The organism is Halonatronomonas betaini (assembly GCF_015666175.1).
Lineage (GTDB): Bacteria > Bacillota > Halanaerobiia > Halanaerobiales > Halarsenatibacteraceae > Halonatronomonas > Halonatronomonas betaini.
Map to the genome: position 1 here is coordinate 1 of NZ_JADPIE010000008.1, position 57,671 is coordinate 57,671.

Annotated in this window: 50 protein-coding genes, 3 tRNA genes, 1 rRNA gene and 2 riboswitches (1 of these 56 running past the window's edge); of the genes, 43 read left to right on the forward strand and 11 right to left on the reverse strand. The window is 38.0% G+C overall.

Going from position 1 to position 57,671, the window contains the following annotated elements; translation table 11 throughout:
• Window positions 1-257 precede the first annotated feature (257 nt).
• The 16 genes from I0Q91_RS12425 (at window position 258) to I0Q91_RS12500 (ending at window position 17,467) form a co-directional block, all read left to right on the forward strand.
• Window positions 258-1,820: a glutathione ABC transporter substrate-binding protein gene (locus I0Q91_RS12425; RefSeq protein WP_270454922.1), complete on the forward strand. Its 1,563-nt coding sequence runs from the start codon at window positions 258-260 to the stop codon at window positions 1,818-1,820.
• A 132-nt stretch (window positions 1,821-1,952) separates the two neighbouring features.
• Window positions 1,953-2,873: an ABC transporter permease gene (locus I0Q91_RS12430; protein WP_270454924.1), complete on the forward strand. Its 921-nt coding sequence runs from the start codon at window positions 1,953-1,955 to the stop codon at window positions 2,871-2,873.
• A 14-nt stretch (window positions 2,874-2,887) separates the two neighbouring features.
• Window positions 2,888-3,733, forward strand: a complete 846-nt coding sequence (locus I0Q91_RS12435) for an ABC transporter permease (RefSeq protein ID WP_270454928.1) — start codon at window positions 2,888-2,890, stop codon at window positions 3,731-3,733.
• A 199-nt stretch (window positions 3,734-3,932) separates the two neighbouring features.
• Window positions 3,933-4,049: ribosomal RNA gene (gene rrf, locus I0Q91_RS12440) — 5S ribosomal RNA — on the forward strand.
• 16 nt (window positions 4,050-4,065) lie between these two features.
• Window positions 4,066-4,141 (forward strand) — tRNA-Asn (locus I0Q91_RS12445).
• A gap of 72 nt (window positions 4,142-4,213) precedes the next feature.
• Window positions 4,214-5,230: a peptidyl-prolyl cis-trans isomerase gene (locus I0Q91_RS12450; RefSeq protein ID WP_270454930.1), complete on the forward strand. Its 1,017-nt coding sequence runs from the start codon at window positions 4,214-4,216 to the stop codon at window positions 5,228-5,230.
• A 179-nt stretch (window positions 5,231-5,409) separates the two neighbouring features.
• Window positions 5,410-6,531, forward strand: a complete 1,122-nt coding sequence (ald, locus tag I0Q91_RS12455; RefSeq protein WP_270454932.1) for an alanine dehydrogenase — start codon at window positions 5,410-5,412, stop codon at window positions 6,529-6,531.
• A gap of 671 nt (window positions 6,532-7,202) precedes the next feature.
• Complete coding sequence (locus tag I0Q91_RS12460; protein ID WP_270454934.1) at window positions 7,203-8,384, forward strand: M20 metallopeptidase family protein; 1,182 nt, start codon at window positions 7,203-7,205, stop codon at window positions 8,382-8,384.
• Window positions 8,385-8,466: 82 nt separating this feature from the next.
• Complete coding sequence (gene ord / locus I0Q91_RS12465) at window positions 8,467-9,498, forward strand: 2,4-diaminopentanoate dehydrogenase (RefSeq protein ID WP_270454936.1); 1,032 nt, start codon at window positions 8,467-8,469, stop codon at window positions 9,496-9,498.
• A 23-nt stretch (window positions 9,499-9,521) separates the two neighbouring features.
• Window positions 9,522-9,833 carry a 2-amino-4-oxopentanoate thiolase subunit OrtA gene (gene ortA, locus I0Q91_RS12470; RefSeq protein WP_270454938.1) on the forward strand — a complete coding sequence of 104 codons (312 nt, stop codon included), beginning with the start codon at window positions 9,522-9,524 and terminating at the stop codon, window positions 9,831-9,833.
• Window positions 9,833-11,260 carry a 2-amino-4-oxopentanoate thiolase subunit OrtB gene (gene ortB, locus I0Q91_RS12475; RefSeq protein ID WP_270454940.1) on the forward strand — a complete coding sequence of 476 codons (1,428 nt, stop codon included), beginning with the start codon at window positions 9,833-9,835 and terminating at the stop codon, window positions 11,258-11,260. The genes ortA and ortB overlap by 1 nt, the downstream gene beginning before the upstream one ends.
• A 67-nt stretch (window positions 11,261-11,327) precedes the next feature.
• Complete coding sequence (locus I0Q91_RS12480; RefSeq protein ID WP_270454942.1) at window positions 11,328-12,704, forward strand: GlmL-related ornithine degradation protein; 1,377 nt, start codon at window positions 11,328-11,330, stop codon at window positions 12,702-12,704.
• A 37-nt stretch (window positions 12,705-12,741) separates the two neighbouring features.
• Window positions 12,742-13,116, forward strand: a complete 375-nt coding sequence (locus tag I0Q91_RS12485) for an ornithine aminomutase subunit alpha (RefSeq protein WP_270454944.1) — start codon at window positions 12,742-12,744, stop codon at window positions 13,114-13,116.
• Window positions 13,116-15,338, forward strand: a complete 2,223-nt coding sequence (oraE, locus tag I0Q91_RS12490; RefSeq protein ID WP_270454946.1) for a D-ornithine 4,5-aminomutase subunit OraE — start codon at window positions 13,116-13,118, stop codon at window positions 15,336-15,338. Before I0Q91_RS12485 ends, oraE begins: the two co-directional genes overlap by 1 nt.
• A gap of 28 nt (window positions 15,339-15,366) precedes the next feature.
• Window positions 15,367-16,503, forward strand: coding sequence for an alanine racemase (alr, locus tag I0Q91_RS12495; RefSeq protein ID WP_270454948.1), 1,137 nt, complete (start codon window positions 15,367-15,369; stop codon window positions 16,501-16,503).
• A gap of 22 nt (window positions 16,504-16,525) precedes the next feature.
• Window positions 16,526-17,467: an NAD(P)H-dependent flavin oxidoreductase gene (locus I0Q91_RS12500; RefSeq protein WP_345790993.1), complete on the forward strand. Its 942-nt coding sequence runs from the start codon at window positions 16,526-16,528 to the stop codon at window positions 17,465-17,467.
• Window position 17,468: 1 nt separating this feature from the next.
• Here the strand turns inward: I0Q91_RS12500 and I0Q91_RS12505 are convergent, their stop codons facing one another.
• Together I0Q91_RS12505 and I0Q91_RS12510 are read right to left on the reverse strand one after the other, a co-directional pair.
• Window positions 17,469-18,041, reverse strand: a complete 573-nt coding sequence (locus I0Q91_RS12505; protein ID WP_270454951.1) for a GNAT family N-acetyltransferase — start codon at window positions 18,039-18,041, stop codon at window positions 17,469-17,471.
• Window positions 18,042-18,061: 20 nt separating this feature from the next.
• Window positions 18,062-19,801, reverse strand: coding sequence for a DUF4910 domain-containing protein (locus I0Q91_RS12510; protein ID WP_270454952.1), 1,740 nt, complete (start codon window positions 19,799-19,801; stop codon window positions 18,062-18,064).
• A 76-nt stretch (window positions 19,802-19,877) separates the two neighbouring features.
• Here I0Q91_RS12510 and I0Q91_RS12515 point away from each other — a divergent pair.
• Window positions 19,878-19,964 (forward strand) — tRNA-Ser (locus I0Q91_RS12515).
• A gap of 360 nt (window positions 19,965-20,324) precedes the next feature.
• Window positions 20,325-21,917, forward strand: a complete 1,593-nt coding sequence (locus I0Q91_RS12520; protein WP_270454954.1) for a methyl-accepting chemotaxis protein — start codon at window positions 20,325-20,327, stop codon at window positions 21,915-21,917.
• Between the two features lie 248 nt (window positions 21,918-22,165).
• On the opposite strand, the gene I0Q91_RS12525 is transcribed toward I0Q91_RS12520, so the two are convergent.
• Both I0Q91_RS12525 and I0Q91_RS12530 read right to left on the reverse strand, forming a co-directional pair.
• Window positions 22,166-23,746 carry a DEAD/DEAH box helicase gene (locus I0Q91_RS12525; protein ID WP_270454956.1) on the reverse strand — a complete coding sequence of 527 codons (1,581 nt, stop codon included), beginning with the start codon at window positions 23,744-23,746 and terminating at the stop codon, window positions 22,166-22,168.
• A gap of 112 nt (window positions 23,747-23,858) precedes the next feature.
• A complete protein-coding gene (locus I0Q91_RS12530) occupies window positions 23,859-24,062 on the reverse strand; it encodes a cold-shock protein (protein WP_270454957.1) in 204 nt (67 codons plus the stop codon).
• A gap of 297 nt (window positions 24,063-24,359) precedes the next feature.
• Here I0Q91_RS12530 and I0Q91_RS12535 point away from each other — a divergent pair, with 297 nt between their 5' ends.
• From I0Q91_RS12535 to I0Q91_RS12545, 3 genes are all read left to right on the forward strand, one after another.
• On the forward strand, window positions 24,360-24,560 hold the full coding sequence (locus I0Q91_RS12535) for a hypothetical protein (RefSeq protein ID WP_270454959.1): 201 nt from the start codon (window positions 24,360-24,362) through the stop codon (window positions 24,558-24,560).
• A gap of 58 nt (window positions 24,561-24,618) precedes the next feature.
• The gene (locus I0Q91_RS12540; RefSeq protein ID WP_270454960.1) at window positions 24,619-25,047 is read left to right on the forward strand and encodes an OmpH family outer membrane protein; all 429 of its coding nucleotides are present in this window, start codon (window positions 24,619-24,621) and stop codon (window positions 25,045-25,047) included.
• Between the two features lie 242 nt (window positions 25,048-25,289).
• Entirely contained in the window at window positions 25,290-25,490 is a 201-nt protein-coding gene (locus I0Q91_RS12545; protein WP_270454962.1) for a hypothetical protein, read from the forward strand.
• 79 nt (window positions 25,491-25,569) lie between these two features.
• On the opposite strand, the gene serS is transcribed toward I0Q91_RS12545, so the two are convergent.
• Window positions 25,570-26,850 (reverse strand): serine--tRNA ligase, encoded by a 1,281-nt coding sequence (serS, locus tag I0Q91_RS12550; protein WP_270454963.1) that lies wholly within the window; start codon window positions 26,848-26,850, stop codon window positions 25,570-25,572.
• Between the two features lie 193 nt (window positions 26,851-27,043).
• Between serS and I0Q91_RS12555 the strand changes: the two genes are divergently transcribed.
• Window positions 27,044-28,150: a GNAT family N-acetyltransferase gene (locus I0Q91_RS12555; RefSeq protein WP_270454964.1), complete on the forward strand. Its 1,107-nt coding sequence runs from the start codon at window positions 27,044-27,046 to the stop codon at window positions 28,148-28,150.
• Between the two features lie 60 nt (window positions 28,151-28,210).
• Here the strand turns inward: I0Q91_RS12555 and I0Q91_RS12560 are convergent, their stop codons facing one another.
• Window positions 28,211-28,369 carry a hypothetical protein gene (locus I0Q91_RS12560; protein WP_270454965.1) on the reverse strand — a complete coding sequence of 53 codons (159 nt, stop codon included), beginning with the start codon at window positions 28,367-28,369 and terminating at the stop codon, window positions 28,211-28,213.
• Between the two features lie 124 nt (window positions 28,370-28,493).
• Window positions 28,494-29,231: a SagB/ThcOx family dehydrogenase gene (locus I0Q91_RS12565; protein ID WP_270454966.1), complete on the reverse strand. Its 738-nt coding sequence runs from the start codon at window positions 29,229-29,231 to the stop codon at window positions 28,494-28,496.
• Window positions 29,232-29,406: 175 nt separating this feature from the next.
• Between I0Q91_RS12565 and phoU the strand changes: the two genes are divergently transcribed.
• From phoU to I0Q91_RS12585, 4 genes are all read left to right on the forward strand, one after another.
• Complete coding sequence (gene phoU / locus I0Q91_RS12570; protein WP_270454967.1) at window positions 29,407-30,060, forward strand: phosphate signaling complex protein PhoU; 654 nt, start codon at window positions 29,407-29,409, stop codon at window positions 30,058-30,060.
• A gap of 75 nt (window positions 30,061-30,135) precedes the next feature.
• Window positions 30,136-31,527 carry a dihydropyrimidinase gene (gene hydA, locus I0Q91_RS12575; protein ID WP_270454968.1) on the forward strand — a complete coding sequence of 464 codons (1,392 nt, stop codon included), beginning with the start codon at window positions 30,136-30,138 and terminating at the stop codon, window positions 31,525-31,527.
• A gap of 17 nt (window positions 31,528-31,544) precedes the next feature.
• Window positions 31,545-32,087, forward strand: a complete 543-nt coding sequence (locus tag I0Q91_RS12580; RefSeq protein ID WP_270454969.1) for a hypothetical protein — start codon at window positions 31,545-31,547, stop codon at window positions 32,085-32,087.
• On the forward strand, window positions 32,084-32,365 hold the full coding sequence (locus tag I0Q91_RS12585) for a DUF503 domain-containing protein (protein WP_270454970.1): 282 nt from the start codon (window positions 32,084-32,086) through the stop codon (window positions 32,363-32,365). Before I0Q91_RS12580 ends, I0Q91_RS12585 begins: the two co-directional genes overlap by 4 nt.
• 4 nt (window positions 32,366-32,369) lie before the next feature.
• On the opposite strand, the gene I0Q91_RS12590 is transcribed toward I0Q91_RS12585, so the two are convergent.
• Window positions 32,370-33,026, reverse strand: a complete 657-nt coding sequence (locus I0Q91_RS12590) for a redox-sensing transcriptional repressor Rex (RefSeq protein WP_270454971.1) — start codon at window positions 33,024-33,026, stop codon at window positions 32,370-32,372.
• Between the two features lie 170 nt (window positions 33,027-33,196).
• On the opposite strand from I0Q91_RS12590, the gene I0Q91_RS12595 reads away from it, so the two are divergent.
• The 13 genes from I0Q91_RS12595 to I0Q91_RS12655 all read left to right on the forward strand — a co-directional run bounded on the left by I0Q91_RS12595 (window position 33,197) and on the right by I0Q91_RS12655 (window position 48,401).
• Entirely contained in the window at window positions 33,197-35,611 is a 2,415-nt protein-coding gene (locus tag I0Q91_RS12595) for a Lon protease family protein (protein ID WP_270454972.1), read from the forward strand.
• A 179-nt stretch (window positions 35,612-35,790) separates the two neighbouring features.
• On the forward strand, window positions 35,791-36,222 hold the full coding sequence (locus I0Q91_RS12600) for an Hsp20/alpha crystallin family protein (protein ID WP_270454973.1): 432 nt from the start codon (window positions 35,791-35,793) through the stop codon (window positions 36,220-36,222).
• A 190-nt stretch (window positions 36,223-36,412) separates the two neighbouring features.
• A riboswitch (glycine riboswitch) is annotated at window positions 36,413-36,516 on the forward strand.
• Between the two features lie 3 nt (window positions 36,517-36,519).
• Window positions 36,520-36,595, forward strand: a riboswitch (glycine riboswitch).
• Window positions 36,596-36,678: 83 nt separating this feature from the next.
• A complete protein-coding gene (locus I0Q91_RS12605; RefSeq protein ID WP_270454974.1) occupies window positions 36,679-37,068 on the forward strand; it encodes a GrdX family protein in 390 nt (129 codons plus the stop codon).
• Window position 37,069: 1 nt separating this feature from the next.
• Window positions 37,070-38,284: a thioredoxin-disulfide reductase gene (trxB, locus tag I0Q91_RS12610; protein ID WP_270454975.1), complete on the forward strand. Its 1,215-nt coding sequence runs from the start codon at window positions 37,070-37,072 to the stop codon at window positions 38,282-38,284.
• A gap of 28 nt (window positions 38,285-38,312) precedes the next feature.
• Window positions 38,313-38,633: a thioredoxin TrxA gene (trxA, locus tag I0Q91_RS12615; RefSeq protein WP_270454976.1), complete on the forward strand. Its 321-nt coding sequence runs from the start codon at window positions 38,313-38,315 to the stop codon at window positions 38,631-38,633.
• A gap of 28 nt (window positions 38,634-38,661) precedes the next feature.
• A complete protein-coding gene (locus I0Q91_RS12620) occupies window positions 38,662-39,945 on the forward strand; it encodes a glycine/sarcosine/betaine reductase component B subunit (protein ID WP_270454977.1) in 1,284 nt (427 codons plus the stop codon).
• A gap of 34 nt (window positions 39,946-39,979) precedes the next feature.
• Window positions 39,980-40,447: a glycine/sarcosine/betaine reductase complex selenoprotein A gene (gene grdA, locus I0Q91_RS12625; RefSeq protein ID WP_270454978.1), complete on the forward strand. Its 468-nt coding sequence runs from the start codon at window positions 39,980-39,982 to the stop codon at window positions 40,445-40,447.
• Window positions 40,448-40,480: 33 nt separating this feature from the next.
• Window positions 40,481-41,797: a glycine reductase complex selenoprotein B gene (grdB, locus tag I0Q91_RS12630; RefSeq protein WP_270454979.1), complete on the forward strand. Its 1,317-nt coding sequence runs from the start codon at window positions 40,481-40,483 to the stop codon at window positions 41,795-41,797.
• A 114-nt stretch (window positions 41,798-41,911) separates the two neighbouring features.
• Entirely contained in the window at window positions 41,912-43,456 is a 1,545-nt protein-coding gene (gene grdC, locus I0Q91_RS12635) for a glycine/sarcosine/betaine reductase complex component C subunit beta (RefSeq protein WP_270454980.1), read from the forward strand.
• A gap of 14 nt (window positions 43,457-43,470) precedes the next feature.
• Window positions 43,471-44,619 (forward strand): glycine/sarcosine/betaine reductase complex component C subunit alpha, encoded by a 1,149-nt coding sequence (gene grdD / locus I0Q91_RS12640; protein WP_270454981.1) that lies wholly within the window; start codon window positions 43,471-43,473, stop codon window positions 44,617-44,619.
• Between the two features lie 276 nt (window positions 44,620-44,895).
• Window positions 44,896-46,323 (forward strand): L-seryl-tRNA(Sec) selenium transferase, encoded by a 1,428-nt coding sequence (selA, locus tag I0Q91_RS12645; RefSeq protein WP_270454982.1) that lies wholly within the window; start codon window positions 44,896-44,898, stop codon window positions 46,321-46,323.
• Window position 46,324: 1 nt separating this feature from the next.
• Complete coding sequence (selB, locus tag I0Q91_RS12650; RefSeq protein WP_270454983.1) at window positions 46,325-48,238, forward strand: selenocysteine-specific translation elongation factor; 1,914 nt, start codon at window positions 46,325-46,327, stop codon at window positions 48,236-48,238.
• A 64-nt stretch (window positions 48,239-48,302) separates the two neighbouring features.
• Window positions 48,303-48,401, forward strand: a tRNA-Sec gene (locus I0Q91_RS12655).
• Between the two features lie 90 nt (window positions 48,402-48,491).
• Here the strand turns inward: I0Q91_RS12655 and htpX are convergent.
• The gene (gene htpX, locus I0Q91_RS12660) at window positions 48,492-49,334 is read right to left on the reverse strand and encodes a zinc metalloprotease HtpX (RefSeq protein WP_270454984.1); all 843 of its coding nucleotides are present in this window, start codon (window positions 49,332-49,334) and stop codon (window positions 48,492-48,494) included.
• Between the two features lie 143 nt (window positions 49,335-49,477).
• Between htpX and I0Q91_RS12665 the strand changes: the two genes are divergently transcribed.
• Genes I0Q91_RS12665 through I0Q91_RS12675 form a run of 3 tightly spaced genes read left to right on the forward strand, consistent with a single transcriptional unit; the run spans window position 49,478 to window position 52,941 of the window.
• On the forward strand, window positions 49,478-50,416 hold the full coding sequence (locus I0Q91_RS12665) for an AAA family ATPase (protein ID WP_270454985.1): 939 nt from the start codon (window positions 49,478-49,480) through the stop codon (window positions 50,414-50,416).
• 1 nt (window position 50,417) lies between these two features.
• Window positions 50,418-51,635, forward strand: a complete 1,218-nt coding sequence (locus I0Q91_RS14465; protein ID WP_270454986.1) for a DUF58 domain-containing protein — start codon at window positions 50,418-50,420, stop codon at window positions 51,633-51,635.
• Entirely contained in the window at window positions 51,604-52,941 is a 1,338-nt protein-coding gene (locus tag I0Q91_RS12675) for a hypothetical protein (protein ID WP_270454987.1), read from the forward strand. The genes I0Q91_RS14465 and I0Q91_RS12675 overlap by 32 nt, the downstream gene beginning before the upstream one ends.
• Before the next feature lie 128 nt (window positions 52,942-53,069).
• Here I0Q91_RS12675 and I0Q91_RS12680 read toward each other — a convergent pair whose 3' ends face one another.
• The gene (locus I0Q91_RS12680) at window positions 53,070-55,172 is read right to left on the reverse strand and encodes an ABC transporter ATP-binding protein (protein WP_270454988.1); all 2,103 of its coding nucleotides are present in this window, start codon (window positions 55,170-55,172) and stop codon (window positions 53,070-53,072) included.
• Between the two features lie 12 nt (window positions 55,173-55,184).
• Window positions 55,185-56,933, reverse strand: coding sequence for an ABC transporter ATP-binding protein (locus I0Q91_RS12685; protein WP_270454989.1), 1,749 nt, complete (start codon window positions 56,931-56,933; stop codon window positions 55,185-55,187).
• Between the two features lie 300 nt (window positions 56,934-57,233).
• On the opposite strand from I0Q91_RS12685, the gene zupT reads away from it, so the two are divergent.
• A protein-coding gene (zupT, locus tag I0Q91_RS12690; RefSeq protein ID WP_270454990.1) for a zinc transporter ZupT crosses the window boundary here: on the forward strand, window positions 57,234-57,671 show its 5' portion. The gene runs 402 nt beyond the window's last position; only the first 438 of its 840 coding nucleotides appear in the window; its start codon is at window positions 57,234-57,236; the stop codon falls past the right edge of the window.

Genomic DNA, 57,671 nt, shown 5'->3' on the forward strand with positions numbered 1-57,671 from the left:
TAGCAATAGATTCAGCTGACCGGTACTAATAGATCGAGGTCTTCTCATCCTTCCCCATGCATCTTTGAAGGTGTGACCTATATTCCTATATCTTTTATTATCTCTGCATCCTGCAGAGATTTTTTGTTTTTAGGGGTATTTTAGTAAATTATTTTAATAACATGACAAAAAAAGAAGGAATTTATGAGTTTAGGTTTAATATTATATATAACACTTTAAATTAGTAAAAGCATAGAGGAGAAAGGAGATTATTACTAATGAAGAAGAAAATTTTAGGTTTTGTTGTGTTGGTTATGGCTTTTTCTTTATTATTTTCTAACAGTCTTGGTGTTATGGCTCAGGAACCACAGGAGGGTGGAGATTTAAGAATAGCTATTGGAGCCGATCCAGAATCGCTGGATCCATTATATGCTCAATCATCACCGGCTGCTATGGTTATGGTTCATATGATGGAAACTCTTTTTGAAATGACACCAGATGGGGATATTGTTCCACTCCTGGCTGAAGATTATGATGTTTCTGATGATGGTTTGGTTTATGATCTTTATTTGAGAGAAGGTGTGGAATTTCATGATGGGGAACCATTTAATGCTGAAGCAGTTAAATTTAATTTAGAGAGGCTTTTAGATCAGGGAGCTGTATATTCATTCTTAATTGATGCTATTACGGAAATAGAAGTTATAGATGAGTATACAATTAGAATTGCTACTGATGAGCCATTTGCTCCAATTCTTGCCCATCTTTCACATGACTTTATTTCAATGATTAGTCCTGCAGCAATTGATGCAGATGATCCTTCCCAGGATGCTGGCGAGAATATAGTAGGTACGGGTCCATTTAAAATGGATGGCTGGAATCGTGGAGAAGCTGTCTTAATGACAAGAAATGACGACTACTGGGGAGATAATGCCTATGTAGATACGTTTAGTGTTTTAATTGTTCCAGAAGAATCTACAAGGGTAGTTATGCTAGAGACTGGAGAGGCTCACGCTATTATGAATGTTCCGGCAAGAGATGTTTCTAGATTAGAAGAAAATCCTGATTTAACTGTAGAAAATGTTCCAAGTTTGAGAACATTATATGTTGGTTTAAATAATCATCGGGAGCCTTTTGATGATGTTAGAGTTAGAAAGGCTATGAATTATGCTGTTGATAGTGAAGCAATAGTTGAGCATATTATTGATGGTGCAGGTCGTCCATCAGATGCCCCTATTTCTCCTGATATATTTGGTTATTCAGGCCAGGAAATTTATCAGCATAACCCAGATAGAGCCCGTGAATTACTGGCTGAAGCCGGTTATGAAGATGGTTTAGAAGTTGAGTTTTACTATCCAGTTGGACGTTATCCAATGGATCAGACTATTTCCCAGGCAATACAGAGTCAGTTAGCTGATGTTGGAATAGATGCTAATATGACAACAATGGAATGGGCGACATATTTAGAAGTTGTTGGTGGTAATGAGCCTGAAGATGTTGAACATGATATGTATTTCCTTGGTTGGGGTACAGTGACTGGTGATGCTGATTATGGACTATACGCTCTATTCCATTCAGATGAGTGGGCTCCATATGGAAACAACTGGCATTTTGGAGATCATGAAGGTGTAGATGAATTATTGCATGAGGCCAGAATTACTCCTGACCCTGATATTAGACAGGATTTATATGCTGAAGCTATTGAATTAATCTGGGATGATGCACCATGGATCTTCTTACACAGTATTTCTCAGTTAAATGGTGTAAGAAATGAAGTTGCTGGATTAATTCACCATCCAAGAGAGCATATTGAAGCTAAAAGAGCTTACTTTATTAATGACTAAGATAATTGCAGGATAAATTAAATATTTATGCTAATAGATATAAAAATAAATTTAAAGATAATAATCAAGCCCTGCTTTTAAATCAGGCAGGGCTTGATATATATTGAAATTAGTTTTTCAGGAGGGATTGCTGTGTCGTCATATATTTTAAGAAGGATGGTATTATTAGTACCTGTTTTAATTGGAGTAGCTATAATTGTCTTTGGTATGGTCAGGTTGTTGCCTGGTGATCCTGCAGTGGCAATGGCAGGTGTTCATGCAACGCCAGAATATATTGCTCAGGTTAGAGCTAATTTAGGCCTGGATGAGCCCATACATGTTCAATTTGGAGTGTTTATACGTAGGTTGATACGAGGTGATTTAGGGATATCGACAAGAACCAATCGGCCGGCAGTAGTTGAGATATGGCCTAGATTTTTAAATACGCTTTCTTTAACTTTTATTTCCTTAATTATTGCTAGTTTTTTTGGAATACTGGTGGGGGTGATTTCGGCTACCCGGCCCTATTCTTTACTTGATAATGTAACGATGGTTTTCTCTCTGTTTGGGGTGGCAGCTCCTGTTTTCTGGCTAGGTTTAATTTTAATGTTGATATTTTCAGTAAGGCTTGGCTGGCTGCCTTCATCTGGTATGGGTACACCACAGCATTTTGTGTTGCCTGCAGTTACCCTGGCAGCTCATTCTACAGCTTTAATAGCTAGAATGACTAGATCTAGTATGTTAGAGGTTTTAAATATGGATTATATAGTTACTGCCAGGTCAAAGGGCTTAATGGAGAGAGTTGTAGTTGTCAAGCATGCTTTAAGGAATGCTTTAATTCCAATAGTTACGATATTGGGACTCCGTTTTGGTATGTTGCTTGGAGGAGCAGTTTTAACTGAAACAGTATTCTCCTGGCCTGGAGTAGGTAGGTTGATGGTTGATTCGATTTTAGCCCGAGATTATCCAGTTGTACAGGGATCAGTCTTATTGCTTGCATTATTATTTGTTTTAATAAATTTATTTGTTGACATATTATATGCGTTTCTGGATCCACAGATCCAGTATGGATAAGGAGGGGATAATTAATGCATTTTTTTAGAAGTAAAGCATTTAGACAGTTGAAAAAGAATAGACTGGCTATAGCAGGAATAATTTTTATACTTGCTTTATTTGTTATAGCTGCTTTAGCCCCATATATAGCCCCTTATAATCCATATCAGACTGATTTCTTTAGAACTTTAGAGGGTCCTTCCCGTCAACATCTTTTAGGTACAGATGATTTAGGCCGGGATGTTTTAAGCAGGATTATTCATGGAGCCAGGATTTCAATTACCATTGGTTTTATTTCTGTTGCTATTGGTCTGGCTGTAGGTGTTCCAATTGGAGCTATCTCAGGTTATTATGGTGGCAAAATAGATATTCTTGTTCAGCGGTTGGTTGATATTATGATGGCCTTTCCAGGTATGTTACTGGCTATTATAATTGTTTCTGTGATGGGAGTTGGTCTGGTAAATGCTATGATTGCAGTTGGAATAGTATCTATTCCAACTTATATCAGACTTGTTAGAGGCTCTGTCTTATCGATTAAAAATAACGAATTTGTTGAGGCAGCCAAAGCTTTAGGTGTTAGAGAAAGTAAAATTATTTTTAAACATGTATTGCCCCATTGTCTGGCACCAATAATTGTTCAGTCTTCACTGCAGGTCGGTGCAGCTATTTTATGGGCTGCCGGGCTTGGATTCTTAGGATTAGGTGCCCAGGCTCCGATTCCAGAATGGGGAGCGATGTTAAGTCAGGGCAGAGGCTATATCAGGACAGCTCATCATGTAACGACTTATCCTGGACTGGCTATAATGTTAACTGTTTTAGGGTTTAATTTATTTGGCGATGGTTTGCGGGATGCTCTTGATCCAAAAATGAGTAGAGATTAGAAAAGAGTGGAGAATTAGAAAAGAGTAAAGATAGGAATTAATTTGAAGATCAGAGCTGATAGACTGCAGATAATGTTGGAGTAGAAAATAAATTAGAGCAAATAACAAAAAAATGAAATAATCCCTTGACAGATAACGATTTATCATGTATTATAGTATTTGTGATTGAGAAATACTGTTTAAATAATTGAATAAAATTTTCGGTGACAATAGCGGAGGGGAAACACCTGTTCCCATTTCGAACACAGAAGTAAAGTCCTCCAGCGCCTATGGTACTGCAAGGGTGACCTTGTGGGAGAGTAGGTCGTCGCCGATTTTTATATTTACTATGCTCCCCGATAGCTCAGCTGGCAGAGCGAGTGGCTGTTAACCACTTTGTCGCAGGTTCGAGTCCTGCTCGGGGAGCCATTTTTATTTTATGAAGGATTTTATATTTTAATCTAGAAGTAATATAGGGAGAGTATAAAAAAATATGAGGAGATGATTGTTATTTTATTTAAGAAATTTTCAGTGATTGTTTTAATCGGATTTTTAGCAGTTACTCTGCTAACAGGTTCAGTTGTTTCTGCTCAGGAAATGGCTGAAGATGAGCTGGCGGCTATTGTTAATGGTGAAGAGATATCTATTTTAGAGATAGATGAGTTTATAGGAACCGAGCAGGTTGTTATGCAGATATTCCAGACCAATCAGGAATTTGGTCAGCTGCTTTTACAGACTGAAGCAGGTCATGATTTGATGAATGAATATCGGAAGATGAAGTTTGATGAATTTTTAACTTATTATCTATTAAATAGAGAAGTTGAAGAGAAAGGTCTGGAAATGACCGATGATGATAAGGATGAATTTTTTGATGATCATTTAGAGCTGGTTATGGCCCAGAATAATATGAATGAACAGGAATTATTACAGGTGTTGCAGCAGCAGGGAATTCAGTCTCTAGACGAATATAAAGAGATGTTTTTAGAGATGAATGAACAGGATATGTTGATCTTTACGCTGCAGGAGGAAACTGTTGGAACTATTGAAATAACAGAGGAAGAGATGCAGGAGTATTATGATAATAATCAGAGTCAATTTGAAGTTGAAGCTGGTTCACAGGTAAGACATATTTTACTTGATACTGAAGAAGAGGCTGGAGAGGTTTTAGAGAGATTAAATGCTGGAGAGGATTTTGCTGAGCTGGCTAGAGAAGTTTCAACCTGTCCATCTGCTGATCAGGGTGGAGAATTAGGAGTAGTTAATGAGGGTACTCAGTTTGATCAGACCTTTAAAGATGCAGCTCTAAGTCTTGATACTGGAGAGGTTTCAGAGATTGTGGCTACTGATTTTGGTTATCATATAATTAAAGTTGATGATATAGTTGAGGCCGGGCTTAGAGATTTCTCTGAAGTCAGAGATGAAATTGAGGCAATTTTGCTTGATAGAGAGAGGCAGGTTGTCTGGCAGGAGTATGTTGAAGAATTAATGGAAAATGCTGAGGTTGAAAATAAGCTTTAAATAATAATTAATATGCCCGTTAATTCGGGCATTTTTTTCTTGAAATTTTGTGAATTATAGTATAATATATTAATTGTGAAATTATTTAGCAGGAGATTTAGAATAGATAAAGAATATGTATTATTGAGCAATGGTTTTAAGGTTCAAATATATATAATTATTATTAAGGGGGAAAAATTATGATTATAGGTGTACCCAAGGAAATTAAGGACAATGAGAACAGGATTGCGATAACTCCAGCTGGAGTTAAGGCTTTTAAGGAAGATGGCCATGAAGTTTTAGTTCAGACTAATGGTGGTGTTGGTAGCGGTATTGATGATAATCAGTATATGGCAGCCGGTGCTGAAATGGTAGATACTCCTGCTGAGATTTTTGAGCGGGCTGATATGGTTATGAAAGTAAAAGAGCCTTTAGAAGAAGAATATAAATATTTTAAAGAAGATTTAATCCTCTTTACTTATCTCCATCTGGCAGCTGAGGAAGAGCTAACCCATGAGCTAATGAAAAAGAATGTTGTCTCTATTGCCTATGAAACTGTTGAAGATAAAGCTGGAAGTCTTCCGCTCTTAACTCCAATGAGTGAGGTTGCCGGCCGAATTTCAACTCAGGCAGGTGCCCGTTTCCTTGAAAAACCTCAGGGAGGCCAGGGTGTTCTCTTAGGTGGTATCCCAGGTGTTACCCCTGCTAAAGTTGTTGTTATCGGTGGCGGTATCGTTGGTTTAAATGCTACTAAGATGGCTGTCGGTCTCGGCGCAGATGTTACTATTTTAGAAAAGAGTCCAGCCCAGATGCGTTATATTGATGATATCTATCAGGGCAGGGTTAAGACTTTAATGTCCAATGAATATAATATCAGGGAAGAGGTCTTAAAAGCTGATTTAGTTATCGGTGCTGTTTTAATTCCTGGTGCTAAAGCTCCTCATCTTGTAACTGAAGATATGATAAAAGAGATGAAAGATGGTGCTGTTATTGCTGATGTTGCAATTGACCAGGGTGGATGTATTGAGACATCCCATGCAACAACTCATAGCGACCCAGTATTTGAGAAGCATGGCGTTGTTCATTACTGTGTTGCCAATATGCCTGGTGCTGTTGCTAGAACTTCTACTTTCGGTTTAACCAATGTAACTCTGCCTTATGCCAGAAGGATTGCCAATAAAGGTTACAAAGAGGCATTTAAAGAAGATAGAGGCTTTGCTTTAGGTCTTAATGTTTATGAAGGCGAAGTCACTTATAAGGCTGTTGCTGATGCCTTTGATCTTGATTATACACCGATTGATGATGTGCTTGCTAGCTTTTAATTAAGCAGATTATTATTGACTTTTAGAGGGGATTAATTTCCCCTCTTTTTTATATTTTTTAGTTATTTGCACTACCCTGCTATATATAAATTATTCTTATTGTGATATACTAAGATAAGTTTATAATGGACTGATTAAATTTAGGTTATTTTTAAATTATAGAAGATAGGATAGATAGAGTATGAATATTATAGATTTATTGGAGCAGTCCCAGAGGAATCCCGGAGAAGTCCCGCAGCATTCCCGGAGCACTGCCGGAGCAAATCTGGAGGAATCCTGGAGCAGGACTGGTGTATTTATGGTTATGAATGATGGTTTTAGTTTACTTATATTGATTTGGCATGCTTTTAGTCTTATTATTAAAGTAAGTTGCTACCGTAGTTATACCGAATTTATACCGTAACTAAACCGAATCTATAGCGAGACATTACCGAAGCAAGACCGAAGAATGAGCGTATTTATCCTGGATTTGATTTAATTTAAAACTCTATAATATAATAGTTATTGACTATCTCGACTGGTTATCTGCCGGTGGGGATTTTTTATTTTGCAAACTGGTATCTTGATGCAGGATTTGTTTAGGTGTATACTTAGAATGGAGAATTAAGATAAGATTAAAAATATTTAAGATAATTAAGCTATTTTAAGATAGTTATGAGGAGATGATAACTTTGAAAGAACGGATAAGTCAGATAGCTGATAGGATTGAGGATGATCTGATAAACTGGCGGCGGGAGATTCATATGAACCCTGAGCTAGGTTTTGAGGAGAAGGAGACTGCTGAGTTAATTAGTAAGGTTTTGACTGATTTAGGGATAACCCATCAGACCGGTATTGCCGGGACCGGGGTTGTTGGTCTGATCGGTGAATCTGGACCGGTGATTGGAATTCGGGCTGATATGGATGCCCTGCCGATTCAGGAGACCGGGGATAAGGAATATATCTCAAAGAATGCTGGCAAGATGCATGCCTGCGGCCATGATGGCCATGTGGCAACTCTGCTGGGAGTGGCTAAGGCTGCAGTTGAATTAGGTGATGAGCTGGAGGGCAGGATTAAGCTGATCTTCCAGCCAGCTGAGGAGGGTCCAGGAGGGGCCAAACCGATGATTGAGGCTGGGGTCTTAACTGAGCCTGAGGTCGATTATATGCTGGCCTTACATCTATGGAATGACAATGAGGTTGGTTATGTTGGAACCAGGAACGGTGAGTTTTTTGCCTCATCTGATGAATTTGATCTCGATATTCTGACTGAAAGTTCTCATGGTGCCAGTCCCCATGAAGGCAATGATGCGATAGTTGTTGCCAGTGAGATGGTCCAGGCCTTACAGTCTGTTGTCAGCAGGAATGTTGATCCCACTGATTCGGCTGTGATTACTATCGGTAAGATAGAGGGTGGCTACAGGAGGAATGTGATTGCTGATAGGGTCAGGCTTGAGGCGACGATCCGGGCTCTAAATTCTGAAGTCAGGGGGCTTTTAGAAAAGCGGATTAAGGAGATTATTGATGGGACTGCCAGGACCTATGGTGCTGATTATGACCTGGAATACAGGGAATTATATCCGCCATTAATTAATGATGAAGATGTTGTTGCAAAGGTTAAGGAATCTGCTGAGGAGATGCTTGGAGTTGATAAATTTGTTGAGATAGATAGGCCGACTTTAGGTGCTGAAGATTTTTCTTATTTCCTTGAGAAAAAGCCTGGGGCGATGTTTTTAGTTGGAGGCCAAAATTATGATAAAGGAATAGATGCTCCCCATCATCATCCTGATTATGACTTTGATGAGGCGGCTTTAAAGATTGGCTTAAAAGTTATGTTAAATACAGCTGTAAAATTAATTGCAAAATTAAATTGATAGACGGTTGCAAAAATTTAAAATAAGGCTTATAATATTAGTGACTACCTAAGTAGTTAGTAATAAAAAGGAGTGATAATAAATGGAAAATATTAAAGTTGGTTTATGGGGTTTAGGTTCTATGGGAGGCGGCATGGGCCGTATTCTTGCTAAAAAAGATGGAGTTGAGCTGGCTGCTGGAATTGATCTTGATCCCAATAAGATTGGGAAAGATCTTGGCGATGTTTTAGGTATTGAGAAATTAGGCGTTAAGGTTAGTGATGATGCTGAGGATATTCTTGATGATTCACTGGATTTAGTTATTTTAGCTACCAGTTCATTCTTAAAGGATGTTGCTCCTCAGATAAAGCTGCTTTTAAATAAAGGTATTAATGTTATTTCAATTGCTGAAGAGATGGCCTTTCCTGAGGCCCAGGATCCTGATTTAGCCGATGAGTTAGATGAGCTTGCCAGGGAAAATGGTGTTTCTCTTTTAGGTACTGGAATTAACCCAGGTTTTGTGCTTGATCTGATGATTATTGCTCTTTCCGGTGTCTGTTCTGAAGTTGAAAGGATTGAGGCTTCAAGGATTAATGATCTTTCACCCTTTGGTCCGACTGTTATGAAGACCCAGGGTGTTGGCACAACTGTTGAAGAATTTGAAGAGGGCCTTAAATCTGGTAAGATTGTTGGCCATATTGGCTTTAAAGAGTCTATCTATATGATCGCTAAACGTTTAGGGATTAAGCTTGATGAGGTTAAGGAGACCAGAGAGCCGATTGTTTCCAATACTTATCGTGAGACCGAGCATGTTAAAGTTGAAGAGGGTATGGTTGCCGGTTGCAAGCATATTGCCAAGGGTTATTCAGATGGCAAGGAAGTTATTGTCTTAAATCATCCTCAGCAGATCCATCCTGAAAAAGAGGGCGTTGAGACTGGAGATTATATTAAGATTATCGGGGACCCAGGTGTAGATATGGCTATTACTCCTGAAATTGCCGGTGGAACTGGAACTATGGCTGTTGCAGTCAATATGATTCCCCATCTGATTAATGCTGAGCCAGGGCTGCATACAATGGCTGACTTACCTGTTCCTGGAGCTATTCTTGCAAATATGGGTAATTTACTTAAATAAATCTCATTAGGGAGGTTTTATAAATGGCAGAAGTTAAGGCTGGAAGCTGGGTTGAAATCTACTCTGTGATTCTTGAGCCAGGCCAGCGGGCCCCTCAGGTTCCAGAAGATACTGCAAAGGTTCCCTTAGAGCTGAAAGTTAAGGGGTTTTTAGTTGACGATGCTGATATAGGCGATGAGGTTGAGATTGAGTCGATTATTGGCCGGAAATATACTGGCAAGTTGATAGATGCTGATCCATCCTATGATCATTCATATGGCAGGCCGATTCCAGAATTATTAAAGGTCGGCCGGGAATTAAAAGAGATTATTAATGATGAAGGGGGGAATGGCTAATGAATGCTGGAGATTACAATGAAGTAATGGCTAGAAAGAATGAGATAATGAAAGATGCTGTCGGGCTTGATTATGATCAGTTTCGGATTAATGATTTAGTCTTTGATTATGAAGGAATGATGGCAAAGGCCGGTTACGGGCTGGATGAGATTATTGATATTCAAAGCGATACTGGAGTTGGCCAGACCCCTCTGATTGAGTTAAAAAATATTACTAAAGTTGTTAGAAAATTATCACCTGCCGGAAAGGGTGCCAGGATCTTTTTAAAGGATGAGGCAGCCAATCCATCTGGCAGTTATAAGGCCAGGAGGGCCTCTGTCTCTGTCTATCATGCTGAAAAGCATGGTTACCCAGGGGTTGTGGCAGCAACAAGTGGCAATTATGGGGCGGCTGTGGCCTCCCAGGCTGTTATGAGAAATTTAGAAAGTATTATTGTCCAGGAGGTCTTTGATAGCGAGGATAAGGGCCAGCCTGAGATTTTAGAAAAGGGCAGAAAATGCGAGGCCTATGGTTCTGAGGTTCTGCAGTTATCTGTCGGTCCTGAGCTCTTTTATATGTTCTTAAAGGTTCTTGAAGAGACAGGTTATTTTAATGCTTCACTCTATACTCCCTTTGGGATTGCCGGGGTTGAGACCTTGGGCTATGAGATTATCAATCAGTTAAGGGATAGGGAAGATCTTGAACCTGATGCGATTATCTGCACCAATGCCGGTGGCGGTAATTTAACTGGTACTGCCCGAGGTGTTATTAAAGCCGGTGCTAAAGAGACTGAGATAATCGGAGCCAGTGTTGATCTATCTGGACTCCATATGGCCAGCGATAAAGATTTCAACAGGAAATCATTTACAACCGGCCATACCGGGTTTGGAATTCCCTTTGCTACCTGGCCAGATCGGGCCGATGTGCCATTAAATGCTGCCAGGGCGTTAAGATATATGGATAGATATGTGACTGTTAATCAGGGCGAGGTCTTTTATATGACTGAAGCGCTGGCTGCAATTGAAGGCATGGAACGGGGACCTGCCGGCAATACTTCACTGGCAGCTGCCTTTGCTATTGCCCGGGAAATGGATGAAGACCAGGTTGTTGTTGTTCAGGAGACGGAATATACCGGCGCTGGCAAGCATCCGATTCCTCAACTTAACTTTGCCAGGGAGAATGGTGTTGAGGTTAAACGGGGTAATCCTGATCATGAGGTGCCTGGCCAGTCGATTATTATTCCTGAAGAGCCTGGCATGATTAAGGCCAGAGATCTTGATCTTAAAAAGATCAGGAGTTCTTATCTAAAGAAAGCTATTAATAAGAGTGGAATCAAAGAACTTGGAGCTAAAGAGCTTGAGTTTCTTGCCGCTGAGGTTAATTTAGATAGAGCCAGGGTTGAGGCGATAATTTCTGAGATAGATGAAGTTGAGGTTGATCTGATTTAGATAGTTTGTAGATGATGTCAATTAGCTAGATTGAAATTGACGTCCTTTGATAGGAGGAATTAGTCTGATGGAATTGGAACTTTTAGTTGCAGAGATCGGCAGTACGACGACGATGGTCAATGCATTTAATGATATAAAATCAGGGCAACCAGTCCATTTAGGCCAGGGTATGGCCCCGACTTCTGTGGAAGAAGGGGATGTAATGATCGGTCTTGAGGCTGCTATTGCTGACTTAAAGACCGGTCTCGGTGTTGATGATTTAAGCTGGAATGAATTTATGGCTACCAGCAGTGCTGCCGGTGGCTTAAAGATGACAGTCCATGGCCTGGTTAAGGAGATGACTGTTCGGGCAGCTGAGGAAGCTGCTCTCGGTGCCGGGGCAGTTATTAAACAGGTTACTGCTGGAAAATTGCGGGATAGACAGCTGGAGAAGATTAAGGAGATCCAGCCTAATATTATCCTGCTGGCCGGCGGTGTTGATTATGGCGAAGAAGAGACTATTTTATATAATGCTGAAAAGCTTGCTGGCTTAGGCATTAAGGTGCCGGTGATCTATGCCGGTAATAGTGTCTTACAGGATGAGGTTAGAGATATTTTTGCTGAAAAAGGAATTGAGACAATCATTGTTGATAATGTCTATCCTGATATTGACCGCTTAAATATTGAACCGACCAGGCGAGAGATCCATGAGGTCTTTGCCAGACATATTGTTAAAGCCCCTGGGATGTCCAGGATTACGGAAATGTTGACTGCTGAGATGCTGCCGACTCCAGGTGCTGTCATGCAGTCTGCCCGGTTACTCAAAGAAAAGATCGGGAATCTGGTTGTCTTTGATATCGGGGGAGCAACAACTGATGTCCATTCAGTTACTGAGGAATCTGGCAAGGTCAGGGATATTCTGGTTAGTCCTGAACCTGAGGCCAAAAGGACTGTTGAGGGTGATTTAGGTGTTTATCTTAATGCACCCCATGTCTATAGTTTATTAAAGGATCAGTTCGAGATTCCAGCCAGGGAGGACCTGGCTCCGATCCCTAGAAATGAAGATGAAGAGAAATATGTCGAGCATCTGGCAGCCAGAGCTGCTAAGACTGCTCTTGAGCGTCATGCCGGGAGCTATCGGGATTATTATGGTTCTGGAGGCCGGCAGACTGTGGCCGAGGGCAAGGATTTAACTGCTGTCCGCTGGTTGATTGGAACTGGCGGTGCTCTGACCAGGCTGGATGGCGGCAAAGATATCTTGAAATCATTACGAACCAATCGGTCCAGACAGCTGCTGCCCCCTGAAGAGGCTAAACCTTTAATTGATAAGAAATATATTATGGCTTCCTTAGGTGTTATGAGCAAGAAATATCCTGAAGCTGCGGTTAAGCTGATGTTAGATAGTCTGGAGATAGAGGCAGAGGATCTGGAAAACAAAGATGAAGATCAAGATTTAGAAAATTAAGCTTTAGAGAATAAAAATACTGAACAGGAGTGATATAATGTCACCGGAAAGAAAAGATGATTTTCAAAAGAGACGGGAGCATCTTGCTGATCTTTCTGATCAGGAATTAAAGGAGAGATTCTGGGACTTAGCCGATCAGATTGTTGATCCTTTAGCTGATCTTGCTAAGACCCATACTTCTCCGTCAATCGAGAGATCTGTTTTAATTAGAATGGGTTTTAATAGTCTTGATGCCAAGGCTATCGTTAAAAAAATTCATGAGGCTGACCTTTTAGGTAAGGGAGCCGGCCATGTGCTCTTGAAACTATCAGAAAAAGAAGGTATGGAGATTAAAGATGCTGGTATGGCAATAAAGGATGGAAAATACAGCGATAAAGAGCTGGCCGATTTATTTAGTGGAGGTGTTGCTTAATGGAGTTAAGACCTGATGAAAAAATTGATATAGAGGCGTTATTAGAAGATATTGAGTCCTATAGGCCTAAAAGAAAGGGCTGGACCTGGAGAAAACCTGTAGATCAATTGAATTTAGAGGACTTTACGTATTATAATATGAGTGAAGGCTTAGAAAATAGTATACCCCTACCTGCAGCCAGGAGTTTTAAGGGTATCGACCCCCAGCCTGAGCCAGTAATTACAACTGAGATTGCCTCAGGCAGGTTTGAAGATGATATTCGGAGAATGCGGATGGCTGCCTGGCATGGTGCTGATCATCTGATGGTTATTAGAACTGCCGGTCAGAGCCATTTTGATGGATTGATTGAAGGTACTCCAGAGGGTGTCGGTGGAATTCCGATCACCAGAAAACAGCTTAGAGTGACCAGAAGAGCTTTAGATTTAATTGAGGAAGAGGTTGGCCGTCCATTGAATTTCCACTCTTATGTTAGTGGTGTGGCCGGGCCAGAGATTGCTGTTTTATTTGCTGAAGAGGGGGTCAATGGTGCCCACCAGGATCCTCAGTACAATGTTTTATATAGAAATGTTAATATGTTCCGCTCCTTTGTTGATGCTGCGGTAGCTAAGAAGGTTATGGCTTCTGTCGATATGTTACAGATTGATGGTGCCCATAATGCCAATGCTACTGCCAGAAAAGCCTGGAATGTTATGCCTGAACTCTTTGTTCAGCATGCGATTAATTCTCAGTTTTCCATGAAGGCCGGGATGCCAAAGGAGTTAATTGCGCTTTCAACTGTGCCACCGGCGGCAGCTCCGGCACCTGATTTAAGGCTTAATATGCCATATGCTGTTGCTCTTAGAGAATTATTTGATGGCTTTAAATTTAGAGCCCAGCAGAATACCAAGTATATGGAGTCATCAATTAGAGAGGCAACTGTAACCCATACCCTGAATCTTTTAATATCTGCTTTGACATCTGCTGATATTCAGAGTACAATTACTCCTGATGAGGGTAGAAATGTGCCATGGCATTATAATAATATTATGGCTGTTGATACTGCCAAGCAGACATTTGCTGCTCTTGACGGGATTAAGAAGATTCTTAACTTAGAAGAAAAAGAGGAGAGTCGCTTAAGAGAGGATGCCAGAGAGCTAAAAGAGAGAGCAGTTCTCTTTATGGAAGAGATCTTAGAAGTTGGCGGCTATTTTGAAGCTGTCTCCCAGGGTTTCTTTGTTGATTCTGGCCGTTATCCTGGACGGAATGATGACGGTATAGCCAGAGATAAAGATGGCGGAGTCTCTGCTGATAGTATTATTCCTAGAGATGACGATTATATGGCCCCTGTCTGTAACCATTATGGTTATAATAATCTACCTGATGGCGTTGATAAGGGCTGTGACTTAATTGATGGCTGTTCTTTAGAGCATCCTGAGATGATTGATTTTATAGATGAGCTTGACCCTGAAGATAATGTAAATAACAGGCTGGAAGAGACCCGTGAATTTAGAAAAGGCAGCAAGCTAAAGCCTGAGGTTGAATGGGCTGCAGATGGCTGGGTTAATATTACAATGTTCCTCCCGGCTGAAGAGACTGTGGCTGAAGTGGCTGCTTTAGAGATTGCCAAGAAGATGGGTCTTGAGAATGCTGAGGTTATACATCGTGAGGTTATGCATCCAGCAGAGGGTACTTTAATTGAAGTTAAAGGTAAGGTTGATTTTGCTGTAGATGTTGATAATCTTGAGATTCCTGAAAAGGAAGAGTTATTGCCTGATGATGAGATTGAGAAATATGTTAAAGAGAATCAGTTAAAGATTGTTGCGGCTACTGTTGGTGAAGATGAGCATTCTGTCGGCTTAAGAGAGATTATTGATATTAAGCATGGTGGAATTGAGAAATATGGTTTTAAGGTGACTTATCTTGGAACTTCAGTGCCGATTAATAAGGTTGTTGATGCTGCAGTTGAGACTAATGCAGATGTGATTATGATCAGTACAATTATTACCCATAATGATGTCCACCGTCAGAATATGCAGAAGCTCCATGATCTCTGTATTGAGAGAGGCTTGAGAGATGATGTAATCCTGATCGGTGGCGGTACTCAGGTAACTGACGATATTGCCTGTGAATCAGGGATGGATGCCGGTTTTGGCCGGGGAACCCATGGCGATGATGTTGCTAGCTTTATTGTTAAAAAGCTTAAAGGCGAGATCGAGGATGCCTGTGAGAATATAGAGGAATAATTGATTTGACAGGAAGGTGGGAATGGATATGCAGGAGATAACCAGGCCAGTCAGGGCTGAGATTGATCTGGCCAATATCAGGTATCAGATCAAATCTATCAGGAGACATGTCGGGGAAGATAGCGAGATTATGGCTGTGGTTAAGGCAGATGGCTATGGCCATGGCTCAGTTGAGGTTGCCAGGGCGGCAATCTCAGCTGGAGCTACCAGGCTTGCTGTTGCTATTCCTGAGGAAGGTATGGAATTGAGGGCAGCAGGAATTAAGGTTCCGATTCAGGTCTTTGGCGAGACAATGCCTGAACAGGTTAGACTGCTGGTTGAATATGATCTGATTCCGACAATCTGCCGGTCTGATTCCAGAAAGGCGATTGCCAGGATTGCAGATAAGCATAATAAAAAGATACCTGTTGTTATTAAAGTTGATACTGGCATGGGAAGGCTTGGCTTAAAGCCAGCTGAGGTTTCTGCTTTTTATCAGAAAACAGTCAGGGATAATAATCTTGAAGTTGATAGCATTATGACTCATTTTTCTAAGGCTGATGAGGAAGATAAGGAGTATACCGAGTATCAGTGGCAGCAGTATCAAAAGGCAGTTGAAAATATTAGAGATTTAGGTGTTAAGGAAGAAGATCTGCCTGAATTACAGGTGGCCAACAGTGCTACAATTCTTGATCTGCCTGAGTTTGCCCTGGATATTGTCCGACCTGGAATTATGATGTATGGCCTGCCCCCATCCCATGAGGTTGGCAGTCCATTCCCATTAAAACCTGTTTTAAGCTGGAAGACCAGGATTGTTTATTTAAAGAAGGTGCCTGCCGGGACTGCAATCAGTTATGGCGGTACTTATAAGACAGAGCATGAGGAGTATATTGCAACGCTTCCATTAGGCTATGCAGATGGCTATCCCAGGATTTTATCCAACAAGGCTGAAGTGCTGGTTAATGGCCAGAGAGCTCCGATCAGGGGCAGGGTCTGTATGGATATGATAATGGTTGATGTTACAGGTATTCCAAATGTTGAAGTAGGTTCAGAGGTTGTTTTGATTGGTGAACAGGGAGATGAAGAGATTACAGCCACAGAACTGGCTGATTTGGCCGGGACGATCAATTATGAGATTACCTGTGGTATTAGTTCAAGAGTTCCAAGGGTTTATTTGAATCAATAATTATTTAAGGAAGGTGAAGATCATTAAGTTTCCAGATTTAAGAATAGGAGATTTGAATCCTGAGTTCCCAATTATTCAGGGTGGTATGGCAATTGAGGTATCGATGGCAGAGCTGGCAGCAGCTGTTGCTGAAGAAGGTGGAATTGGTCTGATTGCTGGAACTGCGATTTCTCCTGAGAAATTAAAGGAAGAGATCAAGAAAGCCAGAGCTATGACAGATGGCATTATTGGAGTTAATATAATGTTTGCTGCTTCAGAGTTTCTGGATCTATTAAAGACTTCGATTGAGAATGGAATTGATGTGATTGTTTCAGGAGCTGGTTTTTCCAGGGATATGTTTACCCTGGGTAAAGAGGCTGGTATTCCAGTTGTGCCGATTGTATCATCGCTAAAACTTGCAAGAATTTCTGAGAAATTAGGAGCCTCTGCAATTGTTGTTGAAGGAGGAGATGCCGGCGGGCATTTAGGAACAGCTGAAAAGAGTGCAACTTTGCTTGAAAAAATTAAAGGCAAGGTTTCTATTCCTATTATTACAGCCGGTGATATTGTTACCCCTGCTGATGTTAAAGATGCCTTTAAAAGAGGTGCTGATGGAGTTCAGATGGGGACCAGATTTCTGGCTTCTAAGGAGTCAAGTGTTGATGAGTATTTTAAGCAATTATGTGTTGAATGTAATTTTAAAGATTTGAAAAAGATTATTAGTTCAGTTGGTCTGCCTGCAATGGCTATTGATAATGAACTGGTTGAGCAGATCCTAAATGGTGAAGCACCAGCACCTGAAAACTGTATAGACTGTCTTAAAAAATGCAGTAAAGAATTCTGTGTCAGGGAATTATTAATCAAAGGAAAAGAGGGCAATAAAGATGAAGGCCTCTTCTTTTCAGGTGCCGGAATTGGTAAAATCAAAGAGATACTTTCTGTAAAAGAGATCTTTGCAAGGATTAAGGCTGAAATGGCTGATTAAATTAATGCTCTGGATTGAGTTTTAATTGATCAAAGATTCTGCCTTCAAATTCTGAAGCCAGGATATCCATATAGATTTCATCATATTTTTGACCTGCTATTTCTCTTGCCTCACGGCGATTTCCGATTACTTTAAAACCTAATTTTTCATAGCAGCTAATAGCTCTTTTGTTAAAGCTATAGACGCTAAGCGAAATATTATGGAGATTTAGGATATTGAAACCATAATCTAAGAGCAGGTTGATGGCTTCTGAACCATAGCCTTTATTCCAAAAATTCCTGTTTCCAATAAAGATACCAATCTCGCCGGTCTTGTGAATTTTATCTAAATCAAATATGCCACAATTTCCAAGGAGTTCGTCTGATTTTTCTGAAACTATTGCAAAATGATGGCCTTCCTCTATAAGTTTTTCTAACATCTCTTTCTCTTTTTCCTGATTGAAGACTGCTGCTGCATTTCCAAGGTTTATAGCGATCTCAAGATCATTTATCCATTCAGTATACTTGTCAATATCCTCTAAGTTAATAGGTGAAAGATAGAGCCTTTCTCCAACCAGCTTGCGATAATACTTCATTTTGATTTCCCCCTTTAAATTTAATTTATATCTTTGATTAAGTTACTGTTGATAGCTTTCTTTAGGAATTTAATAGCTTCTGGCTTAATATCCTCTGATAGGTTAAACTCTTCTGTTGCTAGCAGGATAGCCTGTTCCTGACTAAAACCTAGTTCCAGGAAGTTGATTAGCTCGTCCTGGAAGACACCCCAGTTATCGAATTTATCTCTGAGGTTAATTAATTTGATTTGATCATCAATATCAAGATGGCTATTGGCAATCGGTCCTGAGATTTTTCTGAAATCATTTCTATACTCAGGAAGCTGGAAATTTTCAGCCTGGCTTTTGAACCAGTCTTCTGCTGAGCCAATCTCACCATATGCCTTTAATTGGGTTAATTTTTGGGAGGTGAGATAATTTAAATAGTTTCTGGTAAGTTCATTTTCGGCCTTGCCTAAATCTCGATAATAATTATTTAAGATTCTGCCAGCAGTTGCTGAGATAGTTTTCTGCTCAGGTTCTATCAGGTCATGGATTAGGTTAATAACGGCTCTGCCTGCCCAGCCCAGGGTTTTAGTTGAGCATTTATCAGCTGTATCCTGATCGGTATGGTAATATCGGTCTGGTTGCTGGGTTAAAGAGATAGCAGGGATTCCTACCTGGGGATTGGCCAGAATGAAATGATCTGTGCCTCCTGCATATGAGTTTTGCTGCCAGCGGAACTCTGAGCTGGCTAATCTCTCTGCCATTAATTCACTGATAAATGATGGAACTGACCAGGGTGTGCTAAAGATATTCATTGTGGAGCCAGTATTTGACTGATCGGCTCCAACCATATCAAGGTTTATTGCCAGTTCAAAATCCTTATCGAACCAGCCCTGATCCAGCAGAGCTGCTGTGCCAAACATTTCTGGAATCCAGAGGCTGTAAATTTCTCTATCTGGATTAATTCTTTGGAAAACTCTGGTTAGTTCTGCTAAAAGGGCGGCACCGCTAGCATTATCATTGGCACCTGGCTTAGGATGGCAGAGATGGGCAGTTAATAGGATTGGTTTTTTATTAGGATTTTTCTGACCTGCCCTGGCTGTTAGGACCTCGAGATTATCTGTTTGCTGGTCAGCTTTAAGATATGCTTCGACCTTTGTTGTTCCATCTTTGATTTTATTCTTTAGTCTATTATATTCTCTCCAGCTGACTGTGAAACCGACTGCTGATTTTTCCTGGTTTGACGGAAAGGATGTATAATTTACGGCATCAGGCATTTCCTCTGGAGTTCTGGATATTTTTTGATTATGCATTCTCATATAGGAAGAGATAATACAGGGGGCATCTCTTTTTATGACGGCCTGTTTGAATACTTTTGTGATCTGACCGGAGGCCAGGACTGCCTGGCCTGGTTTGTAATTGTTGTAGTCTTCAGGTGATTCGCCCTTGCCTGCATCATAGACTTCAAATTCTGCTATGCCATCAGTTGAACCTGATAAGAAGATGGCTCCTACTGGAGAATGGTCTAATCTGTCTGTTATATATTCGCCATTATTGCTGTATCTTAAGTACCCATCTTTAACTGAGAAAGATTCTGGGGCCTGCCAGCCACCATAGATTTCTTCTGTTTTAAATTTGAGATGCTCTGTCTCAGCTAAATCTTTTTCTATTAAGTTGATAGCTTTGTTGAAATCTTTGCTGCCCTTTGCCCGGTGGAAAAGGGAGATCTCTCTTAATATTTCCATAGCTCGACCAGGAATAAATTCATTTAATAAGGTTTCTCTCTTTTTTTGCAAAATAATTAGCTCCTTTCAATAAAAACCCTTGACATTGAGTTGATTATGTAGTAAAATTTTAATGGTCAATCAAAGAGGAGAGATGTCCGAATGGCTAAGGGGCCGGACTTGAAATCCGGTGAAGCCGAAAGGTGTCGGGGTTCGAATCCCCGTCTCTCCGCCATTGATATTGCAACGATTAGGCGACTTTTAATAAAGTGGTCTTTTTTTATTTTGGGTAAGATATGTGCCGCTTTTGTTCCATTATTTATTTTATTACTTTAATATATATTGATAATCAATTATATCATTATTATGCTATTATATAAAGAATTTATTTTTTAATTGACTATTCTGCTGAAAGGCAGAATTTTTGTTTTAAAAGAGATTTTGATATTTAATTTTATATTTATTTTAACTGACTGATAGTTTTAGCTGGTATTTATAAAATAACTAATGATTTTTTGCAGGTATTTTTTAGTTAACCAAGAATAATAAATTCAAGTAATATTTAAATAAATTATTCTTTGGGGGGTTAATTGTATTGTTTGATAGAAAATTTTTATTACCAATATTGATGATCTTATTATTAATTGCTGGTCCAGTTTTTGCTTATCAAATCAGTGATTTAGTTAATTTATCTTTGTTACATATTGTAATTGTTCTTAATGTAATTACTGGTTTGCTTTTTATAGGTATTTATCAGGCAAAGGGGAGAAAAGATCTATCAAAGTTTAATCAAATAATGGATTTAATTAATCAGGGGGATTATCGCCAGAAGATTGAACTTGATAAGTCTAATAATTTTTATCCTGTAGCAACTAAAATTAATCAATTATTAAACAATATTAGGGAATTATGTTCAAAGACTATTGAGACTACAGCCCATACAGAGAGTAGAGCTAAGGATCTTGAAGAAGAAGTTCAAACAGTAAGTGAAATGTCTGCTGAAATTACTGAAGCTATTGATAATGTTGCACAGGCCAGTGAAGATCAGGCAAATAAGATTGAAGATATTAGTAGTACATTTAATAAGATTAATAATTATATTATTAATACCAATGAAAAGACTGAAGAAATAGTTACAACTTCAAAAGAAAGTTCCGAGATTGCAGAAAAAGGTAGTGAAATGTTAACTGAACTTTCTGAGCGTTCTATCAAAAATAATCAGGCAATTAAGTCGACATTAAATGATTTAGAAAATCTAAATGAAATTTTTGAAGAGGCAAAAAATATCGTTGAAATTATTACTAATATAGCCAGTGAAACAAATCTTTTGGCTTTGAATGCTTCGATAGAAGCGGCCAGGGCCGGGGAGAGGGGTAAGAGTTTTGAAGTTGTTGCAAGTCAGGTTAGAGAGCTGGCGCAAGAAGTTGATCAATCTGCAGGAAATATAAGTGAACTTTTAATAAGTGTTGATAGTAAGTTAGACTTAGTTCATGATCAGATGGAAAATAATGCTGAAATAATGGAAAAGCAAAATGATCAGACAGAGCAAATTAATTCAATGCTTGTTAATATGAAATCGATAGTAAAGGATAATTATCAGGAGTTAGAGGATTTAAATAGTCAGACTGAAATGCTTTCAAAGTCAATGAAAGAAGCTGAAGAGTCACTGGAATTTATAACAGCAAGCTCTGAGGAAAATACTGCTACCAGTCAGGAAGTTTCTTCTTCAGTTGAGAAGTTAAATAATTTATATGAGAAGATTAATCAGATGACGGTTCAGTTATATGATGAAGCTTCTGAAGCTGAGATGAGACTTGCTTCAAAAATTTTAGATAGGACTATGCTTAATTTATGTTATCAATTAAGAGAAATAAGTGAAGTCAATGATTTAAATAATAAAAAGTTAGAGGAATTCATAAGAGATAATAATATTGATATCGCCTCGATTATTGATAAAGGTGGAGAGTTTGAATTGAGTACCAGTCCGGATATTATCGGGGTGAATATTTTTGAAATTAATGAGTGGATTAAGAATCTGGACTTAGATGATTCTGATGATAGTTTAATTACTCCAATTCATAGAAGAATAGAAGATGATAAGCTGTTTAAGTTTGCAACTATTCCTGCGAATGATGGAAGTAGTATGATCCAGGTTGGAATGGCATTAGATTCTCTTAATAATATATAAACTTTAATAGTTATTTAACATAAATTAATTTAAAGATCGAATATGTATTGTTATAGGATCGGGACTGGGTTAGTACTGGGTTGGTACTGGGTTGGTACTGGGTTGGTATCGAATCAGAGGTTAATACAAAGTGTTTATAATTAATTATTATTTGGGTTGAAAGTTTTTATTTATTGTAATAAAAAAATTCCACTGGCTCTTGCAATTAAGCTGAGTTCAGTGGAATTTTAATATTAGTTTGGTTATTTTTATTTAGCTTGAGCAGGTTCCATATTGATTTTTTTACCTTTAATAAAGTTATTATTCATAGTTGTTAATACCTGCTGACCATCTTCTCTTGGAACTTCAACAAAGCTAAAGTTTTCATAGATATCGATGGCTCCAATGTTTCCGCCGGCTATTCCGGATTCTCCAGCAATTGTTCCAACAACATGGCCTGGAGTTAATTTATCTCTGCTACCTGCATTTATAAAGAGGCGAACCATTCCAGGCTCTGCTCCTGTATCACCGAAGTTTTCGATGTTTTCAGCTTCTTCTTCCTGCTGGGTTAAAGATTTCTTTAATAGGGCTGCGGCGATTTCCTTAACTGAATAATCATTATTAAGGGAGTTTTCGATCATATTTAAATACTTACTTAGATCTTCAGTTTCAATATATTCTGCGATATCATCAATTAAATGTTTGAATTTGATTTTCTCAATATCATTTAATGTAGGTATATTACCCTGGTCAATCCGGCTTTTTGTATGGCGGCGGATTTTCTTTAATTGGTTATTGTCTCTTCGAGCTACAAAGGAGAAGGCTTTGCCACTGTTACCTGCTCTACCTGTTCTGCCAATCCGATGGACATAATAATCAGTATCCTGTGGTAGTTCAAAGTTAAAGACTGCCTCTACATTATCAACATCGATTCCTCTGGCTGCAACATCAGTAGCTACTAAAACTTTTATTCTCTTATCTCTAAATGCTGACATTACTCTATCTCTCTGATTTTGATTTAAACCTCCATGGAGACCATCAACTAAATAGCCGTCAGCCATTAGTTCAGAGGTGAGTTCGTCAACCATTTTTCTGGTATTGCAGAATACCAGTGCTAGATTAGGATTGTGGTATTCCAGCAATCTAGTTAGGGCCATAAATTTATTTTTTCTCTTTATTTTTAAATAATATTGATCAATACTTGGGACTGTCATTTTTTCTTTGGCTACTTTTATGAATTGGGAATTTTTCTGATATCTTTTGCTTAATTTATGGATAGATTTTGGGATAGTTGCTGAAAAGAATAGAGTCTGTCTATCTTCAGGTATATCTCTTAAAATAGTCTCGATATCATCAATAAAGCCCATATCCAGCATAACATCGACTTCATCTAAAACAAGAAAATCTATGTTGTTAAGCTTTAAGGTACCTCTTCGCATATGATCCATTACCCGGCCAGGAGTTCCAATAATTATCTGGGCTCCTCTATTTAAGGCCTGGATCTGCTTGCCAATACTCTGGCCACCATAAACTGGTAAAGTCTGAATACCATGCTTATACCGGGCTAGATTCTTTAGTTCTCTGCTAACCTGGATGGCCAATTCTCTAGTTGGACATAAAATAATTGCCTGGGGTTTTTTTAAGTTTTCATCAATTTTTTCTAATAAGGGGATTCCAAATGCTGCAGTTTTGCCTGTTCCTGTTTGAGCTCTCCCGATTATATCTTTGCCCTGCATAATTTCCGGGATTGCATTTTTCTGGATTGGAGTTGCTACTTCAAACCCCATATCATCAACTGCTTTCAATATTTCATATGAAAGCCCTAACTCTGTAAATTTAATTTTATTCAATATATATTCACTTCCTAAATTTTTATTTTTATAATACATTAAAAAATCCCTGACCACATTACATATAGTCAGGGAATTAGTTGCTATATCATATATTTTACATTTATTTTTATTATATTACAACAACGTTTTCGGCCTGTGGACCGCGGTCTGCTTCAACGACTTCAAATTCAACTTCTTGACCTTCTTCTAAAGATTTGAAACCTTCATCTTGAATAGCTGAATAATGAACGAATACATCATCGTCGCCTTCTCTTTCAATAAAGCCAAAACCTTTTTGATCATTAAACCATTTTACTGTACCTGTGTAAATCATTAAAATTTATTCCTCCTAATTTTTCTAAAAAAGCAAGAAGATTAGTTTTTTCTTGCCACTGCTAATAACTCTAACATAGTTGAAATAAAAATGCAAGCTATTTTTTAAAATAAATTCAATCCATATTATAGTTTTTTCTTAATGCTAATAAAAATCTTGATATATTTTATCACATTTGGCCATTAGTTTTTCTAGGATATCTAATTTTTTTAACATAAAACTCTCACATTCAATTATTATAATTTGTTATAGAATATAAAAATCATGTTAGGTTATTAATTGAGGGGGTGTTCGTTTATGTCTAAATTTCAAAAGGCTGTAGCACTTAGCCTTGTTTTAGCTCTGGTTGTATTTGCAGCGGCAGCTTGTGGAGTACCGGATGAAGAGGAATTTGAAGAGATGGATGATGATTTTGGTATTCAAATTGAAGAGGTTGAGGAAGAATTAGTCTCTTATGAGTTAAATGAAGATATTATTGAAAATGCAAGTATAGTTTAAAATAATTTTTAATAGATTGATAGATTGAATGAATTTATTTTGGAGGTGCTTGAATTAAATGTTAAATAAAAATAAAGTATTACCTTTAGTATTAGGATTAGCATTAGTATTTTTATTATCATCTCCAATGGCTGCAATGAATGCTGCAGTTATTGAGATGGAAACTGTAACGCAGGAACATCCTGCTGCTGCTGATTTAGAGGCAGAATTGCAGGCAGAAATAATGGCTGTACAGGAAGAATTTCAGGAGCAGGCACAGGATTTAGATCCTGAACAGGATGCTGAACAGATGCAACAGCTTCAACAACAGATGCAGCAGGAAGCTCAAATGATTCAACAACAATTAAGCGATGACTTAATGGAAGTTATTGAACCAGATCTTGATAGTTTTAGAGAAGATCATGGTTATGATTTGATTCTTATAGATGCAGCAGTTGTTAGTGGTGCAGAAGATGTTACTGAAGATTTTATAGAATATGTTCAATAAAAAGTAAGTTATTTTAACCGATAAATAGGAAATTGTTTTCCTCCTCCATGTTTTCCCTGCCTTTCCCCGGGCAGGGTTTTTATTTTATCTTTAAAGCTTAATATTCACAAATATATTCGGTTTATTTTGATATATTCTGAATATTTCTTTATAAAATTATCACAACTATCTTTTATACTATACTTAACAGTAAAAAATTAAGTATTCTAATTATCACCATAATAAACGGGGAGGTGTAAATGATGACTAAATTTCAAAAAGCAGTAGCGCTTAGTCTTGTTTTAGCTCTGGTTGTATTTGCAGCGGCAGCCTGTGGAGTACCAGATGAAGAGGAATTTGAAGAAATGGATGATGATTTTGGTTATCAATTAGAAGTCGAAGAAAGTTTTGCTGAGGTAGATTTTGATATAGAAACAGCTAGCCCAGTTAATGTAGTCCTATAAAAAATCAGGACATAAATAGATATAATAGTAGCCCACCTTAGATGGTGGGCTTTTTGTTTTATCTAAATTATGATAGAATTTATTTAGGTTCTATTTTATCCATTCCGCCAAGATAAGGTTTTAATACTTCTGGGATTGAAACAGTACCGTCTTCATTCTGATAATTTTCAAGAATGGCAGCAACGGTTCTACCGATCGCCAGGCCAGATCCATTTAATGTATGGAGATATCTTGTCTGTGAGTCCGGGTCTGGGCGATAGCGGAGCCCTGCTCTTCTAGCCTGATAATCTTCAAAGTTAGAACAGGATGAAATTTCTCTATAGGTATCATATGCTGGAATCCAAACTTCTAAATCATAGGTCATAGCAGCGGAGAAACCGAGATCTCCACTACATAATCTAACAACTCTATATGGGAGCTCAAGCGCCTGAAGAATGTCTTCGGCATCATTAGTTATTTTTTCTAATTCATCATAGGAAGTTTCTGGTGTAACGAATTTAACCATTTCAACTTTATTAAATTGATGCTGTCTGATGATTCCTCTTGTGTCGCGACCATGGGCTCCAGCTTCTGCTCTAAAACAGGCACTATAGGCAGAATGGTATATTGGGAGATCATCTATATCCAATATTTCTTCCCTATAAAGGTTTGTAATGGGAACTTCTGCTGTAGGAATAAGATAATATTCTTCATCTTCAAGTTTAAACATATCTGCAGCAAATTTTGGCAGCTGACCTGTGCCGGTCATGCTATCATTATTGGCGATAAATGGTGGAAATATTTCTTCATAATTATGATTTTCTCTGTGATAATCTAACATGAAATTGATCAGGGCACGTTCCAGGCGGGCACCGGCTCCCTTTAAAAATGTAAACCGGGATCCAGTTACTTTTGTTCCTCTTTCAAAATCTAAAATATCAAGGTTTTCGCCTAATTCCCAGTGAGGTTTAAAGTCAAAATCAAAATTTCTTGGCTCACCCCATTTTCTAATTAGTTCATTATCTTCTTCATCATCGCCAACTGGAACATCTTCATGGGGAATATTTGGGATTTCAAGGCGGATAGAGTTAACATTTTTTTCAACATCATCAAGTTCATTTTCAAAGCTTTTAATTCGATCAGAGACATCCTTCATTTCAGTGATCATTGGTTGAACATCTTCGCCAGCTCGTTTTAACTGACCAATTTTTTCTGAGGCAACATTTCTTTTATGCCTTAACTGTTCAACTTCATAGAGGATATCTCTTCTTTTATTATCGTATTCTAAAAATTCATCAACTAATTCAGAATTAAGCCCTCGTTTAGTCAGGGATTCTTTTACTAAATCCGGGTTTTCTCTAATAAACTTTAAATCTAACATTTATTATCACTCCTTAGTAATATTAAACTATCATATGTAAAAATTAAAGAAAAAGACCCTCGCCATGAATGAGGCGAAAGTCTGTAAGCTTATTTAAAAGCTCGACAGCTTTTTAATATTATACCCTTATTATATTCAGTATTATAATATATAAAAAAATGAAAAGCAAGAAGGTAATTAAAGAGGTGTAGAAATGTATAAAGATAATTTAACTATTAGAAGAATGAGACCAGGTGAGGAAAAAAAAGTCAGGGCAATTACCAGAGAATCATTTCCGTTGACAGCCTGGTTATTTTTTAGTCATAAACCAGCAACTTTAGTAGCGCTTAAGGATAATCAGATTGTGGCCGGAGTAGTTTATGGTCAGTTTTCTTATTCTAAAGAGATTAATGCAGGTACTATTTATTGGTTATTTACAGCTCCTGACCATCAGGGAGAAGGAATTGGAAAGAAGCTTATCGAAAAGGCTATTTTTAAATTGGAAACTGGAGGCTGTCAGGAGATTTTTGCCTGTATTGAAGGATATAATAGTTCATCATTTAAAATTTTTAATAGTCAGGGTTTCTCTAAGTTAAGGCTTTTTGATCAGATTAATAAGTTTGGCTTTAAAACTTTTTATATCTGGTATCAGACACATCACCTTTTTGATCTAGGCCATGATCTCTGGTATCTAGAGTTAAAAGAGCATGAAAATAAAGTGGAAAATGGATTAAAAACAGATAAAAATAAATCGATGAATATTAAAACATGGATTTTTAATGTAACTATTAGCTCATTAATTATGTTTATTGCTTTATTAAGAACTGATTTAATAGATATTGATATTATAGATATTTTTTCAGTTTTTCTGGCAATTGGAATTACTTTTGGGATAAGAGACCTGGCCGGGATAATTGCTGGTAAAGGATCAGGTTTAAATTTAGAATATGATATCTGGGAAAGTGGGCATATAATCTCAATTATTATGGCCATATTTGCAGGGGGGTATATTCCAGTACCTGGAACTTATTATCCAAAAGATAATAATTGGTCTTATCAAAATAAATTGCCTGAGCTTGCTAACCAGTCTCTGGCTAGTGCTGGTGCATTAGTTGTTTTAGGCTGGATTTTAAATTTTGATTTTATAAATGGCGGTAAATTTATTGAGATTTTATTGGTGGCAGTAACAAATATGGCTATTTTTGATATCGCTTTACCATTTTTCCCTTTTGTAAGTTATAATGGCAGAAGGATCTGGGATTATAATAAGATTATCTGGCTTGTTCTATTTATTACTCTGCTAGGTTTTATTATATTTTAAATTAAATAAGCGCCTGGAATCTCCAGGCGCTTATAAGTGATTTTTATTTTCTAGAATTTATTAAAGTCCCATCGGTAATTTAGTTAATAAAACAGAAGTTCTGTCATTATTTTTAATTGAGTTTTCATAAAGTTCTCCACTACAGTGGGTACAATATTCATTGCTACTCCAATTAGCACTGTGACAGTGGGGACAAATATTTTTCTTTTCTAAACTCATTACTATCACCCTTTCTTATAATATTATAGTCTTATAAAGGTTATATTATCTTATTGTTTAGCATTATATAGGTTTAATTTTAGTTTGTAAAGGGTTGATTGTAATGTTTAAATTTTAAGATAGTTTAATTTTTTTGTCCACCTAAACTGGCCATATAGGCTATAAATCGGTCATCAGAATTAAGATTTAGAAGTTTATTCATCTTTTTATCATCATAAGCAGCTATTGCACAGACCCCGTAATTTAAAGCTTCTGCTATTAGATATAAATTCTGGCAGATGTGACCACCATCTAGATGGATATATCTAAATGATCTTTCACTATATCTCCAGGCAGTTCGATAATAATTAGCAACCCAGCAGAAAATGGCAGCTGCTCCTTTTATAAATTTCTGACCGATGGCACCTTCGATTAATTCTTCTGTTAAATTCTGATGATTTATTAGAAAAATTTCATGTTCAAGTGGATTATAATAATACAGGCCATTTGGCAGTTCTTTACTCTTATTTAAGTAAAAATAAGTTTCAAATGGATGTCTGGCCCCAGCTGAAGGAACAGTTCTCATATTTCTTCCATCAGACAGAGTTTTTTTAATCCCCTGTGTATAGTATAATAAAAGTGAAAGATCATTTTTATTTAATAAAGCGTTACTGTAAGCTCTTCTTGTTCGTCTTTCTTCTAAAATATTAATAATATTTTTTTCAGGGAGATTAATTTTTTCTGGATCAGGCAACTTAAAGCTTTCAATAATATTTTCTGGTTGATTTATCATTGAAGGGGATGGCATTTCTTTACTCTGATCAGAAGGACTTAAGTTTCCGTAATAGGTTGCTTCCAGGAATTCTTTAACATCTTTTTCCATTAATATTACCTCCTATTTTGTTTGATAAGCTATTAGTATTTTATCTAATTAAAATAATAAAAGCAACCTGGGTACTTTAATGTAATTCTTGCAGGATTTTATTGAGTAATACAGAATAATAAAATATGTAGAGGTTTAAGTTTTTAATTATTTTGAAGGGGGCGTGGTTAAATAAATGTCAAAAGTATATGATGAAAAAAGAGAAGAAATCCTTAATGATCTAAGTGATATGAGTGAAATAGCAGAAGAGATGTTGCATAATTCTATTAAAGCCCTGGATGCAAAAGATGGTGATCTTGCTTTTAAAGTTGTTGAAAGAGATGATATTCTGGATAATAAGCATTTTACTATTGAAGATAAAATTGCTCGATTGTTGGCTTTAGAGAAACCATATGTTGGTGATGCTCGTTTTGCTCTGGTAACTTCAAAAATTGCTGCTAATCTTGAGAGAATTGGCGATCATGCAACTAATATAGCAGAAGTGGTATTGGAAATTAGAAATGAAGAATACCTTGAGCCCCTGGTCATGATTCCTGAATTGGCAGATATAGTTAAAGATATGTTAGATGCTGCGCTTGAAGCATTTGTAACTAGAAATGCTGATTTAGCTGAAGCAGCATGTCGTAATGATGAAAAAGCTGATAATATATATGATCAGCTCTATGAAAAAAATATAAAGTTGATGAGTAAAAAAGAAGCAAGACAGGATGTAAATCAGGTTTTCAGGTTTATGAAGGTGGCGAAGTCATTAGAAAGAATTGGTGATCATGCCACTAATATTGGTGAGGAGACAATTTATCTTGTAACAGGAAATAGAGTTAAATATTAAAGGATTAGTCGGCCGGTAACGGCCGACTTTAATAAAATTCATAAAGATTTATGAACAGGAGGGACGAGGTACTTAATGAAGAGATTAATTACTGGAGGCCGGGTTGTATTAGAATCTGGTATAGAGGAGAAAGATATATTAATTGAGGATGATAAAATCATAAAAATTATTTCTCCAGATGTTGAAAAACCAGAGGAAGAATGTGATATAATAGATGCAAATGGTAAAATAGTAATGCCTGGAATAATCGATGCTCATACCCATTATCTATTACATTCCCGAGGTACTACTACTGCTGATAATTTTGAAACTGGTTCAATTTCAGCTGCCCATGGCGGTGTTACTACCTTTATTGATTATTCAGATCATCAAGATGATAAAAGTTTATTAGATTCAGCAAAGGAAAGGATATCTGAAGCCGAGGCTGAAGCTGTTATTGATTTTCATCTCCACCAGACAGTTGAAAATTTTAATGAAGAAATTGCAGATGAGCTGGTAGAAATTAAGGATTTTGGAATTAGTAATTTGAAGATATTCACAACCTATAAGAAAGAGGGATATATGATAGCAGATGATAATCTGCCTGACCTTTTTCAGAAGGCTGGAGAATTAGAATTACTGATAACTGCTCATTGTGAAGATGAAGATACTATTCAGGATAAATTAAAAGATTATCAAGCAGTCAAAGATGAAATTAAATTTTCTGATCATCCAGATTTAAGACCTGGAGTGGCAGAGAGCAGAGCTATCAAAAATCTATCTGAAATTGCAGATGATAAGGATCAACCTCTCTATATTGCTCATATTTCATCTAAAGAAGGTGTTCAAGTTATAAGAGAAGCCAGGCAGCAGGGGTTAAGAATTTTTGGCGAGACTACCCCCCATTATCTTTTGCTTGATCGCTCATATTTAGAGAGAGAGGATGCAGCTAAATACTTTATGGTGCCGCCTTTAAGAGAGGTTGAAGATCATCAGGAAATCTGGGATGCAATTATCAAGAAAGAAATTCAAGCTGTGGCAACTGATCATTGTGCCTTTAATCTTGAGCAGAAAAATTTAACTGATTCACCAATCAATGCCCTTCCTGGTATACCTGGTTCTGAGACTTTACTTCCTTTATTGCATCATTTTGGTGTGAATAGAGGTTTAATCAATTATGAAGAACTGGTAGATTTATTATCAACAGAACCGGCTAAAATATTTGGACTTTATCCGGAAAGAGGGGTTATTAGAGAGGGGACAGTGGCTGATATTGTAATTTTTGATCCTGATAAAGAAGTTGAATTATCTGATGATAACTTACATTCTGAAGCAGGCTATTCTCCTTATGCTGACTTTACAGTATTAGGTTATCCTGTTGAAACTATTTCTAATGGTGAGACTATCATAAAAAACGATACTTTTGTATCAGATGCTGGGAGAGGCAAGTTTATAAAAGCAAAAACTTCTTCAGTTTTTCAAAGTTAAAAAAGGAGAGGAATAATATGAGAATAGGTTTTATATTTACTCAAACTTTTTGGGGAGTATTATTAATTCTTTTTGGTATTTCAGCAATTCTAAGATCTTTTAATATTAATATTCCCTTTTTTAGAATCTTTATTGCTTTATTATTTATTTACCTTGGAGTCAGTTTAATGATTGGAGGGCCAAGGTTTCACCATAGCTTTCGAGATGGTTCGACTGCTATTTTTAGTAATATAAAAATAACAGAACAGGATATTACAGATAATGAATTTAGCATAATTTTTGGTAGTGGAGAGTTAGACTTAACAGGTATAGAAACTGATCAAATCAGGAATTTAGAAGTAAATGTTATATTTGGTTCAGGGACAGTAATACTTGATAGGAATCAGCTTGCTGAAATAAAGGTGAGTTCAGCTTTTGGAAGTGCTAGAATGCCTGATGGAAACAATATATCTTTTGGAGAATATACCTATCGAACTCCAGGACTGGAAACAGATACTAATCCAAATATAATGATTGATGGAAGTGTTGTCTTTGGAGAATTTACGGTTGTGGAAAGATGACAGTTATAGGGTTAAAGCTTGATCTTTATTTACCTGGAGTTACCTCTTTAAAAGAAAAAAGAAGACTCATAAAAAGTCTTCTGGACAAAATAGATAATAAATATAATGTGGCCATAGCTGAAATAGATAGTCAGGATTTATGGCAGCGCTCTATGATTGGTATTGTCTCTGTAAGCAATTCTAGAAAACCAATTGAGAGGACATTTACATCACTTATTGAACTGGTAGATCAAAAATCTGGAATTGAATTAATGAAAACTGAAAGAATTTATTATTAACTATTTATTCATTTTGTTCAGAACATTCATTGCTTTTTTGCATTAATCTACAGGATAATTTGCAGAGGCCATCATTCATATTCTGTTCTACAAGAATTATATCATCAGGTACGGAGATTGGTGTTTCAGTAAAGTCCCATATTCCTTTGATGCCTGAATTTATCAATAGGTTTGCAGCTTTTTGAGCTTCATCTGAGGGGACAGCTAGAGCAGCTACTTCAACTTGATTTTGTTTAATAAACCCTGGAGCAAACTCTATATCCATCACCTGTAAACCATTAAATTCAAGACCAATTATTGCTGGATCTTTATCAAAGAGACCGATTAATTCGTAGCCTCTTTCTTTATAGCTTTTATTATTTGCCAGGGCTCTACCTAGAAAGCCGGCTCCGATTATAATCATTTTCTTATTTGAAGAAAATCCTAATATTTTTGAAATAGTTTCATAAAGGCAATTTATATCATAACCATAGCTTTTTTTGCCAAAGCTGCCAAAGTGACTTAAGTCTCTCCTTATAAGAGAGCTTGAATAACCCATGATTTTAGATAATTTTTCTGAAGATATATATTCAGTATCATCAGACAGTAATTTTTTCAGTTGTACGTAATAATGGGGTAATCTTTGAATAATCTTATCTGGTATATCTTTAGTATCAGGCATAAAAAGTTATCCCCCTTTTTTAAGTAGAGTAATTAAGTAATTATTGTTCTAATTATCACAATTTGTTGAAAAATTTTTTCTTCACGTTAATATTATAACTTATTATTTTATTATAATCAAGTTTAATATTGTATGAAGTTTTTGATAATTATTTTAAAGGAGGGTCTTTAATGACCAGATTATCGGCTGAAGAGTTAAGATGTTTATGTCTATCAGAAGAGTTGGACTTTAAAACAACTGACGATTTGGATAAGTATGAAGAAGATATAATTGGGCAGAGAAGAGCAGTTGAGGCTGTTGACTTTGGTTGTACAATTGATCGTGAAGGCTATAATATATTTATGGCTGGAATTCCTGGAACTGGTAAGAAAACCTATGCAAGAAAAATTGCAAACAAAAAAGCAGATAAACTTGAAACACCTGATGATTTAATCTATATATTTAATTTTTCTAATTCAGAAAATCCTAAAGCCCTCACTATTCCTGCTGGTAGAGGAAAACATCTTAGAGATGAGATGGAGAGAATGGTGGAAGAGCTAAAAGAAGAAATTCCTAATCAGTTTGAAGGGGAAGAGTTTGAAGAAAAAAGAAATGAGATTATGGCTGAATATCAGCGTAAGTCGAATAAAATGATGGAAGATTTTGATCAGGAGATCCGTGAAGAAGGATTTATGTTACAGAATACTAAGCAGGGTCCTGTTCCTGTGCCTTTAGATGAAAATGGAGAACCACTTGAACAGGATGATTATCAGAAATATGATGAAGAAAAGAGACAGGAAATTCGCAATAAAAGTCAGGATATTAAGAAGCGTCTTGAAAAATTATTACGGAAGATTCGTGAAATGAAAGAAGAAGCCCAGGAAGAGATGGATGATTTAAAATCAAAGATGGGCCTTGCTGTAGTTCAGCCTATTATAGATCAGCTAAAGCATCGGTTTTCAGATTGTGGTGAGGAAATTATAGAATATTTCAATGATGTTCAGGAAGATATTCTGGAAAATTTAGATCAATTTATTGATGATCAAAAAGAAAATCAATTACCTTTTCCAGTTCAATTTCAGGGTGATGATAATTTTTTAACTAGATACAAAGTTAATCTATTAGTAGATAATTCAAAGACTGAAGGTGGACCTGTAATTCATGAAACTAATCCGACCTATTATAATTTATTTGGTAAAATAGAAGGTAAAAGCCAGATGGGTACTATAACTACTGATTTTACAATGATTAAAGCAGGTGCAATTCATAAGGCTAATGGAGGTTATTTGGTACTACAGGCAAGAGATGTTCTTACTAATCCTTTTTCCTGGGAAACTTTAAAAAGGGCATTAATTAATCAGGAGTTAAAAGTAGAAAATATTGGTGAGCAATATAGAACTTTCCCTATAAGTTCTTTAAAACCAGAGGCATTTGATATTGATGTTAAAGTGATATTAATTGGCAATCCCTATATTTATAGATTGCTTTATCATTATGATGAAGAATTTAAAAAACTGTTTAAAATAAAGGCTCATTTTGATGTTGAAATGGAAAGAAATCATGAAAACATGACCAAATTTGCCAGGTTTATAGCTTCAGTTAGTGATAGGGAAGGCTTAAAACATTTTACTGCTGATGCAGTTTCTAAAATAATAGAATATAGTAGTAGATTAACTGGAGATACTAAAAAGATGTCTACCAGGTTTAATAAAATCATGGAGCTTCTTTATGAATCCAATACCTGGGCAGAGTTAGAAGAAAATGAATTTGTTGAAGCAGATAATATATTAAGGGCAATTGATAAAAAAGAAGACAGATCCAATCTCACAGAGGAAAAAATTCAAGAGATGATCGAAAGAGATCATCTAATGATAGATGTTACTGGTGAAGAGACAGGTCAGATAAATGGATTATCAGTATATCAAAATGGAGAGTATTCATTTGGCAGACCGAGCAGGATTACCTGTCAGACATATTTAGGCCAGGAGGGTGTAGTAAATATTGAACGTGAAGCTAAAATGAGCGGCAAGATCCATGATAAAGGGGTATTAATTCTTTCTGGATATCTTGGTGGGAAGTATGCCCAGGAAAAGCCACTATCATTATCAGCTTCAATAGCTTTTGAACAGTCATATTCTGGTGTTGACGGAGATAGTGCTTCCTGTGCTGAGCTTTTAACTATTATTTCATCAGTTACTGGACTTCCTTTAAGGCAGGACCTAGCCATCACAGGCTCAATGAACCAGCGTGGAAAGGTTCAGCCAATTGGAGGAGTTAATTATAAAATAGAGGGCTTTTATCAGGTCTGTGAATCCAGAGATTTAACTGGAGAGCAAGGCGTTGTAATTCCAGAACAGAATAAAGAGAACTTAATGTTGAAAGATAAAATTGTTGATAGTGTTGAATCTGGTGAGTTTAATGTTTATACAATTACTGAAATAGATGAAGCTATCGAACTGTTTTTTGACAGACCTGCAGAAGAAGTTCATGAGGCAGTTATAGAAGCATTAGATGAGATGGCAGAAAATCTTAAAGAAATGAAACCTGGTGCTCAGAAAAAAGAAGATGAAGATATTGAAGAAGATAAAGAGGAACCTCGTCATTAATCGAGATTAATTGAGTAATTAGCAGCTAATCAATTCTAATATAAAATTAGCGTATATTTTTAGATTTTTAAATCTCTGACCATGCTTGACCATTAGTTATAATTTCAATATAATAGTAATTGAAATAAAGATCAGTGATGGTCAAAAATAATAAAAATTATATCTGGAGGTGGTTTTGAATGTTTGATTTAGTACCTTTTAGAAGAAGAAACCGTCAGATGCAGGGTCAGGATCCAATGGAAAGCTTAATTAATAGTTTCTTTGATGATAGCTTTACAAGTATGACTGCAAACTTTAAAACAGATATTATTGAACAGGAAGATAAATATGTAATTGAAGCTGAATTGCCAGGAATGCATAAAGATGATATTGAACTAGAAATTGATAATGATCGTTTAACAATTTCAGCAAATCAGACTCATGAAGTAAAAGAAGAAGAGGAAAACTATATTCGCCGTGAAAGAAGAACTGGATCATTCCAGCGTTCATTTTATATTGACAACGTTCAGGAAGATGATATAAAAGCCAGTTATGATAATGGCATCTTAAAAATTTATCTTCCTAAAAAAGAGCCAACAAAGCCAAAGCGGAGAGAAATTGAAATTGAATAAATATAAGGAAATAATAAGCCGGCCAATTATATGGCCGGCTTATTATCGTTATTTTGATAAGAATATATTATAAAAAATATAATCAAATTTAATCGCAAAAGTACTTGACATCACAATATTACTCAGGTATACTTAAAATAGAAATAAATTGTGAAAATATTCGTTTTAAAATTAAATAGTTTCAATATGGTTGAAAGAAGTGGGAGAGAGCTTTTTCAAGCCACCGAAGGGGTAAATTTATAATCTGACCAGGTTATAGATGAAACTCTCAGGTAAAAGGACTACTTCTGGACATATCTCTGGAGAAGCAATATTGTACCGAAGGAGCACCCTGTAATGAAATGCAGGTAATCTCTCAGGTTTAAAGACAGAGCGGTAATGGTTAATTCTCATTACTGTTCTGTCTTTTTCGTTTATTATCAGTTTAAAGTGATATTTAGAAATGGGGTTATAGGGATGGCTCAGAACAATGAAAAAGTTTTAATAATAATAACAAATAATCCTTTGGTTAAATCAGAGAGTATTTTAACAGAACATACAACATTGTTTTTCTCTGATCTCAATAAAGTCTTAACTAAAGCCAGGGATTTAATCCATCAGGGCTATAAGTTGATTACTCATCCTCTAGCTGGCAGTGTAAAACCATGGGCCAATCCATACAGAACAATAGTTCTGGAAGAAGGAAATCAATTAAATATGAGATCTCTGGAGATAATGGAAGGATCTTTGCAGAAATATAAGCAATTTGAAAATGACCTTGAAAAAGACTTCTCTGAAAAAACAAATGAAGCTGTCAGGCAAGATTACCAACTTATTGACTATGATCTTATTAAGGAGCTGATTTAAAATGTCAGAAGTATATGATTTACTTATTATTGGAGGAGGTCCAGCAGGATTATCAAGTGCTATTTATGGATCCCGCTCCAAACTGAAAACACTGGTTTTAGAATCTAAAAGTAAAATGGGCGGTCAGGTAGCAGACTATCATGAGATGGAAAACTATCCAGGAGTCGTTGATACCACTGCTCCGGAGTTAGTTGAAAGCTTTGAAGAACATGCCAGGAAATTTGGTACTGAATTTGCCAAAGGTGAAGTCAAAGAACTTGAGTTAGATGGGTTTATCAAGACCGTTAAGACAAAAAAGGGTGAAGAGTACAAAGCTAAAAGTATTGTTTTAGCAACAGGAGCAGAGCCAAGAAAGCTAGGCTGTGAAGGAGAGGCTGAATTTAAAGGTAAAGGAGTCTCTTATTGTGCAACCTGTGATGCCGACTTTTTCCATGATCTTCATGTTGTTGTTGTCGGTAATGGTAACTCAGCAATAGAGGAAGCGATTTACCTGACAAAGTTTGCTGCTAAAGTTACAATTATTGTTATCCATGAAGAGGGCAAAATGGATGCAGAAAAACTCTTCCAGGAAAGAGCCTATGCCAATGACAAGATTGAATTTGTCTGGAACTCGACTTTACAGGAAGTTAAAGGTGAGGGTATTGTAGAGACAGCAGTTCTTAAAAATGTCAAGACAGGCGAGACAACTGAGATGGACTGTGATGGTATCTTTATCTTCATCGGTCGGGTGCCAAGTACTGACTTTTTAGAAGATACAGATGTTGAGCTGACAGAAGGTGGCTATATTAAGGCAGATGAAGATATGAAGACAACAGTACCTGGTGTTTATGCAGCAGGAGATGTTAGAGACAAGGTTGTCCGACAGGTTGTAACAGCAGCAGGAGATGGAGCAACAGCAGCAGTTATGGCCCAGAGTTATTTAGAAGCTGAAGAACACTGGAGAGACAATGTCTTAAAGACAGATAAGCAGGTAGTTGTAGCTTTCTGGAATCCAACCCAGGATGAGAGTTTAAATACCCTGCAGGATATTGAAGAGTTAGGTGTTGAAGCTGATGAAACCAAGAAGCTTGTCAAGATAGATACCTATAGAAATAGATTGATAACTAAGCGTTATAATATTACAAAGGTGCCGACAGTATTGATAATAGAGTCTGGTGAAGAGGTCGAGAGAGTAGAGAATCCGACTGAGGAGGAACTAGCTAGACTTTTAAAATAAACTTATTATAACCAGGGAGGTGAAAGAAATGCTAGAGCTTAATAAAGAAAATTTTGATAGTGAAGTTTTAGAGAGTGATGGTATAGTTGTTGTAGATTTCTGGAGTGAGAGCTGTGACCCATGTAAGGAATTAATGCCTGAGGTAGAAAAGCTGGCTGAAGAGTATGGCGATAAAGCCAAGTTTGCCAAGTTAAATATTAAAGGCAACCGTCGTTTAGCCATGAAGCAGCAGGTAATGGGTCTTCCATCAATAGTCTTTTATGTTGATGGAGAGAAGACAGAGCATTTAAGCGGTGATGATTTAGAGCCAGCTGATATTGAAGCAACTCTAAATGAGTTATTAGGATAATTGTCAAAATTTGAAGGGAGGTGACTTTATGCAACTGGAATTAGGAAAAATTCATATTAAAGATGTTGAGTTTGGTGAAGAAAATAAAGTTGAAAATGGCCTTTTAACAATTGATAAAGAGGCACTGTTGCATAAAATAAAAGATGATCATCGGATCGAAAGCATTGATCTGGAAATAGTCAGACCTGGTGATAATGTTAGGATTATGCCAGTTAAAGATGTTATCGAGCCAAGGTGTAAAATTGAAGGTGGCGATGTATTTCCAGGATTTGTTGGGTCTGAGGATCTTGTAGGTTCAGGAAAGACTATTGCTTTATCAGGGGTTTCTGTAGTCACAACTGGAGAGGTAGTAGGCTTCCAGGAAGGTATTATTGATATGTCAGGTCCTGGAGCAGATTATACACCATTTTCAAAACTTATAAATATTGTGATTACATGTGAAGTAAAAGATGATATTAAATCTCATATCCATGAAGAAGTTCTCCGTTTAATTGGTTTAACAGCAGCTAAATATATCGGAGAAGCAGGCAAGACCTGTGATCCAGATGAAGTCAAAACCTATACCCACAGTCCATTGCTAGAAGCCTGTGAATTAGGTGGGGATCTTCCAAAAGTCGGGTATGTCTATATGTTACAGACTCAGGGGCTGCTCCATGATACCTATGTATACGGAGTAGACGCCAAAGAAATATTACCGACTATTATTTCGCCGACTGAAGTTATGGATGGAGCAATTGTTAGTGGTAATTGTGTATCAGCCTGTGATAAGAATGCAACTTACTTCCATCAAAATAACCCGATAATTGAAGAACTTTTTGCTAGAGATGGTAAAGATCTTAACTTTGTAGCCACAATTATTACTAATGAAAATGTAACCCTGGCTGATAAGGAAAGGTCATCAAGTTATACAGCCCGTCTGGCAGAAAAGATCGGTTTAGATGCAGCAATTGTATCCCAGGAAGGTTTTGGAAATCCTGATGCCGACCTGATTATGAACTGCAAGAAGCTTGAGGATAAAGGGATTAAAACTGTTCTAACTACCGATGAATATGCCGGTAGAGATGGAGCCTCTCAATCCCTGGCAGATTCAACACCAGAGGCAGATGCTGTTGTAACAGCTGGAAATGCTAATGAGGTTATTGAACTGCCGCCAATGGAAAGAGTTATCGGCCATGAAAGATTTGCTAATAAAATTGCCGGTGGCTTCGAAGGAAGTCTGGCTGAAGATGGCAGTATAACTGTTGAAATTCAGGCTATTACAGGATCAACAAATGAATTAGGTTTTAACAAATTAACAGCAAGAGGATATTAAATTAAGATAAAAATATTACGGAGGTGCTAAACTCATGTTAGAGAATAAAAAAGTAGCAATTCTCGGAGACCGGGACGGAGTACCTGGACCGGCTATCGAAGAATGCATAAAGACTACTGAAGCAGAAGTAGTCTTTACAACAACAGAGTGTTTTGTCTGAACAAGCGCAGGAGCCATGGACCTGGAAAACCAGCAAAGAATTAAGGATTTAGCCGATGAGCACGGTGCAGAAAATCTAGTAGTTATCTTAGGTGGAGCCGAAGCAGAAGCTTCCGGACTTGCCTGTGAAACTGTTAGTAACGGCGATCCAACCTTTGCAGGTCCACTGGCAGGAGTCCAGTTAGGACTCGCAGCTTATCATATTATGGAACCTGAAATCAAGAATGAAGTCGATGAAGATGTCTATGAAGAGCAGATCAGCATGATGGAAATGGTTCTTGAAGTAGACGAGATTATCGAAGAAGTTAAAGAATATAGAGAAAAATTCAGTAAATTTGTATAAAAAACTAGGATATTTAAGAAAGGGGGGTGCAGCTTGAAAAAGCTAAAAGTAGTCCACTATTTAAATCAGTTCTTTGGACAGATCGGTGGTGAGGAGAAAGCCGATATTGCACCGCGATTAGAAGAAGGTCCAATTGGACCAGGTAATGCAATCAATGGCGGTATCAGCGATCACGGTGAAATCACCCATACCATTATCTGTGGAGATAGTTATTTCAATGAAAATAAAGATGATGCTTCAACTCAGATAGAAGATTATTTAAAAGAAATCAATCCTGATTTATTAATTGCAGGTCCAGCCTTTAATGCTGGCCGTTATGGAATGGCTTGCGGATCAGTTGCAGAAATTGCTGCTGGCCTTGAAATTCCAGTTATATCAGGAATGTATCCTGAGAACCCTGGCTATGAGATGTTCCGTCAGTATGGATACTTTGTTGAAACAAGCAATTCAGCAGCTGGCATGAGAAAAGCAGTTCCAGCAATGATAGATCTTATCAAGAAATATGTTGAGACAGAAGGTGATCTCGGTAGCCCGGAGGAAGCAGGGTATATGCCCCGGGGTATTAGAAAGAACGTCTTTGTTGAAGAGAGAGGCGCTAAAAGAGCAGTTGATATGCTTATTAAAAAGATCAATGATCAGGATTTTGAAACAGAATATCCAATGCCATCATTTGATCGGGTAAGCCCGGCTGCCCCATTAAGAAATATGAAAGATGCCAGAATTGCTCTGGTAACTTCTGGAGGAATTGTACCTAAAGGTAATCCAGATCATATTGAGTCCTCAAGTGCATCTAAATTTGGCCGTTATAAGCTCTCTGAATTAGAAGACTTAACTTCCCAGAGCCATGAGACAGCTCATGGAGGCTATGATCCGGTTTTTGCTAATGAAGATGCAGATTGTGTTCTTCCTGTTGATGTTTTAAGGGATATGGAAGATGAAGGCCGGATTGGCGAACTCTTTGATTATTATTACTCAACAGTCGGTAATGGTACATCTGTAGCCAATGCTGTGGCCTATGCTAAAGAGATAGCCCAGGATTTAAAGGATAATGATGTTCAGGCAGTTATCCTGACATCTACCTGAGGTACCTGTACTCGTTGCGGTGCAACGATGGTTAAAGAGATTGAAAGAGAAGGTATCCCGGTAGTTCATATCGCTACAGTAGTTCCAATTTCAAAGACTGTAGGTGCCAATAGAATCGTACCTGCAATTGCCATCCCTCATCCACTCGGTAATCCAAAACTGGATGAAGATGAAGAGAAAAATGTTCGGAGAGAGATAGTTGAAAGAGCTCTTAGAGCCTTAACAACTGAAATTAAAGAACAGACTGTCTTTGAAGAGTTAGATTAAGCTTAAATTAGCGGTGGGCTCACTGTCCACCGCTATTATTATAAAATTTTTAGTTTTATTTTGCCAAAAGGCAGGGGGTAGATCCCCTTTAAAATTACAAGGAGGTATCATAAGATGCAGGAAGCAGTAATAAAAGGATCAAGTTATATATTAGCTCATACACCAAACACATTGAAGGTAGGCGGGACAACTCAGACCCAGGCCAGAAATAAAGATAGCGAGAGCGAATATCTAAAGAATTTAGATAACTATTTAAGAGATTTTTCCGAAGCAGTAAGATATGCCCCAAACCAGTGCTATATCGGTAATATTTTACCGGATGAACTAAAGGAGATTGCAAGACCCTGGTATGCAGAGGATAATCTTTTAGAAGAAAAACGTTTCGGCAAAAGAGGCGAGATTATGCCAGAAGATGAGTTCTATGGTTTAGTCCAGTTTGTCGATGTCTTTGATTTAGTGAAATTAGAAGAAGAGTTCGTTAAAGAGATAGAACCAAAATTAAACGACCATCCCCTTTTAGGAAAACTTGATTTAGAACTAAAAGGTACACCGAAAGAAAAGATAGAAGAGCTCCATAACGGCAGCCGGACAGAACCTCTCTATCTAGGCGATAGATTAGTCGGAGTCGTTAAAGGTGCCCATGAGAGCGATGAGAATCTAAGTGCCCATGTTATCATGGAAAACCTAATGAGTAAAGCAAGTGGAGTCCTGGCCTTACTGCATTTAGGTCAGAGAGAAGAAGTTAACCTAGAAGATATAGAATATGTTATCGAATGTTCAGAAGAAGCCTGTGGAGATATGAACCAGCGTGGCGGCGGCAACTTTGCCAAAGCGATAGCAGAAAAAGCAGGCTGTGTAAATGCCACAGGTAGCGATACCAGAGGTTTCTGTGCAGGTCCAGCCCATTCACTAATTAACGGTGCAGCTCTAGTTAAAGCAGGAGTCTATGAGCAGGTTGCAGTTGTAGCCGGTGGAGCAGTAGCTAAATTAGGCATGAACGGTAAAGATAATGTTAAAAAAGAAACACCTGTACTTGAGGATACCCTTGGCGGCTTTGCAGTTCTAATTACAGCCGATGATGGCGTAAGCCCAATCCTGAGAACCGATGCCCTGGGTAAACATACTGTCGGTAAGGGCTCATCACCACAGGCAGTAATCTCAGCATTAGTTACCGATGGCCTGGATAAAGCAGGGCTAAAGATGTCTGAGGTCGATAAATACTCAGTCGAGATGCAAAACCCTGAGATGACCGAACCGGCTGGAGCAGGTAATGTGCCTGAAGCCAATTACAAGATGATAGCAGCTCTAGGTGTCAAAAGGGGCGATCTTGAAAGAAAAGAGCTAATGAATTTTGTTAAAGAACACGGCATGCCAGGCTTTGCACCAACCCAGGGCCATATTCCATCAGGAGTACCCTTTATCGGGCCGGCAGCAGAGATGATGGCAGCTGATAAATTAAATAGAGCAATGATTATCGGTAAAGGCAGTCTCTTTTTAGCCAGAATGACCAATCAGTTTGACGGAGTTTCATTCCTCATGGAGAAAAATACCGGTGCAGGCTCAAAAGAAGAGACAGCTGATAGAGAAGAGATTAAATCAATGATAGCTCAAGCCATGCGCGGTATGGCAGAGAGCTTAATAGAAGACGATAAAGAGTAAGGAGGTGGCTTAAAATGGAAGCTAAAAGAGAAGTAGCAGCAGTCTTTAACGAGATAGCAGATGCAATTGAGAGCGGCCAGTTTGGCAGCAAACAAAAAATAGCCCTGACAACCCCAGGGAGTGAACACGGCAGCAAGGAACTTCTTAACGGTGTTAGAAAACTTATCAGAAAGAGATCAGATATCGAGCCGGTCATAATCGGTGAAGAGGGTATTGAAAACTTCGAGCACCATTATGCCGACTGCCTGGATGATGCCCATCAGATAATGGAAGAGCTTTTTAATAAAGGCGAAATAGATGGAGCAGTAACCCTCCATTACAACTTCCCGATGGGAGTAGCAACAGTCGGTAGAGTGATCTCACCGGCCTCAGGTGATGAGATGATTATAGCCACCACCACAGGGACATCGGCAACTGATAGGGTCGAGGCCATGGTTAGAAATGCCATTGCCGGAATAGCCTCAGCTAAGGCTATCGGGATCGATAATCCTGAAGTAGGTGTCTTGAATGTTGAAGGGGCCAGAAAGGTAGAGCAGGCCTTAAATAAGCTAAAGGATAATGGGTATGAGTTTGAGTTTGCCACCTCAGCCAGAAGCGATGGCGGCTCAGTCATGCGGGGAAATGACCTATTATTAGGCAGCACAGATGTGATGGTCTGTGATACCCTGACTGGTAATATCTTAATGAAATTATTTTCAGCCAGCCAGTCAGGTGGTAATATAGAAGTCTCAGGCTACGGCTATGGTCCAGGGCTAGGCCCTGACCAGGATAATATTATCGGAATAGTCTCTAGAGCCTCTGGAGCCCCGGTAGTTGCAGGAGCCATGGAATATATGGCAGATGGAGCTAGAAACGACCTGACAGCTATCTACAACAGAGAGCTTAAATCAGCCGAGAAGGCCGGTTTAAAGGATATTATCGAAGAGCTTAAGCCTAAGGCTAAAGAATCAACAGAAGCTGTTAAAGCCCCGGATAAGAAGCAGACAGGGGCAGAGATAGCAGGAATAGATGTCCTTGATATCGAGACAGCCAAAGAGACCCTCTGGGCAGAGGATATCTATGCCGAGACAGGTATGGGCTGTACCGGGCCAGTGATAATGATCAATGAAGCAGATAAAGCCGAGGCCAGAGAAATATTAAAGAAAGCAGGTTTTATCGGTTAAAAGATGATTAAAGCATAATATACATTTTAGATGAATAATATACCCTGCTGGCAGGAAAAATCCCGGCAGGGTTTCATATATTTTTAAGGGACCTGCCGGTTACCCGACGGTTACCAAGTAGTATCTCTTAACATATTTCACAAAGACAATAATCGACTCTTATTTAATAATTTTGAGTATAATCATACATATAACTAAAATTAAATAAGTCTTATTAATTAGCAGGAGTTAATCTAAAAATCGAGAATAGTATAAGCAGTGAAAGGAGAATCAGCTATGAATAAAAATCAGTTATTGCGTCAATTACCATCAGTAAATGATATTATAAAGCATGAAAAAGCAGATCAATTGACAGAAGAATATAACCGGGATCTCCTTATCCAGGGTATCCGTGATGAATTAGAATATCAGCGCCGAAAAATATTAAAATTGCTTGACAAAGAAAGATTTGAAGAGGCTGAAGCAATAGTCGACTCATTAACTTTAGAAAAAATCCTTGATAATATAGCCAGTAATTTAGAAAAAGAATTTAGACCTCAACTGGCACCAGTTGTAAATGGGACTGGAGTAATTGTCCACACTAATCTGGGTCGATCACTCCTGTCAAAGGAAGCTAAAGAGATGGTCGAAATGGTTGCCAGCCATTATAATACATTAGAGATCGATAGAAATACCGGTGAGAGAGGTTCCCGCTATGATAATGTTGAAGAGCTAATCTGTCGCCTGACTGGAGCTGAAGCAGCCTTTGTTGTCAATAATAATGCTGCAGCAGTCCTCCTTGCAATTTCAACCTTCGCTTCAGGCAAAGAGATTATCATCTCCAGAGGAGAATTAATTGAAATCGGCGGCTCTTTTAGAATTCCAGCAGTTATGGAACAGGGAGGAGCCGATTTAGTTGAAGTCGGTACAACTAACAAAGTATATATTGAAGATTATGCCAGAGAAATCAATGAAAATACCGGGATGTTATTAAAAGTCCATACCAGTAATTATAAAGTCGTAGGTTTTACAGAAGAAGTAGGCCTGGATCAATTAGTCCAGCTCGGTCATAAATATGATATCCCTGTCCTTGATGACCTGGGCAGCGGTGTCTTTTTAGATATGACAGAATTTGGACTTGAAAGAGAGCCGACTGTGGCTGAAAGAGTTGAAGCCGGTGGCGATATTGTAACATTCAGTGGTGATAAGATTTTAGGTGGACCTCAGGCTGGAATCATTGTTGGCCGCAAAGATCTTATTGAGAAGATGAAAAAGCACCCACTGACCAGAGCTGTTAGAGTCGATAAATATACACTGGCCGCCCTGGAAGGCACCCTTAAAGCTTATCTCAGACCAGAAACAGTTATTGATAAGATACCAACTTTAAATATGTTAAGCCTGGATCGTGATGATTTAAGGGAGCCAGCAAAAGAGTTACAGGCTTCATTAAAAGATGTTTTGCCTGATAATATAAAATGTCAGATTGAAGAAGATATTTCCAGAGTTGGTGGTGGAGCCTATCCATTATCTGAGCTACCAACTTTAACGGTAACAATTGATTGGCCAGGGGTTGGAGCTTCAAAAATTGCATCAGCTCTTAGGTCTCATTATCCTCCAATTTTCACCAGAATAAAAGACGAAAAACTAGTTATTGATCTGAGGACCTTACAGGAAGGTGATCAGGAAATAATCATAGATGCCTTTAAAGAGCTGGAGGTCGAATAATATGAGACAGAAAAATATTATTGTCGGTACAGCCGGCCATATCGATCACGGCAAGACCACATTAATCGGTGCCTTAACCGGGGCTGATACTGATCGATTAAAAGAAGAGAAAGAACGGGGTATTTCAATCGATCTCGGTTTTACCGGCTTTGATCTCTCAGATGAGATCCATGCCGGGATAATTGATGTGCCTGGTCATGAAAAGTTTATTAAAAATATGCTGGCAGGGGCAGCCGGGGTAGATCTTGCACTCCTCGTTATTGCAGCAGATGAGGGGATAATGCCCCAGACTAGAGAGCATCTGGCAATCCTGGAACTGCTCCAGGTTAAATATGGAGTTGTTGCAATCACCAAGGCCGATAAAGTAGAGCCAGACTGGCTGGAACTGGTAGTTGAAGATTCTAAAGATCAGCTTAGCGATAGCTTTTTAAAGGATGCTCCCTTTATTCCAGTCTCAGCAATAGATGGCACCGGACTTGATAAATTAAAAAAAGCTTTATTAAAAGAGGCTTCAAAGATTCCTGGCAAGGATGAATCAAGCAATGTCTATCTGCCGATCGATCGGGTCTTTACAATGTCAGGCTTTGGCACAGTTATTACCGGAACACTGGTTAGCGGAACCCTGGAAACAGGCAGCCAGATGTTAATCTATCCAGATAAGAATGAGGCCAGAATCAGGAGTATTCAGGTTCATAACGAGAAAGTTGAAGCGGCCTATCCTGGCGAGAGAACCGGGGTTAATCTGGCAGGAATAGATAAAGAAGATATCGAGCGTGGAGATGTTCTGGCCACACCAGGCAGTCTAATAGCAACCTCCAGATTAGATGGTCGGGTTAAGCTTTTGCCATCATCTCCAATGGTTTTAGAAAATGATACCAGAATCCGATTCCATATAGGAGCCAGAGAGGTTTTGGGCAGGGCTTATCTTATAGATAAAGATGAGATTCTGCCTGGAGAATCAGGACTGGTCCAGTTCCGCCTGGAAGAGACTATAGTCTCCAGATTTAAAGAAAACTTTGTAATCAGGCGATATTCACCGATGACAACAATTGGCGGCGGCAAAGTCCTGGAGAACTCATCGCCAAGACGGAAGCGCCATGATTCTGCCGCTATTGAAGAACTTAAAATAAAAGAGAGTGGTACACCAGCAGAAAGGCTAGAGCTTACCCTGAGGCTGGCAGGAAAGCCATTAAGAATTGATGATCTGATTGAGCGAACAGGCCTTTCAGAATCAGAAATAAATAATCATCTAGAAAATTTACTAGAGTCCGGTCAGGTTTATGAGCTTTCCAGATATCAAAAGCCCAGTTATCTGGCAGCAGAGCCGAAAAATCAGGCTCAAAACGAGATGATAGAAATAACTAAAAATTATCATCAGAAGCAGCCCTTACGGCCAGGGATCAGCAGAGCTGAACTTAGATCAAGTCTGTCAGTTGAGCTTAATACTAATGAATTTAATCAACTGGCTGAGGAGCTGGCAGAAGCAGGAAAATTAGTGCTTTCCCAGAAGTATATTAAAGAGGCCGGTTTTGAAGTTGAATTTACCGGCAGGGCAGCTGAAATAAAATCTGGAGCTCTTGAGTTTTTTGCAAAAAATAAATTTAATCCACCAGAAATAAGTGATTTAGCAGAAGCTCTAGATGAAGATAATCAAAAATTAATCAGAGAGGTTATTGGAGCTTTAGAGGAAGAGGGTAAATTGGTCCGCCTGACTGAAGATCTCTATTTTACTGAGGAAGCGATTGCTGAAGCAGAAGAAAAATTAAAAGAATTCTTTTTGCAAAATGATAGCCTTGAACTAAGCCAGTTTAGAGATATGATTGATAGTAGCAGGAAATATGCACTGCCTTTGCTGGAATATTTTGATGATGAGGGTTTAACCTATCGTGATGGTGATAAAAGATATCTAAAATAGCTTTGAAATCATATGAAATAGCTTTACAATCGTAGCTTAATATATTATAATATAAGAGGTTAGCGGGAATGGCTGGGTCCATGGTGGACTCCACGGACTTCAAATCCGCTGGCGGGCCGGGTAGCCGGTCTGTGGTGGGTTCGATTCCCACACATTCCCGCCAAAATATACTTTCTGAGATTATTCTATGAAATATAAAACCCTCTGGTATTATAATACCAGAGGGTTTTTTTATCGGTTATACTTTTTTAATTTAGATCTTTAAACTTTCAAGCTTTTCAATTCTATCTTCAGTTGTTGGGTGGGTGCTAAATAATTTACTCATACCCTCACCAGAGAGTGGATTAATGATAAACATATGGGAAGTGGCTTCATTGACTTCCATTGGATTACCTTTGGCCTGACGCTCCATCTTTCTTAGAGCACTGGCCAATCCATTAGGGTTACCGGTAATCCTGGCAGCAGTCTCATCTGCCTTATATTCTCTGGTTCTGGAGATTGCCATTCTGACAACTAAAGCTGCCAGTGGGGCAAAGATTATTGCTAGAATCTGTACAAGCATAGCAAGACCGCCACCTGAACGGTTTCTCCGGCCGCCAAAGATCATTCTGAAACGTCCCATTCTGGCCATAAATGCTAGAGCACCGGCCATTACAGCAGCGAGAGTACTAATTAAAGTGTCTCGATTTTTAATATGGGATAGCTCATGGGCAATAACGCCCTCAAGCTCGTCTTTATCCAGTAATCGGATAATCCCTTCAGTTAAAGCAACAGCTGAATTCTTAGGATTCCGACCTGTGGCAAAGGCATTAGGCTGACTGGAAGGTGTAACATAAACCTTCGGCATTGGTAGCCCGGCTTGATCGCTTAAATCCTTTATGATTTTATGAAGTTTTGGTGCCTCTTCTTCAGTTAGTGGACGGGATTTGGTCATCTTTATAGCCAATTTATCACTGAACCAGAAACTAAAGAAATTTAATATAAGTGCAAAACCGAAAGCCATAATCAGACCAGATTCGCCGCCTAAAATACCACCAAATACAACAAGTACAACAGTTAATATAGCCATTAATAGAAATGTCTTTAAATGATACATTAAATTTCACCCCTTTCTATCTCTATTTAATTAATTTTAACTTATTTTTAAAGATTCTGCAAGTCCCAAAGTTTCCTGTAAGCCCTTAATTATGAAGATTTTTTAAAGATTCTTTTAAATAAATAATATATAAGGAGTCGATTATGCATAAAGAAATTAAAAAAGTCAGTGACAATATTGGTAAGGTAATCTTTGGTAAGGAAGATGTTGTTGAGATGATGCTGGTTGCAATGCTGGCCCAGGGCCATATCCTCTTTGATGATGTGCCTGGTATCGGTAAGACCAGACTGGCCAATTCCCTGGCCTGTTCACTAGGTGTTAAATTTTCAAGAATTCAATTTACACCTGATCTCCAGCCTGCAGATGTAACAGGACTTTATTTTTATAATCAGAAAGAGAATGAATTTTCTTTCAGGTCAGGACCGATAGAGACCAATATTCTGCTGGCAGATGAGATCAATAGAGCTGTGCCCAGGACCCAGTCCAGTCTCCTTGAAGTTATGGAGGAGCGGCAGATTACAGTTGAGGGAAATACCAGAAAATTAGAGGAGCCATTTCTAGTGGTTGCAACTCAGAACCCGGTAGAACTGGAAGGAACTTTTCCACTGCCAGAGGCCCAGCTAGACCGTTTTTTATTTAAACTTCAGGTAGGATATCCATCCAGGGAAGTTGAGTTTGAGATTTTAGATAAATATCAGCAGGAAGACCCATTTTATAGTCTGGAACCGGTTATAGATAAAGAGACAATCATTGAGCTCCAGCAGCAGGTAAAAAAAGTTAAGATTTCTTCAGATATGAAAAATTATATAACAGAACTGGTCAGGGCAACCAGAGAGAAAGAAAATGTTGAATTAGGATTAAGTCCAAGAGCCTCTTTAGCTATTATGCGAGCAAGTATGGCCAGGGCTTTAATCTATGATCGGGACTATGTGATCCCCGATGATATTCAGGCAGTCTTTCCACCGGCGGCAGGCCATAGAATCCTGCTTAAAGAACAGGCCAATCTCAGGGGCCTTAAGCCAGAAAGGATCGTTAGAGAAGTTCTTAAGGAGATAGCTGTCCCAGTTGAGGGAGAGGAATAAGGTGAAGAACCGTCTTATTATCTGGATTATAATATTTCTCTCAATGACAGTCTATGGGATGAGGGTAGGCAGTACTGCTTTGATTTCAGGGGCTCTCCTGGCAGCAAGTTTAATCTTTATCGCCTATCAGTGGAATCATTTTTCCCTGGCAAAATTATCTATAGATATAGACTTTACAGATAAAAAGATCTTTGCCGGTGAAGAGACAGAATTTAATCTCTCTTTAACCAATGCCAAGATTTTACCAGTCTTCTGGCTGACTGTCCATTTTAATTTTCGGAAAGGTATGAATCTGATTGGTGGTGAGAAGACAGGCACACTATCAGGTAATAGGAATATTTTCTTTGATAAATTTAATTTGAGCCTTTATCAGAAATTAAACCGTCATTATCAGGTCATGCCTGAAGAAAGGGGAGCTTATTATCTTGGTAATGGAATGCTTGAAACAGAAGGTTTTATTGGACTTTTCAGTCAGAAAGAAAGTTTAAATAACTCACTGGAATTAGTGGTCTATCCTCAGATTTATCCAGTTGATGATCAGGTAATCACCAGACTATTTGCCAGAGGTGAAAAGATGACTGATGGCTGGATTATGGTTGACCCAATTAATCGGGCAGGTGTTAGAGATTATCAACCTTCTGATCAGCGCAAACAGATAAACTGGAAGGTTTCAGCCCGGCATCAACAGCTTAAATCTGATATCTATCATCCTTCAAAAGCTGGGGAGATTGAGATTATACTTGATATAAGATCAGCAGATAAAAGCTGGGAGGGGATAGATAAAGATCAACTGGAAATTGCATATTCTCTGGCCGGCTCACTGGCCAGGCAGTTTTTAAATAAAGGTATTGAAGTTGGTTTTCTTAGCAATGGCAAGCCTAAAATAGGTGAAGGCTCCAGAGTTGAACCTGGCAATCATCCTGGCCAGCTTGAGGAGATCTTAACTGCTCTTGCTTATCTTAAACCTCTCTTTCGGCGACCTATTGCAGAATATGCCCATAAATTGCAGCAGGGGGCAGATAAATTAATTATTACTACCTATCCTGAAGGCCTTGAATTAAATCGCTATTTTTCAAATAAAGGCCAGGGCAAGACCTGGCAGATTATTTTAGGTGAGCCTGACAGGACTAAAGAGTCCGGTAATCTGCAATTGCCTGGCTGGTCGGCAAGTCTGGCAGGAGGTGAAGGTGATCAAGAATTTAAATTTAAACCGCTATAAACTTTTAAATAGATTCTTTAATGCTGGCATCTGGTATTTAATTTTAAGAGTTCCAGCTGAAGTCTATGCCAGTGATATATTAAATTTCGGTTTTAATTTTCAGGTTGATATCTGGCTGATGGCCTTTCTGTTTCTGGCTGGTCTCTGGGCAGTAATCGCCAGGGAAAATTATTTTGACAGGAGTTTAATGATTGGTGCAGGCTATTTATTTTTAATAGCAGCTGGTTCAGCAATGGCATATTTTTTGAACTGGCCTCTGGAATTATTTATACCGCTGGCAATCCTCTTAGCAGTTGTTTCATTAAGGCAGGCTTTTTATGGAAATAGAGTCGAGTATAGCGATGATATTCCAAGGCTTATATTAATCTATCTCTTTTCAATCCTGATATCATATAATTTTCAGGGAGAGGTTTTGATCTGGCAGGTCTTTATCTTCTTTATCCTGCTGCTTGCTCAGGCTGTTACTATTAAAGTTGAAAAAAAGGAGCTAGGTAAAGGCCTTACTGCCAGTTATGGTCCCATGTTTATATTTTTTATAATTATGATCTTTGCAGCAATAGTCTTTGCAATCCCTTTTCAGCTGCCAATTTTGGAAGTAGTTAGGAATATTGCCGGTCAGGTTTATCAAATTATTCGTCCGGTTATTTATTATGTAACTCTAGGAATATTTTATCTTTTCTATCCTGTAATGTTGTTTATCCGCTGGATTTTTTCTAACTTTTCTCCAGAGGGTCAGGAGGGTGAGGCCCAATTTGGACCCAGGACACCTGAAGATCAGGCAGAACAATTTCGGGAAATTATTGAGACACCAGACTTACCAATTGCTGAAATAATAACAGTTATTATCCTGATAGGCATAGGGGTCTATCTAATTAAAAGGTTAACTAAAAGCGGAACAGCTACTGATAATTATCTTTCAGAAGAAAGAGAGAGTCTCTCTGCGCCAAAGATGTTTATCAATGATCTTGGAGAACTCTGGAATAAGATGAAGGCTGGTTTTAGCAGGGATAAAAAAATACAATATGATATGGATCAGCCCTGTCAGGCAGTCCGGTTTTATTATTATAAATTCAGTCAGCTGGCAGCAAAGGATCTCATTAAGGAGAAAAATCTATCTGCCAGAGATTATAAAGATGAATTAATCTATAATGCCGGCTGGCAGGAGGAAAAACTGGAATTAGATAATCTGATTTCGATTTATGAAAAAGCCAGGTATAAAGAAGAGGTTGAATCTGAAGAGGTTGAAATGGCGGCAAGTCTCTGGAGAGAGTTAAAGGAAAAAAGAGAAGCAAGAAGCAGGAATTAAATAAATAGTTAGAAGTGGAGGATAGATGAGTTTAGATGAGTAATTAAAAATTAAATTTAAGTATGGATAATAAAGCAGCAGGCAGAGGCCTGCTGCTAATTTAGTATATTATCACTTTAACTTGATCTTTAAGAACTTTTCTTCTTTAAGTCTTCTCTATTTTGAAGAAGCTGATCTTTATACTGGAGCTGATATAGATCGTGATAGATGCCTTCCTGGTCCAGCAATTCCTGGTGGTCTCCGATTTCTCTGATTCTACCCTTGTGGAGGACCACGATTCTATCAGCATGCTGGATAGTTGATAATCTGTGGGCAATCACAATGGTTGTTCTATTTTCAGTTAATTTATAGAGGGCATCCTGGATTAAGAGCTCAGTTTCAGTATCGATATTGGCAGTCGCTTCATCAAGGACCAGGATATCTGGGTCATAGGCCAGGGTTCTGGCAAAGGCGATTAGCTGTTTTTCACCTGCTGAAAAAGTGGAGCCCCGTTCAGTGACTTTATGTTTATAGCCATTTTTTAGTTTAGTAATAAATTTATCGGCATTGACATATTCTGCAGCTTCAACGATCTCCTCCTGAGAGATATCATCCCGGTGGAGGGTGATATTATCGGCAACAGTTCCAGTAAAGAGGAAGACTTCCTGGAGGACAACTCCAATATGTCTTCTTAACTCATGGCGGGGATACTTTCTTATATCGGTGCCATCTATTTTAATGCTTCCTTTCTGGATATCATAGAATCGGCTTAATAATTTAATGATTGAGGATTTACCTGCACCGGTAGCGCCAACTAGAGCTATTGTTTCACCTGGCTCAATCTCTAAATTAATATCTCTAAGCACCCATTCCTCTCCGTCATAGGAAAAGTCGACATCATCAAATTCAATCCGACCTTCCAGTCTATCCGGTAATTTTACAGGTTCAGCCGGTTCTGAAATATCCTCTTCAGTATCTAAAATTTTAAAGATTCGCTCTGAAGAAGCCATGGCCGACTGGAGAATATTATATTTTTCAGTCAGGTCATTAATCGGTTGGAAGAACCGTCTGATATAATCTGTAAAGGCATAGAGAATTCCAAATTCCAGAGCAGAGGTTACAACCCGACCACCTCCATACCAGATTAATATAGCCAGGGCCAGTGAATAGAGTAAGTCCATTGATGGCCTAAAGATTGCATAGACAAAGATATGGCGCATAGTTGCGTCGAAATATTCATTATTAATCTTTTTAAATTCATTGAGCTTTCTTTTTTGCTGATTAAAGAGCTGAATTATTTTCATGCCAGATATATTTTCTGAAATAGTAGAATTAATTCTGGCTAGCTTAACTCGAACCTTTCTATAAGCTTCCCTGGCATATTTTCTAAAAAAGGCTGCTACCACTATAACTAAAGGCAGGACAGCAAAGGTTGATAGGGCCAGCTGGGCATTTAATGAAAACATAATTATGATTATACCAAGGAGCATAAAGAGATCCTTAAAGAGATTGACAAGGACACCGGTATACATCTCATTTAAAGTTTCAGTATCATTGGTAACTCTGGTAACAAGTCTACCGACTGGATTATTATCAAAATATGATAGGGACATCTTCTGTAAATGGGTAAATACTTCATGGCGCATATTAAAGATTATTCGCTGACTGGTCTTATTTAAGATATAGACCTGGAGATAATTTAAAAAGAAGCCGACAATCATAATTGATAGTAGAAATAATGCAATTCCAGTTAATCCGGTATAATCCTGTTCTCTGAAATCACTGTATTCCTGGTCAGCTAATTGTGTAAGTCTTCTAGTCTGGCCGTTGAACTCTGCATAATAACCGGTTCCATCTTCTCCAACTTCAATATCTGAAGGTGTTCGATGAAAATCTTCCATGATAAATGACTGGCCATCATCTCTAATAATCTGCCAGCGTTCCAAATCAGGGTATTCAGTTTCCAGGAGCCTTTCCCGGACTAAATAATTGCCTCTGAATTCAACATATTCAACGTCTTCAGCCGGGGGCTCGTTCATAACTACCTGGGCATGGTTCATTACATTTATATGCTCATCTATTGCAACTCGGATTAGATAAGGCCGGGCCAGTTCAACACCGGTAACAAAGAGGAGCAGAATGATACAGAGCAATAATATTTTCCAGTATGGTTGAGCATACCGGAGTAAACGTTTCATTAATTTTGAATCATAGGCTTTTTCTATTTCTTCTTCTTTACGAAAATCTCGCATTTCTGCACCTCCTTACTGGTTTTCTAGTTTTTCTTCTAAAAGCTGTTTCTGGTAGAGATCGTAATAGAGACCTTCATTATTAAGGAGGCTCTCATGATCTCCTTCTTCTATAATCGTGCCATCATCTAAAACAAAGATTTTATCAGCATTTTTAATAGTTGAAATTCGGTGGGCTATTAAGATAGTTGTTCTTTCAGCCATTATATCTTCTAAATTATTTAAGATAGTTTCTTCGGTCCTGGTATCAACAGCTGAGAGACTATCATCCAGGATTAGAATATCAGGCCGTTTGATCAGAGCTCTGGCCAGGGCTACCCTTTGCTGCTGGCCCCCTGATAAAGTTACTCCCCGTTCTCCAAGAATAGTATCGAACCCTTCCGGGAAATCAATGATATTATCATAGACTGAAGCTTCTCTGGCAGCCTGTTTGATTAATTCAATATCTGTTTCTGGATTATGAAAGGCAATATTTTTACCGATAGTAGTTGAGAATAAAAAGTTATCCTGGGGCACAAAGGCTGTATTTTCTCGGATTGTCTCTAGAGGTACTTTATTGATATCATGGCCATCAAGATAAAGGCTTTCCCGGTCAGAATTGAATAACCTCAGGATTAATCTGGCAATCGTTGATTTACCAGAGCCGGTTCTACCAATAAAGGCAACTGTCTGTCCAGATTCAATCTTAAAGCTGATATCCTTTAAGATTGGTTCATCTTCATCTGGATAACTAAAGGTTAATTTATCAAACTCAATTTCGCCTTTAAGTTCATCTATCTTGTAATTGGTGTCAGGATAGTTATAAATATCAGGTTCTTCATCGAAAATACTATTTAAGCGTTCCAGTGAAGCTTTACCTCGCTGGATATGGTTAATAACAAAACCCAGGGCCATCATTGGCCAGGTTAACATTCCAAGATAACTGATAAAAGCAACAAAATCACCAAGAGAGATAGCTTCTTCAATAACCATCCGGCCTCCAAGCCAGATGACTATTAAAAAACTCATCCCTGAGAAGAACTGAACTAATGGGCGGAAAAGCCCCCAGCTTTTAACTAGATCAACATTTCGCTCATAATTATTTTGATTGCTTACCTGGAATCTTTCTATTTCTTTTTCTTCTCTGGCAAAGGCTTTAACAACTCTAATGCCTGAGAAATTTTCCTGGGCCTTATCACTGAGATTGGAGAAAGCCTCCTGGACTTTCTTGAATTTTTTATGGATTATCTGGCCAAATTTCAATGAAATTAATGTTATAAATGGTAGTGGGATTAAAGCAATTAGTGTTAACCTGATATCGATGGTAAAAATCAGGATTGAGACTGTTGCTATAGTCAGTAAGATTGCGTCTGCCAGCATTACAACACCAGGGCCTGTGGCCCGGCGAATCGCATTAATATCATTGGTAGCATGGGCCATCAGATCACCGGTTTTCTGCTGCTGGAAATAATTTGGTGATAATCTCTGAAAATGTTCATAGAGGTCATTGCGGAGATTTCTTTCAAGTCTCCTTGCAGTTCCATTAATATAGAGTCTCCAGAGAAAACGGAAAAAAGCAGTCCCTCCGGCAACCAGTACAATTAGCCCGGCATATCGAATTAATTCAGGGCTGCCAACTAAACCGGCCTGGAGGTTATCAGTGAAATCTCTCAATATCTGAGGGATAATTAACTGCAAGATATCGACTAGAGCTAGCCAGATGATGCCAAGCAGATAGCGCTTTTTATATCGGAGAAAAAAACCTTTAAAGGTGTAATCCTGCATAAAAATATCAGCCTTTCTTAAGATAAATTAGACTTAAAAAAATTATAATAAAGGAATTGCATTAAATTTATTATATTTATATACCCAATTATATAAATTAGAGATAAGTTGTTCAATACCTTCTTTTTATTGAGATAAATATTATCAAATTACAAATAAATTTTAAAATGCTATTTTAACTTCTATTTATTTTAATTATTTGCAGGAGTTTATTAATTAATCAAGAAAGTTATTTAGTAAGCAATAATTATTTGTAATAAAGAATATAACTTTAAAAATTGAAAGGAAGGAGGATTTTAAATGGAAGAAGGGTTCTGGTTTGCATTAGCATTAACCACATTTGCCGGTCTTTCAACAGGTTTAGGAGGCATTTTTGCCTTTTTTACAAAAAAGACTGATTTCAAATTCTTAGCCTCAGCTCTAAGTTTTTCTGCTGGAGTTATGATTTATATTTCTTTTGTTGAACTCTTTGATGAAGCCAGAGAGGAACTTATAGAATATTTTGGCGGTAATATGGGTCACTTTGTAACGGTTATTGCTTTTTTCGCAGGTATTGCAGTAATCTTGCTTATAGATAAACTTGTACCTGATCCTGATAACCCTCATCATGGCTGGAAAGAAGAGAATGTTGAGGCAATCGTAAATGAAAGTCCTGAAGATGCCAAAATGAGACTGGCAGAAGAGGAGAAACAGGAACTTCACAGGGTAGGAGTTATGTCAGCTTTAGCTATAGCAATC

Excerpts from the sequence above, each read along its gene's own strand:
- I0Q91_RS12425 (WP_270454922.1), top strand. The coding sequence starts at position 258 with ATGAAGAAGAAAATTTTAGGTTTTGTTGTGTTGGTTATGGCTTTTTCT.
- I0Q91_RS12435 (WP_270454928.1), top strand. The coding sequence starts at position 2,888 with ATGCATTTTTTTAGAAGTAAAGCATTTAGACAGTTGAAAAAGAATAGA.
- I0Q91_RS12450 (WP_270454930.1), top strand. The coding sequence starts at position 4,214 with ATGATTGTTATTTTATTTAAGAAATTTTCAGTGATTGTTTTAATCGGA.
- ald (WP_270454932.1), top strand. The coding sequence starts at position 5,410 with ATGATTATAGGTGTACCCAAGGAAATTAAGGACAATGAGAACAGGATT.
- ord (WP_270454936.1), top strand. The coding sequence starts at position 8,467 with ATGGAAAATATTAAAGTTGGTTTATGGGGTTTAGGTTCTATGGGAGGC.
- ortA (WP_270454938.1), top strand. The coding sequence starts at position 9,522 with ATGGCAGAAGTTAAGGCTGGAAGCTGGGTTGAAATCTACTCTGTGATT.
- ortB (WP_270454940.1), top strand. The coding sequence starts at position 9,833 with ATGAATGCTGGAGATTACAATGAAGTAATGGCTAGAAAGAATGAGATA.
- I0Q91_RS12480 (WP_270454942.1), top strand. The coding sequence starts at position 11,328 with ATGGAATTGGAACTTTTAGTTGCAGAGATCGGCAGTACGACGACGATG.
- I0Q91_RS12485 (WP_270454944.1), top strand. The coding sequence starts at position 12,742 with ATGTCACCGGAAAGAAAAGATGATTTTCAAAAGAGACGGGAGCATCTT.
- oraE (WP_270454946.1), top strand. The coding sequence starts at position 13,116 with ATGGAGTTAAGACCTGATGAAAAAATTGATATAGAGGCGTTATTAGAA.
- alr (WP_270454948.1), top strand. The coding sequence starts at position 15,367 with ATGCAGGAGATAACCAGGCCAGTCAGGGCTGAGATTGATCTGGCCAAT.
- I0Q91_RS12505 (WP_270454951.1), bottom strand. The coding sequence starts at position 18,041 with ATGAAGTATTATCGCAAGCTGGTTGGAGAAAGGCTCTATCTTTCACCT.
- I0Q91_RS12530 (WP_270454957.1), bottom strand. The coding sequence starts at position 24,062 with ATGATTTACACAGGTACAGTAAAATGGTTTAATGATCAAAAAGGTTTT.
- I0Q91_RS12535 (WP_270454959.1), top strand. The coding sequence starts at position 24,360 with ATGTCTAAATTTCAAAAGGCTGTAGCACTTAGCCTTGTTTTAGCTCTG.
- I0Q91_RS12540 (WP_270454960.1), top strand. The coding sequence starts at position 24,619 with ATGTTAAATAAAAATAAAGTATTACCTTTAGTATTAGGATTAGCATTA.
- I0Q91_RS12545 (WP_270454962.1), top strand. The coding sequence starts at position 25,290 with ATGACTAAATTTCAAAAAGCAGTAGCGCTTAGTCTTGTTTTAGCTCTG.
- serS (WP_270454963.1), bottom strand. The coding sequence starts at position 26,850 with ATGTTAGATTTAAAGTTTATTAGAGAAAACCCGGATTTAGTAAAAGAA.
- I0Q91_RS12555 (WP_270454964.1), top strand. The coding sequence starts at position 27,044 with ATGTATAAAGATAATTTAACTATTAGAAGAATGAGACCAGGTGAGGAA.
- I0Q91_RS12560 (WP_270454965.1), bottom strand. The coding sequence starts at position 28,369 with ATGAGTTTAGAAAAGAAAAATATTTGTCCCCACTGTCACAGTGCTAAT.
- I0Q91_RS12565 (WP_270454966.1), bottom strand. The coding sequence starts at position 29,231 with ATGGAAAAAGATGTTAAAGAATTCCTGGAAGCAACCTATTACGGAAAC.
- phoU (WP_270454967.1), top strand. The coding sequence starts at position 29,407 with ATGTCAAAAGTATATGATGAAAAAAGAGAAGAAATCCTTAATGATCTA.
- hydA (WP_270454968.1), top strand. The coding sequence starts at position 30,136 with ATGAAGAGATTAATTACTGGAGGCCGGGTTGTATTAGAATCTGGTATA.
- I0Q91_RS12580 (WP_270454969.1), top strand. The coding sequence starts at position 31,545 with ATGAGAATAGGTTTTATATTTACTCAAACTTTTTGGGGAGTATTATTA.
- I0Q91_RS12585 (WP_270454970.1), top strand. The coding sequence starts at position 32,084 with ATGACAGTTATAGGGTTAAAGCTTGATCTTTATTTACCTGGAGTTACC.
- I0Q91_RS12590 (WP_270454971.1), bottom strand. The coding sequence starts at position 33,026 with ATGCCTGATACTAAAGATATACCAGATAAGATTATTCAAAGATTACCC.
- I0Q91_RS12595 (WP_270454972.1), top strand. The coding sequence starts at position 33,197 with ATGACCAGATTATCGGCTGAAGAGTTAAGATGTTTATGTCTATCAGAA.
- I0Q91_RS12600 (WP_270454973.1), top strand. The coding sequence starts at position 35,791 with ATGTTTGATTTAGTACCTTTTAGAAGAAGAAACCGTCAGATGCAGGGT.
- I0Q91_RS12605 (WP_270454974.1), top strand. The coding sequence starts at position 36,679 with ATGGCTCAGAACAATGAAAAAGTTTTAATAATAATAACAAATAATCCT.
- trxB (WP_270454975.1), top strand. The coding sequence starts at position 37,070 with ATGTCAGAAGTATATGATTTACTTATTATTGGAGGAGGTCCAGCAGGA.
- trxA (WP_270454976.1), top strand. The coding sequence starts at position 38,313 with ATGCTAGAGCTTAATAAAGAAAATTTTGATAGTGAAGTTTTAGAGAGT.
- I0Q91_RS12620 (WP_270454977.1), top strand. The coding sequence starts at position 38,662 with ATGCAACTGGAATTAGGAAAAATTCATATTAAAGATGTTGAGTTTGGT.
- grdC (WP_270454980.1), top strand. The coding sequence starts at position 41,912 with ATGCAGGAAGCAGTAATAAAAGGATCAAGTTATATATTAGCTCATACA.
- grdD (WP_270454981.1), top strand. The coding sequence starts at position 43,471 with ATGGAAGCTAAAAGAGAAGTAGCAGCAGTCTTTAACGAGATAGCAGAT.
- selA (WP_270454982.1), top strand. The coding sequence starts at position 44,896 with ATGAATAAAAATCAGTTATTGCGTCAATTACCATCAGTAAATGATATT.
- selB (WP_270454983.1), top strand. The coding sequence starts at position 46,325 with ATGAGACAGAAAAATATTATTGTCGGTACAGCCGGCCATATCGATCAC.
- htpX (WP_270454984.1), bottom strand. The coding sequence starts at position 49,334 with ATGTATCATTTAAAGACATTTCTATTAATGGCTATATTAACTGTTGTA.
- I0Q91_RS12665 (WP_270454985.1), top strand. The coding sequence starts at position 49,478 with ATGCATAAAGAAATTAAAAAAGTCAGTGACAATATTGGTAAGGTAATC.
- I0Q91_RS12680 (WP_270454988.1), bottom strand. The coding sequence starts at position 55,172 with ATGCGAGATTTTCGTAAAGAAGAAGAAATAGAAAAAGCCTATGATTCA.
- I0Q91_RS12685 (WP_270454989.1), bottom strand. The coding sequence starts at position 56,933 with ATGCAGGATTACACCTTTAAAGGTTTTTTTCTCCGATATAAAAAGCGC.